This is a genomic window from Cupriavidus sp. (assembly GCF_057315035.1).
This window is the reverse complement of record NZ_DBHKYV010000013.1, coordinates 56,997-114,667: the sequence shown is the minus strand read 5'-3', so window position 1 is coordinate 114,667 and position 57,671 is coordinate 56,997. Positions and strand designations below refer to the sequence as shown.

The 57,671-nt window shown below is 60.3% G+C and carries 50 protein-coding genes (1 of these 50 only partly in view); 17 read left to right on the top strand and 33 right to left on the bottom strand.

The annotated features are described in order from the left end of the window. Positions 1-246: 246 nt before the first annotated feature. Positions 247-807 (bottom strand): TetR family transcriptional regulator, encoded by a 561-nt coding sequence (locus ACO550_RS17770; RefSeq protein WP_315593293.1) that lies wholly within the window; start codon positions 805-807, stop codon positions 247-249. 114 nt (positions 808-921) lie between these two features. On the opposite strand from ACO550_RS17770, the gene ACO550_RS17765 reads away from it, so the two are divergent. From ACO550_RS17765 to ACO550_RS17730, 8 genes are all read left to right on the top strand, one after another. Next, positions 922-1,707 carry an SDR family NAD(P)-dependent oxidoreductase gene (locus tag ACO550_RS17765; protein ID WP_315593339.1) on the top strand — a complete coding sequence of 262 codons (786 nt, stop codon included), beginning with the start codon at positions 922-924 and terminating at the stop codon, positions 1,705-1,707. A 92-nt stretch (positions 1,708-1,799) separates the two neighbouring features. Beyond that, a complete protein-coding gene (locus tag ACO550_RS17760) occupies positions 1,800-2,417 on the top strand; it encodes a VOC family protein (protein ID WP_315593292.1) in 618 nt (205 codons plus the stop codon). 122 nt (positions 2,418-2,539) lie between these two features. Then, positions 2,540-3,883, top strand: coding sequence for an alpha/beta fold hydrolase (locus ACO550_RS17755; protein ID WP_315593291.1), 1,344 nt, complete (start codon positions 2,540-2,542; stop codon positions 3,881-3,883). A 150-nt stretch (positions 3,884-4,033) separates the two neighbouring features. Continuing rightward, entirely contained in the window at positions 4,034-4,513 is a 480-nt protein-coding gene (locus ACO550_RS17750) for a hypothetical protein (protein ID WP_315593290.1), read from the top strand. Between the two features lie 100 nt (positions 4,514-4,613). Further along, a complete protein-coding gene (locus tag ACO550_RS17745) occupies positions 4,614-5,516 on the top strand; it encodes a LysR substrate-binding domain-containing protein (RefSeq protein WP_315593289.1) in 903 nt (300 codons plus the stop codon). A gap of 279 nt (positions 5,517-5,795) precedes the next feature. Continuing rightward, positions 5,796-6,986, top strand: a complete 1,191-nt coding sequence (locus ACO550_RS17740) for a CaiB/BaiF CoA transferase family protein (RefSeq protein ID WP_485994917.1) — start codon at positions 5,796-5,798, stop codon at positions 6,984-6,986. A gap of 19 nt (positions 6,987-7,005) precedes the next feature. Further along, positions 7,006-8,193, top strand: a complete 1,188-nt coding sequence (gene acdA / locus ACO550_RS17735; protein ID WP_315593288.1) for a 3-sulfinopropanoyl-CoA desulfinase — start codon at positions 7,006-7,008, stop codon at positions 8,191-8,193. A 123-nt stretch (positions 8,194-8,316) separates the two neighbouring features. Next, the gene (locus ACO550_RS17730; protein WP_315593287.1) at positions 8,317-9,282 is read left to right on the top strand and encodes a LysR substrate-binding domain-containing protein; all 966 of its coding nucleotides are present in this window, start codon (positions 8,317-8,319) and stop codon (positions 9,280-9,282) included. A gap of 90 nt (positions 9,283-9,372) precedes the next feature. Here the strand turns inward: ACO550_RS17730 and ACO550_RS17725 are convergent, their stop codons facing one another. From ACO550_RS17725 to ACO550_RS17630, 20 genes are all read right to left on the bottom strand, one after another. Then, positions 9,373-9,717 (bottom strand): carboxymuconolactone decarboxylase family protein, encoded by a 345-nt coding sequence (locus tag ACO550_RS17725; RefSeq protein WP_315593286.1) that lies wholly within the window; start codon positions 9,715-9,717, stop codon positions 9,373-9,375. A 103-nt stretch (positions 9,718-9,820) separates the two neighbouring features. Next, entirely contained in the window at positions 9,821-10,408 is a 588-nt protein-coding gene (locus tag ACO550_RS17720; RefSeq protein WP_315593285.1) for a cysteine dioxygenase, read from the bottom strand. A 244-nt stretch (positions 10,409-10,652) separates the two neighbouring features. Continuing rightward, positions 10,653-11,924, bottom strand: a complete 1,272-nt coding sequence (locus tag ACO550_RS17715) for an allantoate amidohydrolase (protein WP_315593284.1) — start codon at positions 11,922-11,924, stop codon at positions 10,653-10,655. Between the two features lie 185 nt (positions 11,925-12,109). Further along, a complete protein-coding gene (locus ACO550_RS17710; RefSeq protein WP_315593283.1) occupies positions 12,110-13,306 on the bottom strand; it encodes an amidohydrolase in 1,197 nt (398 codons plus the stop codon). 65 nt (positions 13,307-13,371) lie between these two features. Continuing rightward, positions 13,372-14,094, bottom strand: coding sequence for an ATP-binding cassette domain-containing protein (locus tag ACO550_RS17705; protein ID WP_315593337.1), 723 nt, complete (start codon positions 14,092-14,094; stop codon positions 13,372-13,374). 132 nt (positions 14,095-14,226) lie between these two features. After that, positions 14,227-15,366 (bottom strand): amino acid ABC transporter permease, encoded by a 1,140-nt coding sequence (locus tag ACO550_RS17700; protein ID WP_315593282.1) that lies wholly within the window; start codon positions 15,364-15,366, stop codon positions 14,227-14,229. A 2-nt stretch (positions 15,367-15,368) separates the two neighbouring features. Next, the gene (locus tag ACO550_RS17695; RefSeq protein ID WP_315593281.1) at positions 15,369-16,553 is read right to left on the bottom strand and encodes an ABC transporter permease subunit; all 1,185 of its coding nucleotides are present in this window, start codon (positions 16,551-16,553) and stop codon (positions 15,369-15,371) included. A 122-nt stretch (positions 16,554-16,675) separates the two neighbouring features. After that, entirely contained in the window at positions 16,676-17,785 is a 1,110-nt protein-coding gene (locus tag ACO550_RS17690) for a transporter substrate-binding domain-containing protein (RefSeq protein WP_315593280.1), read from the bottom strand. A gap of 422 nt (positions 17,786-18,207) precedes the next feature. Continuing rightward, positions 18,208-19,377: a M20 aminoacylase family protein gene (locus ACO550_RS17685; protein WP_485994916.1), complete on the bottom strand. Its 1,170-nt coding sequence runs from the start codon at positions 19,375-19,377 to the stop codon at positions 18,208-18,210. 151 nt (positions 19,378-19,528) lie between these two features. Beyond that, on the bottom strand, positions 19,529-20,437 hold the full coding sequence (locus tag ACO550_RS17680; protein WP_485994921.1) for a DMT family transporter: 909 nt from the start codon (positions 20,435-20,437) through the stop codon (positions 19,529-19,531). An 83-nt stretch (positions 20,438-20,520) separates the two neighbouring features. Then, the gene (gene ggt / locus ACO550_RS17675; RefSeq protein WP_315593278.1) at positions 20,521-22,110 is read right to left on the bottom strand and encodes a gamma-glutamyltransferase; all 1,590 of its coding nucleotides are present in this window, start codon (positions 22,108-22,110) and stop codon (positions 20,521-20,523) included. 67 nt (positions 22,111-22,177) lie between these two features. After that, positions 22,178-23,476, bottom strand: a complete 1,299-nt coding sequence (locus tag ACO550_RS17670) for a hypothetical protein (protein WP_315593277.1) — start codon at positions 23,474-23,476, stop codon at positions 22,178-22,180. A gap of 390 nt (positions 23,477-23,866) precedes the next feature. Continuing rightward, on the bottom strand, positions 23,867-24,328 hold the full coding sequence (locus ACO550_RS17665) for a winged helix-turn-helix transcriptional regulator (RefSeq protein WP_315593335.1): 462 nt from the start codon (positions 24,326-24,328) through the stop codon (positions 23,867-23,869). 401 nt (positions 24,329-24,729) lie between these two features. Then, entirely contained in the window at positions 24,730-25,680 is a 951-nt protein-coding gene (locus tag ACO550_RS17660) for a tripartite tricarboxylate transporter substrate-binding protein (protein WP_315593276.1), read from the bottom strand. 120 nt (positions 25,681-25,800) lie between these two features. After that, on the bottom strand, positions 25,801-27,237 hold the full coding sequence (locus ACO550_RS17655; protein ID WP_315593275.1) for a M20/M25/M40 family metallo-hydrolase: 1,437 nt from the start codon (positions 27,235-27,237) through the stop codon (positions 25,801-25,803). Between the two features lie 39 nt (positions 27,238-27,276). Then, on the bottom strand, positions 27,277-28,500 hold the full coding sequence (locus ACO550_RS17650) for a diaminopropionate ammonia-lyase (RefSeq protein ID WP_315593274.1): 1,224 nt from the start codon (positions 28,498-28,500) through the stop codon (positions 27,277-27,279). Between the two features lie 320 nt (positions 28,501-28,820). Then, positions 28,821-30,266 carry an NAD(P)/FAD-dependent oxidoreductase gene (locus ACO550_RS17645; RefSeq protein ID WP_315593273.1) on the bottom strand — a complete coding sequence of 482 codons (1,446 nt, stop codon included), beginning with the start codon at positions 30,264-30,266 and terminating at the stop codon, positions 28,821-28,823. Continuing rightward, complete coding sequence (locus ACO550_RS17640; protein ID WP_315593272.1) at positions 30,266-30,634, bottom strand: 2Fe-2S iron-sulfur cluster-binding protein; 369 nt, start codon at positions 30,632-30,634, stop codon at positions 30,266-30,268. Before ACO550_RS17640 ends, ACO550_RS17645 begins: the two co-directional genes overlap by 1 nt. Next, positions 30,615-31,757, bottom strand: coding sequence for an FAD-dependent oxidoreductase (locus ACO550_RS17635; RefSeq protein ID WP_315593271.1), 1,143 nt, complete (start codon positions 31,755-31,757; stop codon positions 30,615-30,617). The genes ACO550_RS17640 and ACO550_RS17635 overlap by 20 nt, the downstream gene beginning before the upstream one ends. Positions 31,758-31,813: 56 nt before the next feature. Beyond that, positions 31,814-32,884, bottom strand: a complete 1,071-nt coding sequence (locus ACO550_RS17630; protein WP_315593270.1) for a tripartite tricarboxylate transporter substrate-binding protein — start codon at positions 32,882-32,884, stop codon at positions 31,814-31,816. Positions 32,885-32,956: 72 nt separating this feature from the next. On the opposite strand from ACO550_RS17630, the gene ACO550_RS17625 reads away from it, so the two are divergent. Continuing rightward, positions 32,957-33,904, top strand: coding sequence for a LysR substrate-binding domain-containing protein (locus ACO550_RS17625; protein ID WP_315593269.1), 948 nt, complete (start codon positions 32,957-32,959; stop codon positions 33,902-33,904). A 93-nt stretch (positions 33,905-33,997) separates the two neighbouring features. Here ACO550_RS17625 and ACO550_RS17620 read toward each other — a convergent pair whose 3' ends face one another. The 5 genes from ACO550_RS17620 to ACO550_RS17600 form a co-directional block, all read right to left on the bottom strand. Then, positions 33,998-34,840 (bottom strand): ABC transporter permease subunit, encoded by an 843-nt coding sequence (locus ACO550_RS17620; protein ID WP_315593268.1) that lies wholly within the window; start codon positions 34,838-34,840, stop codon positions 33,998-34,000. A 3-nt stretch (positions 34,841-34,843) separates the two neighbouring features. Beyond that, the gene (locus ACO550_RS17615; protein ID WP_315593267.1) at positions 34,844-35,617 is read right to left on the bottom strand and encodes an ATP-binding cassette domain-containing protein; all 774 of its coding nucleotides are present in this window, start codon (positions 35,615-35,617) and stop codon (positions 34,844-34,846) included. 19 nt (positions 35,618-35,636) lie between these two features. Then, complete coding sequence (locus tag ACO550_RS17610; RefSeq protein WP_315593266.1) at positions 35,637-36,647, bottom strand: ABC transporter substrate-binding protein; 1,011 nt, start codon at positions 36,645-36,647, stop codon at positions 35,637-35,639. Positions 36,648-36,713: 66 nt separating this feature from the next. Continuing rightward, positions 36,714-38,447, bottom strand: coding sequence for a hydantoinase B/oxoprolinase family protein (locus ACO550_RS17605; RefSeq protein ID WP_315593265.1), 1,734 nt, complete (start codon positions 38,445-38,447; stop codon positions 36,714-36,716). Then, entirely contained in the window at positions 38,444-40,567 is a 2,124-nt protein-coding gene (locus ACO550_RS17600) for a hydantoinase/oxoprolinase family protein (protein WP_315593264.1), read from the bottom strand. The genes ACO550_RS17605 and ACO550_RS17600 overlap by 4 nt, the downstream gene beginning before the upstream one ends. A 363-nt stretch (positions 40,568-40,930) precedes the next feature. Between ACO550_RS17600 and ACO550_RS17595 the strand changes: the two genes are divergently transcribed. Next, positions 40,931-41,596, top strand: a complete 666-nt coding sequence (locus ACO550_RS17595) for a TetR family transcriptional regulator (RefSeq protein ID WP_315593263.1) — start codon at positions 40,931-40,933, stop codon at positions 41,594-41,596. 30 nt (positions 41,597-41,626) lie between these two features. Here ACO550_RS17595 and alr read toward each other — a convergent pair whose 3' ends face one another. After that, positions 41,627-42,733, bottom strand: a complete 1,107-nt coding sequence (gene alr, locus ACO550_RS17590; RefSeq protein WP_315593262.1) for an alanine racemase — start codon at positions 42,731-42,733, stop codon at positions 41,627-41,629. Between the two features lie 28 nt (positions 42,734-42,761). Next, the gene (gene aptA / locus ACO550_RS17585; protein WP_485994920.1) at positions 42,762-44,114 is read right to left on the bottom strand and encodes an omega-aminotransferase AptA; all 1,353 of its coding nucleotides are present in this window, start codon (positions 44,112-44,114) and stop codon (positions 42,762-42,764) included. 94 nt (positions 44,115-44,208) lie between these two features. Here aptA and ACO550_RS17580 point away from each other — a divergent pair, with 94 nt between their 5' ends. Then, the gene (locus ACO550_RS17580) at positions 44,209-45,123 is read left to right on the top strand and encodes a LysR substrate-binding domain-containing protein (RefSeq protein WP_315593261.1); all 915 of its coding nucleotides are present in this window, start codon (positions 44,209-44,211) and stop codon (positions 45,121-45,123) included. Between the two features lie 232 nt (positions 45,124-45,355). On the opposite strand, the gene ACO550_RS17575 is transcribed toward ACO550_RS17580, so the two are convergent. The 4 genes from ACO550_RS17575 to ACO550_RS17560 form a co-directional block, all read right to left on the bottom strand. Next, complete coding sequence (locus ACO550_RS17575) at positions 45,356-46,144, bottom strand: class II aldolase/adducin family protein (protein WP_315593260.1); 789 nt, start codon at positions 46,142-46,144, stop codon at positions 45,356-45,358. Positions 46,145-46,202: 58 nt separating this feature from the next. Continuing rightward, a complete protein-coding gene (locus tag ACO550_RS17570; protein ID WP_315593259.1) occupies positions 46,203-47,183 on the bottom strand; it encodes an NAD(P)-dependent oxidoreductase in 981 nt (326 codons plus the stop codon). A 229-nt stretch (positions 47,184-47,412) separates the two neighbouring features. Next, positions 47,413-48,384 (bottom strand): tripartite tricarboxylate transporter substrate binding protein, encoded by a 972-nt coding sequence (locus tag ACO550_RS17565; RefSeq protein ID WP_315593258.1) that lies wholly within the window; start codon positions 48,382-48,384, stop codon positions 47,413-47,415. A gap of 67 nt (positions 48,385-48,451) precedes the next feature. Further along, positions 48,452-49,438 carry a tripartite tricarboxylate transporter substrate binding protein gene (locus tag ACO550_RS17560; protein WP_315593257.1) on the bottom strand — a complete coding sequence of 329 codons (987 nt, stop codon included), beginning with the start codon at positions 49,436-49,438 and terminating at the stop codon, positions 48,452-48,454. Between the two features lie 293 nt (positions 49,439-49,731). On the opposite strand from ACO550_RS17560, the gene ACO550_RS17555 reads away from it, so the two are divergent. Together ACO550_RS17555 and ACO550_RS17550 are read left to right on the top strand one after the other, a co-directional pair. Beyond that, a complete protein-coding gene (locus ACO550_RS17555; RefSeq protein ID WP_315593256.1) occupies positions 49,732-51,057 on the top strand; it encodes an MmgE/PrpD family protein in 1,326 nt (441 codons plus the stop codon). Next, the gene (locus ACO550_RS17550; protein WP_315593255.1) at positions 51,054-51,953 is read left to right on the top strand and encodes an amidohydrolase family protein; all 900 of its coding nucleotides are present in this window, start codon (positions 51,054-51,056) and stop codon (positions 51,951-51,953) included. Before ACO550_RS17555 ends, ACO550_RS17550 begins: the two co-directional genes overlap by 4 nt. A gap of 89 nt (positions 51,954-52,042) precedes the next feature. On the opposite strand, the gene ACO550_RS17545 is transcribed toward ACO550_RS17550, so the two are convergent. Further along, on the bottom strand, positions 52,043-53,035 hold the full coding sequence (locus ACO550_RS17545; RefSeq protein WP_315593254.1) for a tripartite tricarboxylate transporter substrate-binding protein: 993 nt from the start codon (positions 53,033-53,035) through the stop codon (positions 52,043-52,045). Between the two features lie 132 nt (positions 53,036-53,167). On the opposite strand from ACO550_RS17545, the gene gcvA reads away from it, so the two are divergent. The 4 genes from gcvA to ACO550_RS17525 form a co-directional block, all read left to right on the top strand. Further along, positions 53,168-54,085, top strand: coding sequence for a transcriptional regulator GcvA (gene gcvA / locus ACO550_RS17540; protein WP_315593253.1), 918 nt, complete (start codon positions 53,168-53,170; stop codon positions 54,083-54,085). Positions 54,086-54,203: 118 nt separating this feature from the next. Further along, positions 54,204-55,361, top strand: a complete 1,158-nt coding sequence (locus ACO550_RS17535; protein ID WP_315593252.1) for an acyl-CoA dehydrogenase family protein — start codon at positions 54,204-54,206, stop codon at positions 55,359-55,361. Positions 55,362-55,467: 106 nt separating this feature from the next. Continuing rightward, positions 55,468-57,558: an acetate--CoA ligase family protein gene (locus tag ACO550_RS17530; RefSeq protein ID WP_315593251.1), complete on the top strand. Its 2,091-nt coding sequence runs from the start codon at positions 55,468-55,470 to the stop codon at positions 57,556-57,558. Beyond that, on the top strand, positions 57,555-57,671 hold the 5' portion of the coding sequence (locus ACO550_RS17525; RefSeq protein WP_315593250.1) for an alpha/beta fold hydrolase. 753 nt of this gene lie beyond the right edge of the window; 117 of the gene's 870 nt are visible here — the first part of the coding sequence; its start codon is at positions 57,555-57,557; its stop codon lies beyond the right edge, outside the window. Before ACO550_RS17530 ends, ACO550_RS17525 begins: the two co-directional genes overlap by 4 nt.

Here is a 57,671-nt window from a genome sequence, read left to right as displayed (position 1 = left end):
TGCGGGTTTGCGGGTCATCGCGATGCGCACCTCTCCAATCTGCTCGGGGCCGGATCTCCCAGTAGGGTAATGGGAGGGCAATGGCAGGCGCGTTCCGGTACAGGTGGATGACCCGAAGGTCAGATAGGGAACCGCCCCGGAGCCGATCCAGGTGACTACCTGACGTCTGCTTCGCAATCCATTTTGGCCACTCAGAACTACGCAGGCAGGTCACCGAAAATGGCCGATCTCAGCTGAGCAAACTACTCATCCTGCTGATCCCTTTGTGCACTCGAGGATCCATGCGTGCGTCTGCTCAAGCACCTCGTTGGAAAGCGTCGGATCCTGCGCCAGCCGCGCGAGGATTACGGCGCCGACCATTGCCGCATAGCTGCCAATCGCAGTGCGCCGCACTATGGCTTCGTTGGGTTGAGGTGCGCTCGCTGCGAAGCTCTCAATTCGCTTTCGTAGCCCCTCTGCCATCGCAGCGCGTGCTTCTGGCGTCTGCCGTACGGTTTCCGCGCCAAGTGCCGCTATCGGGCAGCCGCCCGCTACATCGTCGCGATGGGCAGGCGACAGATAGCTCTCCGTATAGCGCACGAGGTCGGCGTCCGCGCGCGCGCCTTGCGCAGTCAAATATGTGAGCGTTTGTGCAATCAGGTCGTCCTTTGACTTGAAGTAGCCATAGAAGCCACCGTGCGTGAGCCCAGCGGCCTTCATCACATCAGCGACCGTCACTGCGTCAAAACCCTGCGCGCGGAAGAGGCGGCTCGCGGCGTCCAAAATCGTCTGCCGGTTCTCGGCAACTTGCTCTCGGCTGACTTTCATTTCCCCTCCACACTCTATTCCTTGACATTATACATGTCATCTATCATGATAAATCTAATCATGATGACTGTCATGATTGGTGACTTGGGCGTATCTGAAGGAGCAACAAACGAGATGACCACGAAACCTGCTGTACTCATCACCGGCGCTTCTACCGGCATCGGCGCCATGTACGCCGATCGCTTCGCGAAGCGCGGCCATGATCTTGTCCTCGTTGCGCGTGATCGCAGCCGCATGGAGCATCTTGCCGCGACATTGCAAGCTGAGAATGGTATCGGCGTCGACGTCGTCAAGGCTGACCTCACCAACGCCGCTGAACTCGGTCAGGTGGAGGCACGCCTGCGCGATGACACGAGCATCGGCGTACTTGTGAACAACGCCGGCATGAGTGCGCCTGGCACCTTCGTCGAACAGGCGCCAGACACCGTCGCCGCGATCGTCAATCTGAACACGACCGCACTCGTACGACTCGCTGCAGCGGTCGCACCGCGCTTTGTACAAGCGGGTAAGGGCGCGATCGTGAATATCGCCTCTGTGGTCGGGCTCGCGCCGGAATTCGGTCTGACGGTCTATGGAGCTACGAAGGCGTTCGTGTTGTTTCTTTCACAGGGGTTGCAACTCGAACTCGGACCAAAGGGGGTCTACGTGCAAGCGGTGCTGCCCGCGGCGACGCGTACCGAAATCTGGGCGCGTGCGGGCAAGGACGTCAACGCAATGCCTGGAGTGATGGAAGTTGACGAGCTCGTCGACGCCGCGCTGGTTGGCTTCGATCGCCGCGAACCGATCACGATTCCGCCATTGCCCGACGACGCTCAGTGGGACGCATACCAGGCCGCACGGCAGGCCATGTTGCCAAATTTCGAGCAGGAGCATGCGGCGGGACGCTATCGCAACGTGTAGTGCGCGCGGCCCGGTGGGTCTCGTAGCGACGGCCGTAACAAAGCGGACGCTGGTTGCATCCAGCCAATCCCATCCCCTCCAGGAGTTTTATTGTGAAGACTATTGCCACTAACGACATGAAGCTCGAAGTTGTCGTCATTCCGGTTTCGGATGTGGATCGCGCCAAGCATTTCTATGCCAACCTGGGCTGGAAGCTCGACGCCGATTTCGCCAAGGGTGACGCGTTTCGCGTCCTGCAGTTCACGCCCCCAGGTTCATCGTGTTCGATCCACTTTGGCTCGGGAATCACATCGGCGCTCCCGGGCACTGCGCAGGGACAGTATCTCGCTGTGTCTGACATTGAGGCCGCGCGCACCGAGCTCGTCGGTCTCGGTGTCGACGTTAGCGAAGTGTTCCACCGTGGCGTTGGGGAGCCCCCCCAGAGTGGCACGCATCCGCAGCGGCAGACCTACTCCTCATATGCCACGTTCAACGACCCTGACGGTAACACTTGGCTGTTGCAGGAGGTCACCGCGCGATTGCCGGGGCGCGTGAATGCGGACACGGCGACGTTCGCTTCACCAACGGAACTCGCGGCCGCGTTGCGACGTGCGGCCGCCGCGCATGGGGAGCACGAGAAGCGCAACGGCGGCAAGCACGACGAAGGCTGGCCGGACTGGTACGCCGAGTACATCGTGCGAGAGCAATCTGGCCAGGAACTGCCGTCGTAAGCGACGGCGCCCCTCACCGGGGGCAGGTGGAGCTCATGACTATGACGCCAACCACAGTTGCATCTATACATTAACGCTAACAGAGCGCGTGGCAGACTCGCGCTCGTATTCGGAAGTTCACCATGTTCAACGCATCTTCAGCGCCAATTCGGCGCCGCCTTCCTGCATTGACTGCGGCTGTACTCGGTCTTGTTCTGGCCACTGCCTTCGGTTATGCGCACGCCATCCCGGCTGCAGGTCAATCCGTCGCGGAGCAGCGCGTAACAGCGACAAACGAGTCGATCCGTCCTTTCCCAAAGGTCCATGTTCCGCAGAAGACCATTGACGAGCTTCGTCGGCGGATCGCGACAACGCAATGGCCGGAAAGGGAAACCGTAGCAGATTCTTCGCAAGGCGTGCCACTCGCGACCATGCAGAAACTCGCGCACTACTGGGCGACGGATTATGACTGGCGCAAGGCGGAAGCGAAGCTGAACGCGTTTCCACAGTTTGTCACGACCATCGACGGGGTGGACATCCACTTCATTCATGTTCGCTCGAAAGAGCCCAATGCGCTTCCATTGATCATCAACCATGGCTGGCCAGGCTCCGTACTCGAACAGATCAAGCTAATCGGCTTGCTGACGGATCCGGTCGCGCATGGCGGGAAGGCCGAAGAGGCGTTCGACGTCGTTATCCCGTCAATGCCGGGCTACGGTTTCTCCGGCAAGCCGACGAACACTGGCTGGGGTCCCGAACACATGGCGCGCGCCTGGGCGGAGCTGATGCACCGTCTCGGATATAAGCAATACGTTGCTCAGGGCGGCGACTGGGGCGCGTTTGTCGTTGATCAGATGGGCTTGCAGGCTCCTCCGGGACTGCTCGGCATCCACACCAACATGCCCGCGACGGTTCCAGCCGACGTCGACAAGGCGCTCCAGATCGGCGCTCCCGCGCCTGCCGGTCTGTCAGTGGAGGAAAATCGCGCCTATGAGCAACTTGCGCATACGTTCAAGGTAGTGGACTACGCCAGGATAATGGGATCGCGTCCGCAGACGCTCTATGGCATTGCCGACTCACCCGTCGGCCTCGCCGCCTGGCTTCTCGACCACAATGATGCGGATGGCCAGCCCGCTGCGGCAGTCGCCTCGGCCCTGGACCGGATTAAGAGCGCCACAGGCGAACTGACACGTGACGAGATTCTTGACAACATCACGTTGTACTGGCTGACCAACACCGGAGTCTCTGCATCTCGTCTCTACTGGGAATATAAGGGAGGCTTCTTTAACGCCAAAGGGGTCAAGATCCCGGTGGCCGTGAGCGTGTTCCCCGGCGAGCAGTATCAGGCGCCGCGGAGCTGGACAGAGAAGGCGTACTCCAACCTCATCTACTACCACCAAGTTGAGAAGGGCGGCCACTTCGCTGCATGGGAGCAACCGGTGATCTTCGCCCAGGAACTGAGGGCAGCATTCAGGCCGCTGCGCTGAACTAGTTGACGCCAACGGATTTACTCCAAGGCGTCCACTTCCTGGCTACACGAACTGCTTCGTTTCTCGCTGCAAGATCGGTCCTGTAGAGCGCTCCCTAATTGCGTTGAAGCCCTGGTTCGCAACGAGCCAAGGGGAGCTAACCTGCCCATGGCATTTGACTTCGAGGCTTGGCAACAAATCCCCTTTGTTCGGTCTTCAACCGTGGAAAAATGCAATGAAGAAGGTGGTATCGGAATGAGGTTCAATTTTGACGAGATCATCGACCGGCGTGGTACCAACTCGATGAAGTGGGACCAGGGCGCCCAGCGCCTGACGCGGGAACAATTTGAGGCTGATCCGCTGCCGATGTGGGTTGCGGACATGGATTTCCGGATTGCGCCTGCGATCTCGCAAGCGTTGCACGGGATGATTGACATGGGGGTGTTCGGCTATGGGGGCACCACCGCCGCTTGTGCGGAGGCCGTTATTGACTGGCATGCACGGCGCTTCGGATGGAAGCCAAGCCTGGCGCCCGAACCAGACACCTGCCGAATTCTGATCACCAACGATTCGCATGCGCAATTGAAAAAGACTTCAACCCGTGACTGGACCCCTAATCACAGTCTGAGCGAAACGTCTGGGAGGTAGGGCGGTGCGAGGCCCGGTTGACATTCACCAAGCATGAGATTATTTTCAATTCTTTCTTATAAGTCATGAGCCGCAGCTCAAATGCGGATCTCATCGAAGCATGCCAAAATCCGCGCGAACGCAGGTCCCGACCCTCAGGCAGCTCGAACTGCTGCTGGCGCTGGTCTCGTCGGACGGTATAGCCGGCGCGGGAGCAAAGCTCGGGATGACGCCGTCTGCCACCAGCCACGCCCTGCGCGCACTGGAGGATGCGCTGGGCGTTCAGCTGGTCGAGCGCAATCCCACGGGGGTGTCGCTGACGTTTGCAGGCGAGCAAGTCCTTCCTCACGTCCGTGACGTCTTTGCGTCCATGCAATTGGTCACGGCCACGGCAAAAGCCGGTGCGGAACTGAAGACCGGATTGATTAAGGTCGGATCCTTTGGGGCGAGTGCGACATTGCACGCGCTTCCCAAGCTCCTCGAACGATTCAGAAAGAAGTATCCCGGCGTGAGCGTATCCGTTACGGAACGCCCAGACGAGGAGACGAGCCGGGATCTCATCGAACGACGGATCGAACTGGCGGCCGTCACGCTTCCCAAGAGCGACTTCGAAACGGTGACGTTGGCGGTCGATGAGCTGGTGGCAGTCCTCCCGCAAGGACACCCGCTGGCCCAGAAACGTGAAGTCCAGCTCGCGGAGATCACACTGCACCCGTTCCTCCTGACTCGAGCAGGATCCCAGACCCTGATCCGCCGCTTGTTCACGAGACACAATTGCACCCCGACCATTGTTCATGAGCTACTGCAGATCATGTCGATCCTGGAGTATGTAGCGCGAGGAGAGGGCGTTTCCATCCTTGCCCGGCTTGCGGTGCCTGACGCCTATCCAGGCGTCGTCTACCGTCCCTTGCTACCGCAGACGCGTCGAAGTATCGGCCTCGCCTGCCTTGACCAAAATCGGCTTTCGCCCGCAGCGAAGGCGTTGTGGCAGGAGGCCAAGCGCATCAGCGTCGCCAGGCATTGATCCGGGCTCGGTGAGGCGGCGCCGGTGATCGACGCGACATGAGCCTTTTCTTAGTTGATCATGAACGGAAGCAGAGGGAAAAGTGTGCGCCACTGCCGAAATGCTGAGGGCGTCGGCCGGCTTGCAGAACAATTCAATTGAGGTTGCTTCGAGTTGATTTTTAGAATGGCCGCATGCAAGAACAGGAGACGTCTTCATGCAGCATATCAATGCCTTCTCGAAATCCTTGGCCCTGGCCTTCTTCTCGGTTGAGCACATTGCTCTGCAATGGAGCAAGAGATGATGGCGCATCTGGAAAAATCTGCGCTGGCAGGCGTCAAGGTGCTGGACCTTTCCAGAATCCTCGCCGGTCCAAGCGCTACCCAGCTCCTTGGTGACCTCGGGGCTGATGTCGTCAAGGTGGAGCGCCCAAACGAAGGAGATGACACCCGTAAATGGGGTCCTCCCTACATCCACGACACCGACGGCAACCCCACCAACGAAAGCGCGTATTACCTGAGCGCCAATCGGAACAAGCGCTCGATTGCCATCGATATGGCTACCGAGGAAGGGCGTGCACTGATTCATCAACTCATCGAGCAAGCCGACGTGCTTGTCGAAAACTACAAGGTTGGCGGGCTTGCGCGCCACGGCCTTTCCTACGAGCAACTCAAGGACCGCTACCCTGGGTTGATTTACTGTTCGATCACTGGCTTCGGTCAGACTGGCCCTTATGCCGAGCGCCCGGGGTATGACTTCCTGATCCAGGGTATGGGCGGCATCATGAGCCTGACCGGCGAGCCCGAGGGCCAGCCGATGAAGGTCGGTGTCGGAATAGCCGACGTGATGACCGGCATGTACGCCACAGTCGGCATCCTTGCAGCGCTACATCATCGCGCGGCATCGGGCGAGGGTCAGCACATCGATGTGTCGCTGCTTGACTCCCAGATAGCCTGGCTCGTCAACGGGGCGACAAACTACCTTGCCGATGGCGCGCTGCCTAAACGGCTTGGCAATGGGCATCCGAACATCGTGCCTTACCAAGTCTTCGACACTGCCGATTCGCCGATGATCCTGGCCGTCGGCAACGACGGGCAGTTCGCACGTTTCTGCGAAGTGGCGGGGGTCGCGCACCTGGCCTCGGATCCACGTTTCCAAACCAATTCCGCACGCATAGTCAATCGCATCGATATCTGCGAACTGGTCGCGCAAGCGCTCGAGCAACGGAGTCGCGCCGATTGGCTCGCCGCGCTCGAAGCCGCTGGCGTGCCATGCGGACCCGTCAACAATCTCGAGGATGTCTTCCACGATCCGCACGTAAAGGCGCGCGGCGCTGAAATCAGGATGCCATGCTCGTGGGCGAGGGACGGACACCTTCGGCTTCTTGCGAATCCGTTAAAGCTCTCGACGACGCCAGCGAGCTATCGCAACCCGCCGCCACGCCTGGACGAGCATCGCGACGCGATTCTCAAGGATTGGCTGAACCGCTAAGGAAGTAGAGGAGATGAGTATGTTTGAATTGAGCGCTGAACAGAAAGAACTGCAGTTGGCAGCACGCGATCTCGCACAGAATGTCTTCGCGCCGACCGCTGCGAACACCGATGTGACCGAAGCCTACCCGTGGGCGAACGTTGATCGATTGCTGTCCGAGGGCTTCATGGGAATGACAGTCCCCAAGGAGTTTGGCGGGCAGGGACGCGGCTATCACGACACCGTGATCGTCATCGAGGAGATGGCGAAGGCGTGTGCAACGATGGGCCGTATCACGGTAGAGGCCAATATGGGAGCCATCGGGGCCATCATGCGATATGGCACCGACGAGCAACGCAAGGTTGCCGCGGCTGCCGTGCTCAGTGGCGACAAGCCTGCCATTTGTATCTCCGAGCCCAACGCCGGTAGTGCAGCCAGCGAGATGACGACCCGCGCGGACAAGAAGGGCGACCACTACATCCTCAACGGCGAGAAGTACTGGATCACGGGCGGCGGCGTATCCCGGCTTCACCTGATCTTCGCGCGCGTATTTGACGATGGCGTGGACCAGGGAATCGGCGCGTTCATCTGCATGCGCGACGGCAATTCGCCCGAGGGCCTCGTGATCGGACGTCGGCTGTACGCCATGGGCGTGCGCGGTATTCCCGAAACGCATCTCGAATTCCATGATCTGAAGATCCACAAGTCCATGCTCGTGGTGCCGCCGGGCGGGTTGAAGCGTGGCTTTGCATCGCTGATGAGTGCCTACAACGCACAACGTGTGGGTGCAGGAACTGTTGCACTCGGCATTGCCCAGGGTGCCTTCGAGGAAGGGGTGCATTACGCAAAGTCCCGGGAACAGTTTGGCCGCCCGATCGCGGAGTTCCAGGGCCTCCAATGGATGATCAGTGACATGTCGATCCAGCTCGAAGCCGCCCGACTGCTGCTGCACGCCGCAGCTTGCAGCGGGCCGGAATTCCCGGACATCGCCAAGGCCGCTCGCGCAAAGATCTTCGCTGCCGAGACCGCCAACAAGGTGACCAACGACTCGCTGCAACTGTATGGCTCGTCGGGCTATGGCCGCCACAACCCGATGGAACGACATGTTCGCGACGCCAGAATGTTCACCATCGCCGGCGGTACCGCGCAGATCCTGCGCACGCAGGTGGCCGGCAACATCCTGGGGATGAAGCTGCCGCAGACTCGCGACGGCTACGTCCCGCGGTAGCGGCACGGCCATTCATCGCCACTCCCAAAAAAACCAGACGAGCGGAGCCGGGATGCCGATTGGCAGCCCGGCTCTTGTCCGCCTGACCGCGATTGGCATGGCGAGCCGCGGACGGCGGTCAAGATGGAGGAGAGCAAGTTGAGCACTACACCTAAGCGGCTTCGTATCACACTCAGGCAACTCGAGGTGTTTCTTGCAGTGGCCAAGGAACGTTCGACGCGAGCCGCTGGCGACGTCGTCGCCAGATCCCAGTCGGCCGCAAGCAGCGCGTTGGCGGATCTCGAGGAAGCGTTGGGTTGCAACCTCTTTGATCGGGTCGGACGTCGCCTGATACTCAATGAATACGGACGCAACCTGCTGCCCGTCGCGGCATCTCTGCTAGAGCAGATTGCGGACCTGGAGGACATCCTCCACGCCAAGGTTGCCGGATCGCCGCTGGTGATCGCGGCCAGTATGACTATTGGCGAATATATTCTGCCTGGCCTGATTGCCCGATGGCGCGTGACCCATCCGCGAAATCCAGTGCGCATGCTGGTCACGAATACCGTTGGTGTGTTGGACGCAGTAGCGGAACTCGAAGCAAGCGTCGGATTCATCGAGGGGCCGCAAACGCGCAGCGGACTGTCGTTACGGCCCTGGTTCAGCGATGAGATGGTGATTGTGGCCGCGCCGACGCACGCATTGGCGCAGCGCAAGGCGTCCCATGCCGACCTGCGTGCCGCCAGTTGGGCCATGCGGGAAGTCGGGTCTGGCACGAGGGAGGCCGCGGAGCGATGGCTTACCGAGAACCTGGGCTGCATGCAGATAGACTATGAACTGGGAACGCCTCAGGCGGTTACTGCGCTGGTCATGACCGGGCTTGCCGTGGGCTGCCTGCCGCGCCATGCGGTGGAGCGGTCTGTCGGTGCCGGCGACCTCGCGGTAGTGAAACATGATTTACCGGAAGCGCGGCGACGGCTGACTATTGTCACGCATTCCGCCAAACGTCCTGGTCCGACCTGCGGTGCGTTCATCCAACATTGCCTCAGATCCGCAATCACCGTGACGCCCTCGCCCCAGACCGTCTGTCCGGCCGCGGTGCCTGCGTAACGCGCTGACACCGCGGCCACTTTTACGTGTCGCCACAACTATCGTGCAAGACTGGCCATGTCGGCATCGGCCTCGGCATCGGCCTCGGGGTCAGGTGTTCTCGAACTGGCCGAACGCTTCCATGGCGCGCACGGAATAGACGTAGGCTGCACCGGCGTTCAGTGCAATCGCCGTACCCAGGGCATCGCTAAGTTCCGCCTCGGTTGCACCGGCGGCACGTGCTGCGCTGGCATGGGACGAAATGCAGCCGTCGCATCGCGTGGTGACGGCGACGGCCAATGCGATCAGCTCGCGTGTCTTCGCGTCGAGTGCGCCGGCCCCATTCTGCGCGGCATTTAGCCCCTGGAAGGCGGTGACCAGTTTCGGGTTGGCCTTGGAAAGCGCGCTAGCGGCCGAGCGCAGGTTCTTGAGTTGTTCGATCCAGTTGTTCAGCATGATGATTCCTTGATGTGCTGCTTGTTGAGGGAAGCCGTAGAAGTTGTGTGGGCGAGGTTTCGATCGCCGTGACTTGGATACCTTGTCTTCCCAACGAAGGTGGTCAGCCAGCGGTCTTCGTCGGCTCGTTGGAGTAGCCGGAGATGAAGGTTTTTGTCGCGCCATTGGCAATGTCGAACACGTGCCGGGAGATACGCCCAATGTTGCCGCCGTAGACGTGGATGCTGATTGAGACGCGATCGTCGAATGCGTTGGACACGCGGTGGATGTCGCCCAGTCGCGGTGACACCATATCGATGTCGCCGGGCACCAAGGTGTCCTCGCCAAGCAGGCGCATCGGTTGGCCCGGCTCCGGAACCGAGAAACGCTCGCCGCGTTCGGATCCCCGCATCATTCCGATCAACGCCCATACCGTATGGTTATGGACGGGCGTCTTCTGTCCCGGCCCCCAAACGAAGCTGACTACCGAATAGCGGTCTTCGGGATCGGCATGCAGCAGGTACTGCTGGTAGTACTGCTGATGCGGCTGCGCGCAGCAATCCGGTAGCCAGTCATCATTGGCGATGAGGTCATGCAGCAGTGCCTTGCCCTCTCCAAGGATAGTGGGTTCGGCGCCGGCGGCACGCTCGACGAGCTTGTCGAAGCCGTCGACGAAGCGCAGGAAGCGGGGGGAGGAAATGGTGGTCGTCATGGTGCAGTGCGTGGGCTAGTGTGAGTTACTTTTGGCGAGCGCAGATCAGTCCTGTTTGAGATGCATGGTAGGGAAGCAACACGCGGAATGGAAACGCGAATTTCTGCTTTCCCGATGTGAAAAACCGATCAATGTCGCGAGCTCAAGTGGCTTGGGAAGGCGGATGGGTTGGCCAAACTCGTTGCAGGCCAATGAAATACGGCCCGCTTATGCGGGCCGTTTGGACGCTAGACGTAGCGAATGATTATCGAGCGGTGCGGTCCAGGCGTTTGGATACGACGTCAAGAAGAACGTCGGCCCCTTGTATGAGTTGCTCATCGTCCGTGTGCTCGCGCGGGTTGTGGCTAATCCCGCCGCGGCTTGGCACGAAGATCATTGCTGATGGAGCGATGCGCGCAATCATCTGCGCATCGTGGCCAGCTCCCGAAGTCATCCGCCGGTGGCTAAACTCAAAACGCTTTGCCGACGCCTCGATCTCGTTGGTCAGACCCGCATCAAAGATGACCGGTGAGAACCGCACTAGCTGTTCTGTGGCGATCTTGACGCCTTCCCTTTGCGCTATACCGTCAAGAAAATCCGCGAGAGCCTTCTCGGCGACGCGCAAGCGGTCCTCGTCGGGGTCGCGTAAGTCGACCGTCAACGTGGCCCGGCGGGGGATGACGTTAATGACATTGGGCTCGAATCGCATGCACCCGACGGTCGCAAGCGTCGTTCCGGCAGAGTTTGCTGCCAGGTCTCTAACAAAGGTGACGATCGAGGACGCTACCCAGCCGGCATCATGGCGCAAATGCGTAGGGGTCGTACCAGCATGATTCGCATTACCCTGGATCGTAATCTGCTGCCACGAGATGCCCTGGAGGTTCTCCACCACACCGATAAGTGTGTTCTCCGCCTCCAGAATTGGCCCCTGCTCAATATGCAGTTCCAGGTATTCGTGCGGCACGATTGACCCGGGTTCCATGGTCCCTGCATATCCAATGCGTGCGAGCTCGTCGCCCAACTTCGTACCGTCGGTACCGACTGATTCGAGAGCCTGTTGTAGCGGAAGGCCGCCGGCATATACGAGGGAGCCCATCATGTCGGGCTGGTACCGAATGCCTTCCTCGTTGGTGAATGCAGCGATTGTGATGGAACGCGAAGGCAGGACGTTTGCATCTCTGTACGCGCGGGCAACGGCAAGTCCGGCCAGCACCCCGTAGCATCCGTCCAGAGCGCCGGCATTGGTGACGGTGTCGATGTGCGATCCCATCATCAACGGCGATTGATGGCCATCGTCGTCGGCGGACCGAAGGGTGCCAAAGATATTGCCGATGCGGTCGATTTGAACGTCCAGCTTCAGTTCACGCATCCATTGCACGACGAGGTCCCGGCCTGCCTTCTCACTGTCTGTGAGTGCAATGCGGGTTCGACCACCCACTTCCTCGTCAGCACCGATTTCGCCCAGCTTGCCAATTTGCTGGAGGAGTTTTTTACCGTCCAGCTTCAACAATTGTTGTTTGGAAGAGATCTCGCCCATCACTAGTCACCCCAGTAGCAGTTGACATCGAACGGGCAGGGGCATCCTTATCCGACGATGCGATGACGCAATGTTATTGCAGTCTGTGCGCACGATTAACGCTATTTGGTGGCGCTTGACGCAACGCTGATGCAAGGTGCGATCAGCGAGCGTGTCCATGCGCTGTCGGGACAGCGCGAGAGCGTTCAGTCAGCGCGGGTAGAAGCCGCCCGGGGCCGCACCGCTGACAGACGCGCTTGTACGACCGCGACGAAGAATGCCACCCCATACGGAATGGCGTTGTCATTGAAGTCGTATGCGGAATTGTGAAGTGGCGCTGTCTCACCGTTACCGACATTGACGAAGCAGCCTGGAATTCGTTGAAGTAGCTGACCGAAATCCTCGGAGCCCGCATTTGGGTGTGCGTCGGCGTTCACTGCGCCGGCACCAAACTCGCTGTCGATGATTTCGGTGATCGCGCGGGTGAGTTCGGGGTCGTTGACCGTGGGCACGAACTCACGCGTGTACTTGACCTTGGCCGTGCAGCCATGGGCAAGTGCCACGCTTTCTGAGATACGGCGCATCTCTGCCTCAATCTCGGCGCTGACTGCCGGACTGAATGAACGGCAGTCGCCTGAAATAACCGCCTCGCCGCAGCTCACGTTCCGTGTGCCAGCCACTTTGATGTCGGTGCACGTGACGACCGCCTGCTCACCAGGCGTCAGCGCTCGGGACACGATGGTTTGCAGTGCCGTGATGAGCGCAGCCGCGGCGACAAGCGCGTCGCGGCCCCAGTGGGGACGTGCCGAATGCGCGCTCTTGCCTTCCACCGTGATAGTGAAGTTGTCTTCGGCTGCCTTGAACGCACCGGCACAAGTCTCAAATTTCCCGATGGGGAGGCCGGGCATGTTATGCAGCGCGTATGCCTCTGACGCAGGAAAGCGGTCGAGCAAACCGTCGTCCAACATGGCGAGCATGCCTTTGCCCCATTCCTCGGCCGGCTGAAACACGAAATGCACCGTGCCATCAAATGCCCCACGCTCGGCGAGTCGCTGCGCGGCGCCTAGCAACATCGCCGTGTGTCCGTCATGACCGCATGCGTGCATGAGACCCGACGTCTTGGACACGTATGGTCGCTCGGCATCGGGCGTCTCATGTATCCGCAGCGCATCCATGTCCGCACGTAACAGGATGGACTTCGGCGATTGTCCGCGGCGCAGGCTGCCCACGACACCCGTTCCTCCAACATCCGTAACGACGTCAAGGCCGAATGCTCGAAGTAGAGCGGCTACCTGCCGGGCGGTGCGTGTCTCTTCGAAGCCGAATTCGGGATTGGCGTGGATGTCACGTCGGAAGGCCTGCAGTTCAGGAAACAGTTTGTCGCTCTGAGAGAATAGCTTCATAACCTCGGCTGGAAGGAGTGTGCGTTGTCAATGCGCGTGGGGGACGTCAGGTCTGTCTCGCAGGGCTAGTGCTTGTGCAGGATTTGGCCCAGGAACTTCTGGAGGCGCTCCGACTTGGGCACATCAAACATGGCGTCCGGGCTGCCGGATTCGACAATTTCCCCCTTGTCCATGAACACGACACGGTCTGCGACTTGGCGGGCGAAGCCCATCTCATGCGTGACGCAAATCATCGTCATGCCATCTTTCGCAAGTGCGATCATCGTATCGAGAACCTCCTTGACCATTTCGGGGTCAAGGGCGGAGGTCGGCTCGTCGAACAGCATGATTTTTGGCTTCATGCACAAGGCTCGAGCGATGGCGACGCGTTGCTGCTGACCACCTGAAAGCTGACCTGGGTACTTGTTTGCCTGGTCGGGGATTCGTACTCGCTCGAGATAGGACTTCGCCAACCCGGTAGCCTCGGCCTTCGGCATGCGGCGAATCAGCATCGGAGCAAGCGTACAGTTCTCCAGTACCGTCAGATGCGGGAACAGGTTGAAACTCTGGAAAACCATGCCGACTTCCCGTCGGATGGCATCGAGGTTGTCGATATTCTTGTCCAGGTTGATGCCGTCGACCTGAATTTCACCTTCATGATGTTCCTCCAGGCCGTTGATGCAACGGATAAGCGTCGATTTGCCGGACCCAGAGGGGCCACAAATCACGATGCGTTCGCCTGGCTTGACCTCCAGGCTGACGTTCCTGAGAACGTGCATGGATCCGTACCATTTATTGATCTGCTTCATCGAGACGGCGAATCCGTGGCTGCGGACGGCCGCGTCAACGGTGGGCGTGTCGGTGATGTAAGAGGTGGACGTGGACATGGCAGAATTCCGTATGACGAATGGGCGATTTCGTGCGTGATTCAAACTATCGGCCTAGCGCCGCTTGTGCTGGTTTACCGATGCCTCGACGCGTTGGCTGTACCGTGACATGGCGAAGCAGAAGGTGAAGTAGATCAAGCCCACAAATACGTAGGTCTCAACGGCAAATCCTTGCCATGCAGGTTCTCCCACTGCTGATTGCGAGGCGGCTAGCAGGTCGTAAAGGCCGATGACCAACACCAGGGACGTGTCCTTGAAGAACCCAATCATGTTGTTGACGAGCGGCGGAATGACCAGGCGCAGCGCTTGTGGCAGGACGATCCGCCGGGTTGTTTGCCAGTAGGTAAGACCAAGTGCGTGGGCGGCTTCGTACTGTCCCTTCGGCAACGCCTGCAGCCCGCCGCGTACCACTTCGGCCAGGTAGGCGGCAAAGAAGAGAATGAACGCGATCTGTGCGCGCAAGAGTTTGTCGAGATTCACCCCTTCAGGCATCAGCAGCGGAAACATGACGCTGGCCATGAAGAGCAGCGTAATCAGCGGTACGCCGCGGATGATCTCTACATATCCGACGCTCAGCCATTTGATGACTGGGAGCTTTGACCGCCTACCCAGCGCAACGAGAATGGAGAGCGGAAAAGCAATGGCGACGCCAATCGTCGCGATGATGAGCGTCAGCGCCAGGCCGCCCCAGCGTGACTGCGGAACGAACTCCAGGCCGAACGCGCCGCCCCACATCAGGAATGCAATGGCAGTAATCGTCCCAATCCAGACGATTGCCAACTCCCTACGCCAGAACCGCCGCATCGCTGACACCACAAAGAGCGAGATGAAGAGGGCGATGACGAGAGCGGGCCGCCATTGTTCGTCAAACGGGAAGGTGCCGAATAGAATCAGCCGGTACTTCTCCGTGATGATCGCCCAGCAGGCTCCGCTTCCCTCCAGTGCGCGACAGGCATCCGTCATTGGTCCTTGCGGGCCATGCGGCACGGTCCAGACGGCATTCAACAACGCCCATTTGATGAGCGAAAAGACGCCCTTTACTAGCGTTGCGGCCAGAATCAGGGTCAACAAAACGGACGGCCAGGAGTAAAAAAGGTTACGACGCAACCAGGCAACGGCACCGTCATTGACTGCGGCCGGAGGCGGCCGGACGTCAGTGGCCGACGGATGCACGACGTGTTCGAAAGTGGACATGGTTATCGCTCCACCAGCGCGATGCGCGCGTTATAGATATTCATGACTAGGCTAATCGTGAGACTAATGGTCAGATAGACGCCCATGATGATTCCCACTAGTTCGACCGCTTGCCCGTTCTGGTTCATTGCTGTCGTCGCAATAGAGACGATGTCCTGGTAGCCGATAGCCACAGCTAGCGCCGAACTCTTGGTGAGGTTCAGGTACTGACTGGTCAGTGGAGGAATGATGACGCGCAGCGCTTGCGGAAAGACAATCCAGCGAAGCGTGGCACCTGGGCGCAAAGCCAGTGCGCGCGCGGCCTCGAGTTGCCCTTGTCCTACCGAGAGCAGGCCGGCCCGAACAATTTCGGCGACGAAGGCGGCGTTGTACGTCGCGAGCCCGACGACCAATGCGACAAACTCCGGGGAGACGGTCATGCCACCCCGGAAATTGAATCCCTTGGGACTGGGAATGTCGAAGCTGTAGGTTGCGCCAAGTGCCAAGGAGACCATGAGCGGCAGTGCAATCAGGAGCGCAACCGCGACGGGCCAAACTGTGCGATGGCGGCCATCTTCCAGCCGTTTGCGCGCCGCGATCCTTGCGTAGACGGTGGTCGCCACCACACCGATTGCGAAGGCAATCGAGCCCCAAGTATGTCCTGGCAGCCAGTGGAGGACCGGCACGCTCAGGCCACGGTTTGATAGATAGATGCCATGCAAGGGATTGAGCGCCTGTCGCACCGGCGGCAACGCCTGCAGTAGCGAGTACCAGAAGAACAACTGCAGCAGTAGCGGCAAATTCCGGAAGAACTCGACATACCAGGCCGCTGCCCTGGCCACCAACCAGTTCCTGGACAGTCTGGCCACGCCGATGGTAACGCCGAGGATGGTCGCCAGCAGAATCCCGCAGAAAGCGACGCACAGAGTGTTCAGTGTGCCGACGACAAGCGCCCTGAGATACGTGTCCTCGGGCGCGTATGCAATCAAATGTTCGGCGATAGGCAGACCGGCTTCGCGGTCCAGAAAGCCGAAGCCGGACGCGATATTGCGAACCGCGAGGTTATGGGAAGCATTTCCCGCGAGCCAGGAAAGCGCGCCGAGAACTGCCACAACGGCAACAACCTGCCATCCAATACGTCGGACAACGGTGTTGCTCAGAATGGACCGCGCAGTGGGGCGTGGCGTGTCTTTGGCGAATGTCGTCATAGTAGTGCACCTGAACAATGCTTGGCGGACGGGGCCACTCTTGAGCGGTGCCCGCGTCGAGGAAGCGGAAGCGTGATCGCCACCACCGACAGTCAGGCTGATGTGGTGGCGACAATCGGGACCTAGCGCATCGGAGGCGCGTATTGAACGCCGCCATCCTTAACGAGCTTGTTCAGCCCACGCGGGATGCCAAGGGGCGTGATGTGGCGCTGCCACAATTCGGCGTAGTTGCCCACGGACTTGATGACGTTGACGGCCCAGTTGTTCTCCACGCCGAGCGCCTTGCCCAAGTCGCCGTTTTCACCCATGAACCGCTGGATGGCCGGGTTCTGGTTGTTGCGGAACTTGTCGACGTTGGCGGACGTGATGCCAAATTCCTCGGCGGTCAGCAATGCGATGTGGGTCCAACGCACGAGGTCGAAGAACTTCTGGTCACCCTTGCGGATGAACGGCCCAAGCGGCTCCTTGGAGATGACCTCGGGCAGCAGAACATAGTCGTTGGCTGCAGCGCCCATGGAGATCTTGAAGGATGCAAGCTGGGCGGTATCGTTGGTGTACGCGTCGCATCGTCCGCCCACGAAAGCGTCCCGAATCTGTTCGCTTTTTTCGATCACCAGAGGCTTCAACTCCATCTTGTGCTGGCGAAAGTAGTCGGCAACGTTGGCCTCACCTGCGGAGCCTGGCTGAAAGCAGACGGTTGCGCCGCCGAGATCAAGAGCGCTCTTGACACCGGCCTTCTTTTTCACCAGAAAGCCTTGACCGTCATAGAAGTTCACTACCGGGACTTCGAGGCCGAGGTTTGCTTCGCGGGTGAGCGTCCACGTCGTGTAGCGGATGACAACGTCCACTTCTCCGGATTGCAGGGCGGTAAAGCGGGTCAAACTTGTCAGCGACACAAACCGCACCTTGTCGGGAGTACCAAAGATAGCGGCCGAAAGGGAACGGCAGGTATCCGCATCCAGGCCTTGCATCACCCCTTTGTTGTCGACCAGACTGAAGCCGGCGCGGTCGCCGGCTACTCCGCAGATGAGGTGACCACGCGCCTTGATGGCGCTCAGGGTGCTACCGGGTGCCGTGGCGACTGCGGAAGCGGCTTGTGCCGGAGCAGCCTTGCTCTGGGCCTGTACGGGGCTGGTGGCAATGGCTGACAAGCAAGCGATGGCGATGACCGCGGCTTTCAGCGTCGTGCTGACCCGGCTAGCTTTCTGGCTCGCATTTCTCTGGCTCTTCATGGAAGTCCTTCCTTTCGTCGTGAGAATCACGGCCGGAACAGATGGCGCACTACAGGTGGTTCAGGCCTTGAAAAATCATACGAGTGGGGGTGCGCACGAATGACACAATCTGGCCGTCCCAAACGGGTGGTTATTGCGTTCGTGGAACGTTCACTCCCGGGTTAACCCGGGAAGCGCAAAGATGTTGCACACTGGTGAAACAGAAATCACCGATCTGGAACGCGCCGCACAAGATATGAGCGCCCAGGATGCGTGTGCAGAACGTCAGAGAGGGGGGGGCTGTAAGGGACAACGCGCACCTGGGCTGCCCTGTCGTACCGACGCAGGTGTACCGGCAGAAGGTGGCATGCTGACGCGGGATAGCCTCGTCAGCACATGTAGGATGGTGGGGCGGTGTCGAGAAACGTGTGGTGGTTCGCGCGCTATCGGACGATTAATGCCTGCCGTGCAACCTCGGCAAAGTACTTGGCGCCGGTCGACAGGATGTCATCGTTGAAATCGTAGCCAGGATTGTGAAGGGGCACGCTGCCTGGGGAGTCATTGTCTCCGTTGCCGATAAAGACAAAGGCGCCGGGCACAACCTGCAGAAACGCTCCAAAGTCTTCCGAGATCATCATGGGAATAATGTCGCCGCTGACACGTTCGGCGCCGACCACACGGGAGGCGGCCGACAGGGCGACGTCTACACAAGAGTTCCAGTTCACCGTTGGTGCGAACTCATGCGTGTACTCAAACGAGCAGATGGCGCCGTGCGCCTGACAGATGCCCTCGCATAGTTCGCGCATGCGTCGCGCCAAGAGCGCTTGCACGTCGGGTGTGTAGCTGCGCGTGTCGCCCTTGATCGTGACCGTCGACGGGGTTGCATTACGGATGCCGTCCGTGATGAACTCCGTGCAAGAGACGACGGCCGGGAGGCTTGGATCCACATTCCGCGACACAACGGTTTGCAGCGCCAGAACGACTTCGGCACCGATAACGAGCGGATCTACGCCCATATGGGGACGCGCCGCGTGGGCACCCTTTCCGGCGATGCGAATGACAAAATTGTCTTCGCTAGCCATCAGGGGGCCAGGCCGCGTCGCGATGGTTCCCGCCGGCAGTCCAGGCATATTGTGAGCGCCAAAGATGGCATCGACCGGGAACCGTTCGAACAGGCCATCTTTCATCATGGCCTTGGCGCCGCGTCCGTGTTCTTCCGCTGGTTGGAAGATGAATCTGATGGTGCCATCAAAATCACGTTGCTGGGAGAGCAGGGTAGCAGCGCCGAGGACCATTGCCATATGTCCGTCATGCCCGCAGGCGTGCATCTTCCCGGCGATTCTTGAAGCATGCGCCCGTTGAGGGGAGGCTTCATGAATGTTCAACGCGTCCATGTCGGCGCGAATCCCTACGGTGCGATCGCCTTTCCCGACGGATAGATTCGCTACAACCCCTGTGCCGCCAATTCCAGTGTGTACGTCCAGGCCCAGATCCCGCAGCACAGACGCCACAAACTCGGATGTCGTCACCTCTTCGAAGCCAGTTTCGGGGTGCTGATGCAAACAGTGTCGCCACGCCTGCAGCTTGGATTGGAGGGGCACCGACGCGTCCATTGCGGTCTCCTGAGAGGGATATGTCATGAGTATCCCCATAGTAGCCCCGCTCATCTGCAAGATTGTCCCGTTAGCAGGGGCGGATTCGGTGCGTTATTGTGCGTCGGGTGTTGTGAGCGACTGAGACGGCCCTCATTGCATCTGCCCAAACCTACGAGCGCTTCACCGCAAGTACCACCCCGACAGCGCTGAGCGCCAGCCCGGCGAGAACAGAGGTCGACAAAGGCTCAGAGAAAAGAATCCACGCAAAGAGAGCTGTCGTGGCTGGAACAAGATAAAACAGACTCGTGACGGAGGTCGCCGCGCCGCGCTGGATCATGAGATAAAGCAACGAGCTGGCACCAAGCGTTATTCCGAATACAGACCAGCCGACGGCGCCAACGAGCTCACCGTTCAGGCGCCCGTTCGCTACCCACCATTGGAATGGTTCGTGCTCCAGCAGTGCAAGCGGCAGCGTGAGCGCCAATGCGGCCGCAAGTTGGATGGTGCTTGCAGACCGGACGTCGCAAGGCTTCACAAAACGCTTCTGATATAACGTGCCAAGGGTGATGCCGAGGAGGGCGATGATCGTGCTGCCCAGCGTGAAGCGATTAACCTCACCAACCCCAATTTTCTGCCATACGACTAGTACCAGGCCAACAAGCCCAAGTGCTAAACCGGCCCATTGCTGCCCCGAAATGCGCGCCCCACGGCTGGACATCCACAATGCCGTCAGCACGGGCTGAAGTCCGACAATCAGCGCGGCTAGACCTGCACCCATGCCGGCCTTTACCGCGGACCACACGCCGCCGAGATACAGCCCGTGCATCAATACGCCTACAACGCACAGGTGCAGCCACTGCTGCCTTTCACGCGGCCACGCGACTCGCATTACGACCGCCCATACCAGGAAGCAGCCGGTCGAGAGCGCGTATCTCAGTGCCAGGAACTTCAGAGGTGGGGCATAGGGCATGCCGTACCTCGCCACAATGAAACCTGTGCTCCAGATGAGTACGAAACAGGCCGGCGCCAGTGTTATCGCAAGCGAGGGAGATTGCAACGAGCGAGAAGAGGGCGATATCACGAGAAAACTGACGGTTGTACTTTGATGAGGCAAGGCGAGTTTTGAGGGAAGCCTTGGCACGTCTTGACTGAAATGTCGGACTACTCGTAGCCGATGGCAAGTCCGTCGCGCCGACCATCCGAGCCACCGAGGAAGACGCCGCGCTTCCAGTCGGCCCAGATGGCGTGGCAAGTGCCGAGGGGATTTACCGTTTGAGTCGGCTTGTGACCGCGCTGTCGCAGTCCTTCCCAAACGGATTGGGGTACGGTCTGTTCCAGTTCGAAGTTATCGCCTCGCGCGAACATCCGTGGATGTTCGATCGCCTGCTGTACCGACATGCCGTAGTCCAGAATATTGGATAAGACCTGAATCTGGCCCGTCGGCTGGAAGTGTCCACCGGTACAGCCAAACGACATCACGGCCTCGCCGCCCTTCGTCAGGAGTGCGGGAATAATCGTGTGAAGAGGCCGCTTGCGGCCTTCGATGACGTTTGGATGTCCTTCGTTGAGCACGAAGCCGCATCCCCGATTGTGGAGCAGGACGCCAGAGCCCGGCGCGACCAGACCGCTTCCGAAATCATCGAAAAGGGAATTGATAAAGGCCACCAGTGTGCCGTCGGCATCTGCTACGGAGATGAAGACCGTATCCTTGTGCTCCGGCATATCAGGCGGCAGCAGGTTGTCATTTCTTCGGTCTGGGTGGACTTGAGAAAGCAGTGTCGCGATGTGTTTTGGGGAAAGCATGCGACTAACATCCACCGGGTGATATGCCGGGTCGCAGAGCAACGTATCACGTTGCGCGTATGCAATGCGGGAGAGTTCCCCCTGCAAGTGGAAACGCTCCGCGCTCAGTGGCCCGAACTCACCAGGATTGAACTCATTGAGCATCGCGGCAATCTGTAGCGCGACGATGCCTTGCCCGCTCGGAGGGCATTCCCACAATTGGTATCCGCGGTAGGTCGCCGAAATTGAGGATACGTACTCGGGCCGGTAGTCAGCGAAATCCTCGAGAGAGATGACGCTACCGCGACTTTTCAATGTAGAAACGATGTCCTCTGCAATCCAACCTTCGTAGAACGCGTTGGCGCCGTCCGAGGCAATGGAACGCAATGCCTTCCCGAGCTTTGGATTGGCCCTCTTGTCCCCAACCATGGGAGGCAATCCGTCGGCCATGAAAACACTTTTAGCTTCCGGCGTGGCCGACATCCTTTTTGTATGACGGCCCCAGTCGCGAGCGAGACGCTCCGTGACGATGTAACTGAGCTCAGCCGCCAGGATGGCCGGCTGCAGCAGCGACTCGAAGGTTTGAGTTCCATGGTCTGCGAGTAGTCGCTCCCACGCTCGAATTGCACCGGGGACGGTGACGGCGTGCACGCTGTCTGTGGGAATTGCGGTCATTCCGGCATTGCGCAGTGTTTCCGCGCAGATTGCCTTGGGCGCCCACCCGGCGCCGTTCAGTGCGACGGGCGGTTGCCCGCGCTTCTTGAGCAGGACAAAGCAGTCGCCTCCGATGCCAGTTTGTGTGGGCTCTACGACTGCGAGCATGGCCGCAATCGCAATAGCTGCATCGACGGCATTGCCACCGCCACGCAGCACGTCCAGGCCAACCAGAGCCGCCTGCGGATTGGACGTGGCAACCATGCCCTGGGTGCCAACTGCTACGGAGCGGCCAGGAACTTCGAATTCGCGCATGTTTATCTTTTCTGGAAGAGCACTGCGGTGCCTCCGCACATAAGGAATGCGGGCACCGCCATTGCTTTTAGTGGCTGAACTTGGAGATCATCGTCACGATGCCGCTGACCAGGCAGACCGCGCCCACCGCTGCAATCAGCAGGTTTACCGGGCGGCCTTGGTACTTGCGCAGGGACGGCACCTTGCGGAAGGCGTACAGCGGCAGGAAGTACACGACGAAGACGCTCACTGGAACGAGTGCAACCTTGATAACGTTCAATACATCCAGGTTGGCAATTGCGCAGGTTGTCGTGACGGCATAGACCAGCAGTGCGACCAAGCGTGTAAATGCCGGGCTGCGCAAGGTCGCTTCGGACGTACCGAAGATGCTGCGACTGAAGCTCTTGGCGCTTTCTTCCGACGCAAGGTAATGAGCGAGGAACGACTTGATAACGGCGGCAAATACGATCGCCTGTGAAGCGATGGCCATGATGGGCGAATCAAACTTGCGGGCAAGGAACGAGAGAATAGTGAGATTGCTTGCCTTCGCTGCCGCCAACTCTGCAGGAGAGAGGGCGAAGATGGTGCTCCACGAGAAGAAGAGCACCGTTGAAACGGCGAGGAGCACCGCAACCAGCATGATCTGTGTGACCTTGCGCGGTGCATCGGCGCCGTACTGGCGGCGCTGGGCAACTACGAAGCTTGACACGATGGAGGTGAAGCTGAATGCGAACACCACCATCGGAAGGCCCTTCCAGGTTTCTGTGGCCAATGTCGACACGCCGCCGAAGTGGGAGGCCGTTTCCAGCATGGACGCATTCCAGTGCGGAGCGGCCATGATGCCAAAGATTACGAGACACAGAATGAAGGGCAGGACAATGTAGCCCATGATTCTTACTACGGTCGTGGTGCCATAGCGGACCATCATCATCAGCACGAAGGTGCTGATGGGTGCGACATACCAGCGCGAGATATCGCCGAGATGAAGTTGTGTGCGGGCGAAGTCGATAATGGTGTTGGTGAGCGTAATCGTATAGATCGTCATGCCCGGAAACACCGTCGAGAAGTACAAGGCGGTGAGGACCTTGCTCCAACGTTCCCCAAAATGCTCATGTGTGGCGTCAAGAATGTTGCCGTCTCGACCGCCGCGCGTGGACCCCGAAAGAACAAAGCGTCCGAGCGCAAGGAATGGAAAGAACGTGATGGGGAGTGCCAGGGCCGAGAGGATGACCATCGGCCAGAAGCCAGTGAGCCCGAGACTGACGGGCCAGAAGAGCGTGCCACCGCCTACGGAGTTTCCGTATATGCCTAGCACCCACATGGTGTCTTGCCTGGTCCAGCCGCGCCCGGTTGTGGCGTGACTCGTTGTAGTAGTACTGAATTCCATTACTTCGATTTCCGAAAACGTCAGAATGCAAAGGACTCGGCGAGCCCTCAAAGAGCAGGGGAAACCTGCTGGTTTGCCGTTGCATTGGCGGAGTGATGGGAATCGTGGTGAGGCATGTCTCCGATATCGTTTTGTTTTTGCTTTTTGGTTTGTGGCAAGAGCGGCAAGCATCAACTTCGCTCGACACGAAGAATGCTAGTCGTAGTCGCGCGCAACCTCAGCGCGAAGTGGGCGCGGAAAAAGCAACGAAATCCCGAATGCGATCAACCGAAGGCTGCGCCATGTAGAGGGAGTGTGGGGAGTGCGTACGTCGATTGCTGCCGGCGGAACTGGAGCAGACGTTTGATGTGGAGTTTGATGTGGCGGCCCCGCAAGGGCCGCCTTGCCTGGTCAGGCGAGGGGAATGTTGAGCGAGACCTTGGAGCGCTGCATGGCAACGTAGGTCTTGAACTGCTTGATATTGCCGGAGACGAAGAAGAGTTCTCGCGTCAATCGTTCGTATTCAGTCATGTCCTTCACGTTGATGATCAGCATGAAGTCGAAGTCGCCGGTGACATAGTAGGCCTGCTGTACCTGCGGACATTCAATGAAGCGCTTGCGGACGTCATCAAGAAGATCCACCCGCTCGTTCTCGAGCTTCACCTCGACCAGGATGGTGATGGGTCGTCCCACAGAGGACGGGTCAACAATTGCCACGGTGGCCGTGATGACGCCGCCAGCCTCCAGGGCAGCTATTCGCCTGTTGACCGCGGACGGGGATAAGTTCACGGCCTCGGAAAGCTGCCGCTGGGACAGCTTGCTGTTGGCCTGCAGCAGGCTCAAGAGCTTGATGTCGTAAGAGTCAAGAAGCATTGGCGCGCGACGGAAGTCGAAGCAGATAGAGTGCATCGATTCTCGCGCTTTTGTTGCATGAGTGCACGCAACTTCGCCGCCATTTTGGGTGTCTCGATGCAACAAATGTGCATTGGTGGGGCGAGATTACGGCGAGTACAGGCGGAAGTCAGGAAGCCAGCATTTTTTTCGGTGAGGCAAAAGGGGCGCCGATTCCGCCGGACTTGGCCTTGGCAAACATGGTCGCAAATGCAAAAAAAATGCCGGCAAGAATTGCCGGCGCAGGGGAGACTCTGGATTTGCGGATCGGAGAACCGCTGCTGCTGTTCCCGATGTGGAGATTCTAGTGCGGCATGTGCGCAAGTTTGAACGAATAAGCTACCCCTAAGCGATTCCTTGTTGCGTTCTAACGTGCCCGCCCGTCAATCCGCCGAGAATCCACTCGCCTTGACCGGGCCTTCCCAGCGCGAGAGTCCCGCAGCCTGGAACTTCGCAAGCTCTTCCGGCGTCGAGTATGCGGGTGTCATGGCGAACTGTTGGATACGCTTCTGAAGATCGGGCGACTGCATGGCCTCGTTCAGGGCTTTGCTAATTCGCTGGACCTTGTCGGCAGGGAGGCCGGCGGGTGCATAGAGGCCAACGTACCCGTCGGCAATGACGTTAATACCTGATTCGCGCAAGGTCGGGACGTTTGGCAAGATGGCGGTACGCGTTTCACCAGTGGTCGCGAGGATCCGGACTTTGCCGGCCTTGGCCATTTCCATCGGCTCGAGAATGGTGTCGATCACGAGCGGCACCTGCCCGCCAGCCAGGTCGATCAACGCAGGCGCGCCGCCTTTGTAGGGAACGTGGTTAAGCTGAATGCCAGCTGCGTTGCTCACCATAAACCCTACGAAATGGCCCATGTTTCCCGCGCCCGATGTACCGTAGGCCGCTTCTTGCGGATGGGCTTTGGCCCACGCCATTACTTCCTTGATTTCCCCCGGAGGCGCCTTGGGACCCGCGGCAATACACAGATCGAACGTCGCCACCCGGCCAACAGGTGTGAAGTCCTTGGTTGGGTTGAACTCGAGACGACGGAAGGCATGAGGAAATAGGGTGAACGGTGAGTTATTGGCCAGGATAAGTGTCTGGCCATCCGCAGGGGCCCGTTTGACTTCACTAAGCGCCAGCCTTTGACTCGCGCCCGGCTTGTTATCCACGATGACACTTTGCTTGAGCGTGACACGCAGGCGCTCGGCCAGTGCGCGTGCGACTGAGTCCAACGCTCCGCCAGCGGAGAAGCCGACAACGATTCGCACCGGTGCTGTGTTCTCCTGCGCGTGCGCGATGCCGGTCGTGAGCGTAAGCAAGCCGGCCAGTGCGGCGGCCATTGCAGTTTTCATAATGTCTTCCTCCATTTTGATAGTTATATGGGCGTGCGGAGACCGAGGGGGGAAGCTCCGCACGCCGTAAATGCCGTTCTTTGGATCGGCTGAAACTACAGGACAGACTTAGTTGGCATCCTTTGCAAGCGCTGCTCGCTTCGCCGAAATGTCAGCGGCCGAATCGCCCAGGTCCCACCACAGTCCCGCCATCAGCGCGAGAGCTTCGCGAGCGACCGAGCCGAGAAAATGCTCGTTCGGCGCGTGCTGGGAGCAGGCGGGGTAGGAGTGCGGTACCCATACGGTGGGGAGGCCGAGCGTCTTCGCGAAGATCGCGTTCGGAACCGTGCCGCCGAGATTCGGCAGCAGCGCAGGCTTCTTGCCGGTTGTGTTGCTGATGGAGGCCAGAGTCCAGTCCACCCAGGGGTCGTCGAGGTCGAGTCGGGTAGCGGTGACTGCCGGCTTGACGATGACCTTCACCTCCTTGAAACCCAGGCGCTCGAAGTGGGCATCCAGATAGGACTGGGCGTTCTCCCAGTCGGTACCGACGACAAAGCGAAGCTGGCAGTGGGCGCGCGCAGTTGGCGGAATGGCATTGACCGGGGAGTCTGGATTCCCGGATTTGAACGCCAATACTTCAAGTGCATTCCAACCAAGGACGCGCTCAGCGGGCGTCAGACCTGGCTCTCCCCAGCTCGGATCAACGGCGGGGGCGCTGGGGTCGCGACCGAGCTCGATATCGGACAAGGCGTTTCGTACGGACTCGGAAAGGGGAGGCGGGCGCAGACCCTCTACCACGATGCGTCCGTCGCGATCCACCAGCGTGGTGATGGCATGAGCCAGAACAACCGCGGGATTACGCAAAGCGCCACCCCAGTTGCCCGAGTGATGGCCGCCATCGCGCAGATTGATTTCCAGGTCAAAGTTCAGCTCACCGCGCGAGCCCAGGAACACTGTCGGACGCTCGGCCGAGACTCGCGGGCCATCCGAGGCCAGGAACAGATCTCCGGCCAGATATTCCTTCTCGGCGGCGCAGACGCTGTTCAGGCCGGGCGAGTCGATTTCTTCGCCAGTCTCGAAGATGACCTTGATGTTGAAGCCGAGTTTGCCACCGCGCGCAGCCAATACCGCTTCCAGTGCGGTCAAGTTGACCGAATGCTGGCCTTTGTTGTCGGCAATACCGCGGCCATACCACCGGTCGCCGTCAACGACAATCTTCCAGGGCTGCAGTCCTTCGTTCCATTGGTCATCGTAGCCGCGAACGACATCAGCATGGCCGTAGGTCACTACGGTGGGCAGGTCATCCCCTTCATGGCGAACGCCCAGCAGCACCGGCGCATCGACACCAATCGGATTCTGAACCAGCTTGGTTTCGAATCCCATGCGATGCAGCGCGGGAGCAATCTCCTCCAGGAGGTAAGCGTGAAGTTGCGCGGCCTGCGAAGGCTCTTGACTTTCAGTCTTGTAAGCAACGCGTCGGTCCAGTTCAGCGAAGAACTCGCCGGAGTCGAAGGCTTGTACGGCAGTCGCAATTGCGCTGTCTCTCGTACCAATCTGTGTACTCATTTCCAATCCTCTTTGTGGGTACCGTTGGCAGTCGGCCCCTCAACGGCCCAGCCAGCTGGCTTGCCGGGCTTCGATGGATTCCGCGGACTCGCCCACGAGTTGTTGGAATACTTGCGGAGCCGTTGCGCCTTCCGTGCTGATCAGCAGGACCCGAGAGTTCGCATCGAGCCCAATCTCTGCAGAAAGGGCTTCGTGCTTGCGAATAACGGCCAGTCCGGCGAGGCCTGCGGCGCCCGATTCACCCGAAACGATGGGGATGTCGCGCTCACTGCCTCGGGCAAGCATATGCATGGCGGTGACAGCGTCGTCGTCCGAGATCGTCATGAAGAAATCGACGCTCTCGTTGAGGAACTTCCATGCCAGTGGGGACGTTTCACCGCACGCGAGGCCTGCCATGACCGAGTCCACCGAGCCCGTCGCCTTGGCGGCGCGACCTTGCATGGCGCTTTGATAAAGGCAATCGGCCTGCACCGGCTCGACCACGATGAACTTCGGACGGTTGGCGCCGTAACGCTCCCACAGGTAGCTAACTACGCCTGCGGCGAGGCCACCCACGCCACCCTGCAGTACCACATGGGTGAACGGGCTTTGTTCGGCAGCGCTGCCGTCCGCTTGCGCGATGGCTTCCGCAGCGATGGCGCCATATCCTTGCATGACATCGCGGGGAACTTCCTCATAGCCGTCGTACGAGGTATCCGCAACAACCTCCCATCCGTTGGCAGCGGCCAGGCGGGCGGATTCTTCTACCGATTCGTCGTAGCTGCCTGTGATGCGAACAATTTTCGCGCCATAGGCTGCGATAGCCGTCTCACGCTCGACGCTCACGTTAGCGTGCAGCACGATGACGCAGGCGCAGCCAATGTTCTGCGCGGCGGCTGCCAGGGCGCGACCGTGGTTGCCGTCCGTCGCGCTGATGACAGTGAATCCCTTCACGAGGTCAGCGTATTGGCCCCGAATGAGCGCGCGTGGATCGATGCTTTGATCTGGCCAGCGACGCAAGATGAGGCGAATCAAGGCGATGGGGGCGCCCAATGCCTTGAAGCTACCGAGGGGTGAGCGGACGGACTCGTCCTTGACCGAGACTTGCGCGAGGTCAAGTCGGGCTGCCAGGTCCGGCAGGTGGTAGAGGGGAGTCGCGTCGTCGCGGAGCTGCTCCCAAGCCGAAAGCCACGCCAGGCTTTCATCCGCTGCTGCGATGTTCATAATCCCCTGCAGTTCAGCAGGATAGGGCTTTGGCGAAGCGTTTCGGTTGGCAATGATCATTGCTGGATTGGAAGTCTATTTGTTGGCGAAACCGTCGATCGACGGAGCGCGGGGAGGTCTCCTACCCGCATCAGCTTTGGTGCCGCGAAAGCGCGGTTACGTTGCCGAGCGAGGTAATGTTAGGTCCAGCGTTGTGCAAGAGCGCGTCGTTTTCGCGTGCTGAAAGGAAACAAACATGCGAAATGGTGGGGTTAGGAGAACAGGTGTGCGTTAAGCCACGCCGCTTGGGGTCATATAGGGCAAGGGCTGGCCTGTGGATCGGGCACGCTCACAGCGCTCCGGGGGCTGCGCTCGAGGCGGGTACTCGCTCGATGTCCAGACTAGTCCGTCTGGATTGACGAAATCTCAGCGAGGGTTACGGGCTTGAGGGGAGGGCGGATCTTGAAGAACCCGACTTCGGCAACCGGGCGGCATTGTGTTGCGGCAATAAGATTGGCAACGGTATGGCCACACTGTCTGCCTTGACACGGGCCCATACCGGCTCGCGTGTAAGACTTGACCTGGTTCGGACCCGGCTCACCGATCCTTGCCGATGCTCGAATCTCAGCCGCTGACAATTCCTCGCACCTGCAAACGATGGTCTCATCTGGCGGTTCGAATACCTCTTGGCGCGGCCGATAAATGGCATCTAACATCGGACGGATCGAGAGGTGTGAGCGCAACTGCCTGCGAAGTGACGTTGCCTGGCGTTCTGCCGCCTCATCCGTCAGCTTGTTAAGCGCCGCGGCGATCCCGATGGAGGCCAACTCGCCACGAACGCACGCAGCGTTGGCTCCGCCGATGCCCGCGCCATCGCCTGCGACGAAAATTCCGGATACGCTGCTTCCACCCCACTCGTCGAGTTCGGGGACCAGGCACGCCTGCGCGACGTTCCAATAGTGTTTGCAGCCCAGCGCCTGGGTGACGTGGATGGACGGCACCACGCCTTCGTGAATGAGAAGGGCGTGCGCTTCGAACGACTGCTGGCCTCCTTGAGCTGTCCGGAACTTGAGCTGCTGGAGTCGATCGTCGCCGAACGCGCGGATGTCGGAGACACTGCGGAAAATGGGGAACTTCCCGCGCAGTAGATCCAGCTGCCACCAGGCGCCCTTCATCAGGTCTCGCCAAGCTGCTGCTGCGGTACCCAGATGTGGTAACGCGCGGCTCCAGCCGCCGTGTGGTGTCGTGTCGAGCCACCCAGCGATCTTCCCCCCGACACTGAGGAGTTGGGTCATATAGAGCAACGGAAGTGGCCCACTACCTGCGATCCAGACCGGATGCTCTGGAACTTGCCGTGACGTCTTCAGCAGAATTTGCGCTGCACCAATGGGCATGACGCCGGGCAATGTCCAACCTGGGAACGGCGTCGGACGCTCCTGCGCACCTGTTGCAATGAGAACGCATCGCGCGCGCACAAGACGTGCTTGCTGAGCATGGCTCATGAAGACTTGCCACATAGGCTGGGGCGAAGAGTCTCCACCTGCTGCAGCGATGCTGGACGAAGCTTCGGTATCGTCGCGTTCAATTTGCCAGACTCGCGTATCTGGTTCGTAGATCGCTCCGCTGGAGCGAAATCGGCTCACCCACTGTTCGCCTTGCTGATACGCGGCGCCCAGCACTTTCGCCATACCGTCCGCGCTTGCTCGTTCGATACCGCGCCAGATTTGTCCGCCGGGCGCGGGCTGCTCATCGACCACCATCGTGGTCAGTCCGAGGCCCCGCGCGCGGATAGCCGCCGCCATGCCGGCGGGGCCGGCTCCGACGATCAAAAGGTCTACGACGCTCATCACTTCGCCTCAGTTTGCATTGCACTGCTTTCGGTAGTGCCAGTCGAGCATTGCTCGGGTAGTTTTCGTGAAAATGAGTCGCGTCGACCATGCTGACGCTCAACGCGCATGCCGTCTCGGACCGTGACAAGACATGTCTGGGTAGAGGCGACCCCATCCACGATGGCAAGGCAGTCGAAGCACACGCCCATCATGCAAAACGGTGCCCGTGGGGTGCCTTTCACGGGAGTGGTACGCGCAACAGCCGAGGCCTGGCGGAGTAGCGCGCCGGCGACGGTTTCTCCCTCATACGCATCGGCAGGTTCATTGTCGATGTAGAGCGTCAACCGATCACGTGGAGCGTTCGGGCTAGTTAGCTTGCGGAACATTGAATCGCTCACTGTGAAAAGGTTGAAGACTCGCTGGCAACGCTTTGGCAGAGCTCGCGACCAGGCGTGCAACCGTGCCGGCATGCAGCGCGGCAAGTGTGACTCCGGAATGGCAGGTTGCCGCCCACGCTCCAGGGAAAGCGTCCGACTGAGCGTAGATGGGAAGGCCATCCGGTGTTAATACGCGTAGGCAGGCCCAGTGTCGCACCAACTTGACCTGGCCAAGGTCTGGCAGGATTGACACGGCACGTTTCGCCATGCGCGCGGCGACTACCGTAGTCGTGCCGAGATCCATGCCCACATCCTCCTGACTCACGCCAATCATTACCGTGCCATCGCGAGTCTGGCGAATTGCGCTGGCCGGCAGGTCCAGCATTGGACGCATACGTTCAGTCACCATGACCTGACCCCGCTGGGGACGGAGCGGGACCTCAATGGCGACCATGGCGGCCAATGCAGTGGCGCCCAGTCCTGCCGCGACAACCACTTGCTCTGATTCAAATGAGCGAGTTCCTTCCGCACCTTCGGCAATCACGCGAAAGCGACCGCGCTCCCGCGGTTTGATCTCCACCACACGATGATTGCCGATGAAGCGCCCACCTTTGGACACGAATGACTGGAGGACCGCGCACAGCAGTTTGAGCGGATTCACATGCCCATCGGACTCGCCGATGGCCGCGCCGCACACTGATTTACCCAGCCTGGAGGAGGGCAATAGTGACTCGAGCTCGGTCCGATCGACCATGCGCGCATAGGCGGAAGCCTCTGGCATCTGGGCGTTCCATTTTGCGATGCGTTCCGTATGCTGAGCGAACTCCTTGTCGCTGAGGCAGTAACGCAGACAACCCCGGTTCTCGTATTCGACATCGATGCCGGTTTCTGCAGCCAGGGCAGCCGCGAAGTTTGGCCACATCGCGACGCTGTCGCGGGATAGCCGCTGATACGCTGGCGCTCCGAAGCCTTTGCCAAACGCCCCGACGAGGCCAAAATTCGCTTTGGCGGCGCGTGCGTCGAGATCGGCGCCGTCGATCACCAATACGCGCTTGCCAGCCGTTGTCATGCCGTAGGCAAGCGCCGCACCGACAATGCCGCCTCCGGCGACGATCACATCGTAGTCATTCACAGCCACCCCACTTCCTTTTCTTGACCGAAACGCTCATCTACCTTCGCCGACAGGATCTAGTCAGCAGTGATGTGCGCAGCGCGAATGATTGCCCCCCATTTCTGGTTTTCGTTGCGGATAAGCTCGGCAAATTTCTCCGGACCTTGGGCGTCTGGTTCGTAGCCCAGCTCGCGAAGGTTCTTCTGAACCTCGGCGTTTCCCAACGTTGCCATGATCTCGTCGCCAAGGCGCTTCATGATCTGCGTCGGAATACCTTTTGGCGCGACAACCCCGCCCCAGACGGTCATTTCGAATGCAGGTCCGCCTGCCTCCTTAACGGTCGGTACTTGCGGGAGAAATGCGGAGCGCTGCGACGACGTGACCGCGAGCGCTCGGATTTTTCCCTGACGGATAAACGGAGCAAGCGTGCTTTGATTGTCGATCATGACCTGAACGTTGTTTGCCATCAGGTCAACCCCGGCAGCCGGCGCGCTCTTGTAAGGCACGTGAGATGCGGGCATCCCTGTGGCCTGTTTAAGCGCTTCCATGGCGATATGCAGGCTGGAGCCCGAACCCGTAGACGCATAGAAAACGGCAGTCGGGTGGGATTTGGCATACGCCACCAGTTCTTTCACGTTCTTGACCGGCAAGTTGGGGTTGACGACCAATACATTGGGCTGCGTCGACAGCTTTGCCACCGGCACGAGGTCCTTGTCGGGATCAAATGGAAGCTTTGGGCGGACCTGTCGGTTCAGCACGATGTTCGTGATGTTGGCCGTCCCTATCGTGTATCCGTCCGGAGCAGCTTTCGCGACCGCATCCAGACCGATCGCACCGCTGGCGCCTGGTCGATTGTCAACGACGACGGACTGGCCCAGCCGGCGCCCCAACTCATTGGCCACGATACGTACTGCGGCGTCGGCGCCGCCGCCCGCCGCAGCCGGGACGATCCAACGAATGGGCTTGTCGGGGTAAGCCGCGAAGGCCGGGGTCGCCAGCAGGGCAGCGAACGCTGCGCCGACAGCCCGCAATTTCCACCTGGAATGGATCGTCGTCGATTTCGTCGACATGACGGTGGCGTACTCAGCCTGGCCGTCCGCTGCGGCGGCCGAATACGCACTTTGGCTGAGGCTTTGGGTCTTCTTCATGGCAGTGTGTGGGTACTTTTGATCTGCCTCATGCTAGGCTACGCCGAACATAGAATCAACGAGCGAAACGGTATGGATAAATCCGAAAAAGCTATGAGTCAGGGTGAGCTGACGCATCGGATGCTTGAGGTCTTTGCCGCAGTGATGAGCCAAGCCGGAATCAGCGCGGCTGCGCGGTCACTTGATATCTCGCAGCCGTCCGTCAGCCGTCACGTAGCCGAACTCGAGCAGGCGACGAAGTTGAAGCTATTCATCAAACGAGGGCGAACTGTTGTGCCGACCAAGCACGCAATCGCGCTGTTTGAGAGGGTCCAACGGTCTTTTATTGGGCTTCAGGACATAGCACTTCACGCACAGCAACTCCGTCAGAATCAAGAGAACGGATTGAGCGTAGGTTGTCTTCCGGCGCTGGGATACGCTGGCATGGCGGTTGCGATAGCAGCTTTACGTGTGGACATGCCGCAGACCACAGTCCGGTTGGAGATCGATCACTCGCTTGCCATCGGTCAGATGGTTGCGTCAATGCGTATTGATCTTGGTTTCGTCGCTGCCGGCGTCTATCCAGTCGGCGTTGAGAAAATTGGCCGTATCAGTGGAAACTGTCAGTGCATCCTGCCGCCGGGTCATGCGTTGCAGCAGAAGGGAGCCATTGCACTCAGCAAGCTCGTTGAGTATCCGTTCATAGCGCTCTCATCGAGCTCCCGGATTCGGCAAGAGCTCGAAGGGTTGCTGCGCAAAACCAATAGCGAGCTGAGGGTGGTGGCAGAAACGAAGCAATCGGTTTCAGCAAGTGACCTCGTTTTGGGAGGCGTAGGTATTAGCGTGGTGGATCCGTTTACGGCGGCGGAGCACGTTCGCCGCGGGGGAGCCGCAGTTAATCTGCGTCCGGCAATAGAGTACGACATGGAGATCATTGCTCACTCGGATGCTCGGCTAAACGCGGCAGCTCGCTCGTTGCTATCGCACCTGCGCACCAAGGTAATCCTCGATGGCGTGTCAGGGACGCTCAAGATGACGTAGTGACGCGAGAGTTCGACATAGCGGGCGGCGCCCACGTCCGATGGAACGTTTCATCAGACGTGAGCAAACAGAAGCAACGTGAAGGGGAGCTAGCTAGCGCTTGGCTTCAGCAAGCAAACGTAGCTGCTTGTCAGGCTTCGAAGAGGGAGTGGATTCGGCAGTCGGCTTACCACGTTGCGAAGCATGCCAAGGCAGCAGGCGTTCTTCTGCAAGCTCCAGGGCCTTGAACAGGATGACGCCAAGGATGCACAGCAGCGCCAGCGCGACAAAGACGGTAGGCGTGTTAAAGCTGCCCTGCGCAACCAGGATGACGTGTCCGAGGCCAGTCTCACCGGCTACGAACTCTCCCACGATCGTGCCGACAAGCGCGAAGGAAATGCCTACCTTCATACCTGCAAAGATGCTCGGCAGCGCGTTCGGGAACCGAATCTTCCAGAGCACCTTGCTGCGCGAAGCCTGGTTTGCCCTTGCCATGTTGAGCATCTCCGGGTCGATCGACTTCAGACCCAGCACCGTGTCGATAAGAATCGGGAAGATGGCAATCAACATCGCGATGGCGATCTTCGGCGCGGAGCCCGTACCTAGCCAGATGACGAACAGCGGAGCGAGCGCGACCTTTGGGACCGCGTTGAGCGCAACCATCAAGGCATACAGCGTGCGGTCGAGGAAGCGGGAATACACGATACCAATCGCCGCCCCCACACCGAGCAAGACTGCCAAGGCGAAGCCGGCCAGCGTCGTCTGCAGGGTGTCAAGGCTCTGCAGAAGCAAGAAGCCTGGCTGCGAAAAAAACTCCGTGAAGATCTTGCTGGGCGTAGGGAGTAGAAATTCCCTGACGCCAAAGAAGCGGACGCCACCCTCCCAGAGCAGAAGGATAACAACCATAGTAAGGACCGCGAGCCGACTGTTCTCGGAACGTTTCCATAGGAATTTCATCTCTTACCCCTTGTAGATGCCGAGGTCGCGGAAGATGCCGCGAATCTGGGAGACATAATCGGCGAAAGCCTTGGTTTCGCGAACGGCCAGGCCGCGCGGGCGGTCCAGTTCGATGGGAATGACGGCGGCAACGCCGCCGGGATTTCTCGACATCACGACCACGCGGTCACTGAGATAGACAGCCTCGGAGATGGAGTGTGTGATGAACAGGACCGTCTTGCCGGTGTCCATCCAGGTGCGCTGGAGTTCCTCGTTCAGTTCGTCCCGCGTAAATGGATCGAGCGCGCCAAACGGTTCGTCCATCAGCAGCAGTTGCGGATCCACCAACAGCGCACGGCAGATGGAGGCGCGCTGGCGCATCCCGCCCGACAGCTCCCAGGGGTACCGATTCGCGAAAGCGCCAAGGCCGAAGAGGTTAAGTACTGACCGGGCTCGCTCTTCATAGTCGGAGCGGTCCAGGTCGTGGAACTCGGCCGCGATGAGCACGTTGTCCAGGATGGTTCGCCAGTCCAGAAGCAGGTCGCGCTGGAATACGACACCCATGTTCGAGGGCGGACCAACAATCGGGTCGCCTTGCAAGGCGAGATGGCCGCTGGAAATTGGCTCCAGTCCTGCCACGCATTTCAACAGCGTGCTCTTTCCACAGCCGCTGGGGCCCACGATGCTTACGAACTCGCCTTCCTCGATATCGAGACTGACGTCCTTGAGGGCATAAAGCGGGTCCCGCTGTGAACGGTAAATTTTGTTGAGTTGACCAATCTGCAGGAAAGCTGACATGTTCCTCTCCTCCGTCGAACTAGTTCGCCAGCATGGCGTTGGTGTAGTAGTCAGACGGCTTGCGTCCGGGCTTGATTGCGCCGGCGCGCTCCATTGATTGAATGGCAGCCACCCAGTCTGCATCGTTTTGCTTGCCGATCGGAGCCGCTTTCTGCGTCGGGCTCTCGAAGAATTGGCGATATGCAACGATTTGCGACTTCAGGATCTGCGGGTCGAGCTTGGCGTTCGGGCGCTGTGCCACGATTGCCGAGACGGCTTCGTCCTCGTGGCCACCGTAGATGTACTCCCAGGCTTTCACCTGAACCTGAGTGAATTTCTTGATGGCGGCGCCGCGCTCCGAAAGCTTCTTCGGGGTCGTCACAAGACCGTAGCTAGGGAAGTTGATGCCGCTGTCCGCCAGCAGAAGCACCTTGGCCGGCCGCACCTTTGCCACCATGGGCTGACCAAATGGGGCTTGCGACAGGAAACCGTCGCTGTTCCCCGAGGCATAGGTCGAGATCAATGCGCTAGGGGAAACCATCACGATGTTGGTCTTGGACTTCGGCACGTTGCTGGCCTTCAGGTACGGGTCGATGAATGGCGCCCACGGGCTCGTCGTGAAGCAGACGAGCTTCTTGCCAGCCAAATCGGCCACGGACTTCACGTCGAGCTTTTCGTCGACCAACACCGCCAGGTCACCCTTGCGTGCGAACCCGGCGATGGACATCAGGTCGAGTCCGTTCTCCTTGGCGATCGCCATCGTGCCAAGCTGCACTTGCCCAATGTCAGCCTGGCCAGCCGCGAGCAACTGCAGCGTGTTGATGGTGCCGGTGCCGTCCTGGATCTCCACGTCGAGACCTGCTTCCTGGAACCATCCCTTCTGCTTGGCCAAATGCATGGCGGCATGCATGCCCCACGCTGAATAGTCCATCCGCACCAGAAGCTTCTCACCGGCTGCGTGGGCACTTGTGGCGGCAATGGTGCCGACTGTGACAAGTGCCGTGGCTGCCATGACTATGCGGCGGACCTGGTTCATGAACGATGAACGCATGTTGTATTCCTCGTGGGGCATGTGTGGGTGACTTCAAACAGGATAGGTGGGGGAGCCGCGCTTTATCTATGCGGCCTGGGCCATGGTGCTGCCACGCAGGGCGTCGCTCGCCTTGTGGTCGATTTCGCCGGTCTTGGGATCCACGATGACCTTGTAGTGCTCGCGGACATAGTCCGCAGTCAGCTTGTGATTCCAGACGTCCTCGCGGATGCGCTCCAGATCTCGCTCCATCGGGTCGCCAAAGCCGCCGCCGCCAGGCTGGATATGGGTGACTACGTCGTTGCGCGAGATCGTCATGCCGACCTTGCTGGGAAGGTCGGTCACCGACTCGCCATGCTGAAGCAGGTTGCGGGCGGGCTTTGCTGGCTCGCCCCCGGCCAGTCCGTATGGCGAGAACTTCATGCGGTCTGCACGCAGTTGCAGTTGGGCGTCGGGAGCCAGAACGCGATAGCTGCGGCGGATGCCGAGGCCACCGCGGTACTGGCCGGCACCGCAAGAGTCTTCGACCAGTTCATAAGCTTCCACGCGGACGGGATGCTGTGCCTCCAGCGTCTCGATTGGCGTATTCGACAGGTTCTGCGAGGCATTGGTGATGGCTTCGATGCCGTCGCTGGCCGGTCGACCGCCCCAGGCGCCGCAAATCATGTCGACGATGATGTAGGGCTTGCCTTCGTCACTCTTTCCTGAGAGGCAGACCACGGTGTTGCCGCCTTCACCCGCCGCCGGAATTCGATGAGGCACAATCTGCGCCAACGCGCCAAGCATCGCGTCGAACACACGGTAGCCGGTGAGGGCGCGCGCTGCAACGGCACTGGGTGGCAATGGATTCAGCACGGAACCCTCGGGCACATGAACGTCGATGCAGCGGAACACGCCCGCATTGTTTGGCACATCGCCGAGCAACGCGCATCGGACGCTCAGGTAGGTACAGGATTTTGTGTACGACAAGGTCGAGTTGATAGCTGCGCGGACTTGCGGCGCTGAACCCGTGTAGTCGGCCGACACATGGTCATCATGGACCGTTAGGGCCACCTCGATGCGAATCGGCTCGGGCGACATACCGTCGTCGTCAATGTAGTCGACGAAGCGGTATGTCCCCTTGGGCCACTTTTTGATCTCCTCGCGCGTGAGGCGTTCGGCATAGTCCAGCAACTCGTTCAGGTAGGCGCGCGAATCATCTCGACCGTAGCGGTCGAACAGCGCAGTCAGTTCCCGTACGCCAATCTGCGAGGCAGCGTATTGAGCCTTGAGGTCGCCCAGTACGCGGTCTGGCAGGCGTACGTTCTGGGCAATGATGCGCTCAAGCGTTTCATTGACCTTGCCGGCTTCGTAGAGCTTGAGAACCGGAATGCGCAGGCCTTCCTGGTAGATCTCGGTGGAGTCACTGGCATTCGAGCCGGGAACGCGGCCGCCGACGTCCGTGTGGTGGCAAATCACCACGCAGTAGCCCTCCAGTTCGCCGTGGTAGAAGAAGGGGACGAACATGAAGATGTCCGGCAGGTGCATGCCGCCTTCGTACGGGTCATTGACGATGACGGCGTCCCCGGGCTGAAGCGTGTCGCCATACCGTTGCTGGACGGCGGCCATGGCTTCGGGGATTGCACCCAGGTGCAGCGCAATGGTCTTGGCCTGGGCAACCATACGGCCGTGACGGTCGCAGATGGCCGCCGAATAGTCCATCACGTCCTTGACGATTTCCGAGCGGGCGGTACGGATGACGGTGTACGCGACTTCGTCGACGATGGAGTCCATCGCGTTTTTCACTACCGCAAAGGTGACCGGATCGAACTGCGTGTTCATGCTTGCTCCTGGGCGATATCGATGATGATGTTGCCAATCTTGTCCGCGTGGGCCGTGGCGCCAGGCGGCACGACGATAGTGGTGTCGTACGACTCGATGATCAGCGGACCTTGGCGCGGCACCTCCGTGATGGCCGAGCGCGGCACCAGCTGGGTTTCACACGGCGGTTGGTCACGCTCGAAGCTGACTTGTCGTGTGCCGGAAACGCCTTGCAGCGCGCTGGCATCCACCCGGATGTCATTGAACTTCAGTCGTTGGCTGCTACGGCCATAGGCGCTCAGTCGGACATTGACGAGTTCCAGCGGCTCCTCGTTGCTGTAGCCAAACGTTTGCTGGTATTGGTCCGCGAAGTCCTCGACCAACTGGGCGAGCGCAGCAGCATCGATTGCTTCGCCAGTCCAGGTGCGCAGCGGGATGGTCAGTTCGGAGCTTTGGCCGACATAGCGCAGGTCCAGGCCAACGGCCACGTCGACGGCATCCTGGGGGTAGCCTTCCTGGGCGAGGACCGATAGCCCCTGGACGCGTAATTCTTCGATGGCCACACCGATGCTCGACGCATCGCATTGGGCGAGCGGGCGCAGAATGGCCTTGACGAAATTGTGCTCGGCATCGGCGCCGAGCATTCCCGCCGAGCAGAATACGCCTGCCATAACGGGGGCAATCACCCGCTTGATGCCGAGCAGCTTGGCCACGTCCACGGCATGGAGTGGGCCGCCGCCGCCAAAGGCAATCATCGTCATGTCGCGTGGGTCGCGGCCGCGCTCGACGGTCACGGCGCGCAGCGCGCGGGCCATGCTCACGTTGGCGACGTGGCGGATGCCATGTGCGGCAGCCAGCGTGTCAAGGCCGAGTTGTTCGCCGATGTGAGCGTCAATCGCTTGCTTCGACTTGGCCGGGTCAACTTTGAGGCTGCCGCCGGCGAGCGCGCTGGGATTCAGGAAGCCCAGTGCCATGTTGGCGTCCGTGACGGTGGGGCGGTCGTTGCCGCGGCCATAGCAGGCAGGGCCAGGGTTCGCACCAGCCGATTCCGGGCCAACGCACAGCAGACCGCCTGCATCGATACCTGCCAGAGAGCCACCACCGGCACCGACTTCCGCGATGTCGATGGCCGGTACCTTCAGCACATAGCCGCCACCCTTCACGAAGCGGCTCGGTGCGCTGATGCCATCGCGGAATTCGTATTCGTTCGTCAGCGAAGGAATGCCATTGGTGATGATGGATGCCTTTGCGGTGGTGCCGCCCATGTCGAAGACGATAAGGTCGTTGCCACCGCTAAGGCTACCAATCTGCGCGGCCCCTGCGACGCCGCCCGCCGGACCCGATGCGACGGCGAAGACCGGCTTGTCACTAGCGCTATCGACCCCCATCATGCCGCCGTTCGAGGCCATGACCTGCAGCGAGGCGGTCACACCCATGCGGCCGAGGTCGTCCTTCAGGCGGCGCAGGTACGTGCGCATGGCCGGCAGGATGTAGGCGTTGACCACCGTGGTACTGGTGCGCTCGTATTCCTTGATCTCGGGGAGTACGTCGCACGATGCGGTCACCAGCAAGCCGGGGAACTCGCGTTCAAGGCTCGCCTTGGTTTCCAGTTCGTGGACCGGATTGATATAGCTGTTCAGGAAGCAAACGGCCAGGGCTTCCACCCCTTCGTCGACCAGGCCGCGCGCAATGGTCAAGACTTCATCGATGTTCAAGGGGACGACAATGTTCCCACGCGCATCGATGCGCTCCGTGATGCCGCGACGGTAGCGACGAGCAGCAAGGGGCTGTGGCTTTTGCCAGCCCAGGTCAAACATGGTGGGAGTGCGGATGCGACCGATTTCCAGGATGTCGCGGAAGCCGGCAGTCGTCAGGACGCCGGTGCGGGCACCGACCTTCTGCAGGATGGTGTTGGATGCCGTGGTGGTGCCGTGGACGATTTCCGTGATGTCGCCCGGCTGGATGCCTGCCTGCTCGATCAGTGCCTTGAGGCCGGTAACGATGGCTTCACCCAGGTCGTGCGGCGTTGTGGACGTCTTGTTCACGAACAGGCGTCCGTCGGGCAAAGAAAGAACGATGTCCGTAAAGGTTCCGCCGATATCGCACCCGACTCGGGCGCCAGCGCTGCTTCCTACTTGCATTGTGCAACTCCAGGGAAAAGAGGCCTTAGCGACTGTTGCTGGCCTCATGGTGTTTGCTTCCAGGGGCTCTGAGGATCGTGATCAAGGTCATCGATTAACTAACTAGTCAGTACAATAGACGTCGGATTCAGGCGTGCCAACCCGGGTTTTCACGTAGCACCGATACGGCGCCAGTATTAGGTTTCAGGCATCCTTGCGGTGCGGCCAAACCGGTGTAGACTAACCAACTGGTTAGGCGCTGCACCAGTGTGGCGACCAGTGACGAAACAACAGACGATAAGGGCAAGCCATATGCCAGCGACGAAAACTAGCGGAAAAGCCAAACCTCGCGATGCGGCGGTGACACGGGAGAAGATCCTTCAGATGGCCGCCAAGGAATTTGCGTCCAAGGGTTACGACGGGGCGCGGGTTGACAGCATCGTGGCGCGCAGCAAGATCAGCAAGAACCTGGTCTATCACTACTTCGAAAGCAAGGAACTGCTGTTCATCGAGGTGATGGAGCGTGCGTACTCGGCCATGAGGGAGCGGCAAAACCAGTTTGGGCTGCTGGGGGACAACCCCGTCGAGGACATGAAGACGCTGGTGCTGCAAACCATCCGGCACTTCATTGAGCACCCGGAGTTCATTCAACTGCTAAGCACGGAAAATCTGCACAAGGCCGAGCACATCCGGAAGTCCAAGGTCATTCCGGTGATGTTCAATCCGTTGCGGAGTGCGCTGGCGGAGATACTGGAGCGCGGTAAGCAGCAGGGGGTATTCCGTCCTGATGCGGATTGGGTTGACCTGTATGTGTCGATCTCAGGGCTGGGTTCCTACTCCATCTCGAATCGGTACACGCTGTCATTTGTGCTGGGAGTGGATCTTGGCGAGAAGGAGAGGGTGGAAGCCAGGCTGCAGCACGTCTGCGACATGGTAATGAGCTACCTGTGCAAGTTCGATGGTGCATCGACTGTGCCATCAAGCGGCCAAACGCAGACCGTAAGCGTGGCAGACGCAGCCGCACCCGTAGCGGATAGCGTGGCGGACTGAGTGGGCTCGGACAGATGAACACCCTCCTGCTCACGCCAGCGCGGATTCTCGAACTGGAAGCTGCTGCAGCGGCTCCTGCGCATACTGCAGTGGTACGCGCTTGACGTTGCACAGCAACTCGTAGGCGATAGTTCCGGAGGCCTGGGCGACATCGTTCACGCTGACATTGGGTCCCCACAGTTCGACGCGGCTACCGATCCCTGCCGATGGATGGTCGGTAAGATCGATTGTGAGCATGTCCATCGAGACGCGGCCAATGATGCGCGTCAGATGGCTATCCACCATGACCGGTGTTCCCTCGGGCGCTGTGCGCGGGTAGCCGTCCGCATAGCCCATGGCGACCAGGCCGACGCGAGTGGGCCGCGTCGCCACGAAACGCGCACCGTAGCCGAGGGCGTCGCCTGGCTGAAGTTCGCGTACTGCAAACACCTGGCTCTCCAGGGTCATGACCGGAAAAAGCCCAGGTTCGCCGGACGGCATGGGGGCTGCGCCGTAGAGCGCAATACCTGGGCGCGCCCATTCGCGTCGGGCGGCTGGCCACGCAAGGATCCCTGCGGAGTTGCACAGGCTCCTGTCGCCCGCGATTCCCTCGGTCGCGCGATCGAACCGTTGAATCTGTTTTGTCGTCGCCTCCGAGTCCGGCTCGTCCGCTCGCGCAAAGTGGGACATCAGCGTGATTTGCGCGAGCTTACCCGTGGCAGCGAGTCGCGAATAAATCTCGCTGGCGTCTTCGGGAGCGAAACCTGCCCGTGCCATGCCCGTATCCAGCTTCAGCCACACGTGCAATCCGGTTGCGCTGGCAGAGAGCTCAATCATCCGCAACTGGGTCTCATGGTGCACGACGGTCCATAACCCGAACTGCTGCGCCAACTGCAAGTCGCGTTCGTCGAACATGCCTTCCAGCACCAGGATAGGCGCGTCGATTCCCGCTTCCCGCAGCACCACGGCTTCTTCAAGAAAAGCCACCGCGTATCCGTCGGCCATGCCGCGCAAGGCGCGAGCGCATCGGACGGCGCCATGCCCATAGGCATTGGCCTTCAGCACAGCCAGGGCACGGCCGCCGTGCATCGCCCTCAACCGTTCATAGTTGTGGCGAAGCGCGGCGAGGTCGATGCTGGCGAGAGCGGGGCGTGCCATGGTTCAGTCCTGGTCTGGACGTTGAGTCTTAGACGATGGTTTCGATCACTCCACCAACGGCGTCAAACATGCTGTCGAGCTCGCTGGTCGTGGTGTTGAACGCCGGACCAAACTGGAGCGTGTCGCCGCCGAATCGGACATAGAACCCCTTCTTCCACAACGCAAGACCTGCCTCGAATGGGCGGATGGTCGCATCACCGCCGCGCGGGGCGATCTGAATGGCGCCGGCCAGACCACAATTCCGGATGTCGACGATATGCTTGGCGCCGCGGAGGCCATGAATCGCTTTTTCGAAATGGGGGGCGAGGTCCGCTGCCTTCTGAATCAAGTTCTCGCGCTTGAGCAGGTCAAGCGTCGCCAGGCCCGCGGCGCATGCAACGGGGTGGGCCGAGTAGGTATAGCCGTGGGCGAATTCGACGGCATGCTGCGGTGCCGACTGGTTCATGAACGTGTCGTAGATTTCGCTGGATGCGATGACCGCACCCATTGGAATGGCGCCGTTGGTCAGTTGCTTGGCGACGTTCATCAGGTCAGGGGTAACGCCGAAATACTCGGCACCCGTTGCTTCACCCATGCGGCCGAACCCCGTGATGACTTCATCGAAAATCAGCAGGATGCCGTGCTGGTCGCAGATTTCGCGCAAACGCTGGAGGTAGCCCTTCGGCGGAACAATCACGCCGGCCGAGCCCGACATCGGCTCCACGATGACTGCCGCGATGTTCGACGCATCGTGCAATTCGATGAGCTTCAGAAGCTCGTTGGCAAGCTCGACGCCGCCGGTTTCTGCCTGGCCCCTGGTGAATGCACAATCTGCCTGCAGCGTGTGTGGCAAGTGGTCCACGTCCATCAACTGGCCAAACGTCTTTCTGTTGCCACCAATCCCGCCCAGGCTCGTTCCTGCGATGTTCACGCCGTGATAGCCCCGGGCTCGGCCTATGAGCTTGGTCTTCGCCGGCTGGCCCTTGAGCCTCCAGTATGCGCGGGCCATTTTCACGGCTGTATCGGCGCATTCGGAGCCGGAGTTGGTATAGAAGACGTGCTTCAGGTTGCCAGGCATCATGTCCACGATGCGCTCGGCGAGCGTGAACGAGAGGGGGTGACCGAACTGGAATGCCGGCGCGTAGTCCAGCGTTCCCAGTTGACTAGCCACTGCTTCCTGAATCTCCTTGCGGCTATGGCCGGCGCCGCAGGTCCACAAGCCAGACAAGCCGTCAAATACTTTGCGGCCATCCGCGTCAATCAGGTAACGTCCCTCGGCTGCGACGATCAAGCGCGGGTCTTCGCGAAAATTCCGATTGGCGCTGAACGGCATCCAATGGGCGCTGAAGTTCAGGTCAGCCTTGTTCTTGAGGGCGTGGGCGGCGGAGGGGTTCACGGGGATTCCTTGATGAAGGGGCTACGTGCTGGAGTTTGGCCTTTCTCATGCGTGAGTAAAATATAATTCTTCTAACGATTACTTATTGCTTTGCTCACCTATGAAGAAGCTTCCGCTCGCCCAGGTCACGGACTTCGACCTTCGACTGCTACGCGTCTTCCGCACGGTTGCAGAAGTAGGTAGCTTCACTGCCGCCGAAAGTACGTTAGGCATCTCGCGATCTGCGATCAGCCTTCACATGAGCGAACTTGAGAAGCGTCTGGGGGTCCGACTGTGCCAGCGGGGGCGTGCGGGGTTTGCCCTCACGGATGAGGGGCGAGAGGTTCTTAGGGCCGGCGAGGTGGTACTTGCTGCCATTGACGGCTTCCGCACCGAGGTGAACCAGTTGCATCAAAGCCTGCGCGGTGAACTTAACCTCGGGCTCATGAACAACCTGGTTACGCAGCCGAAGATGCGGATTCCCGACGCCTTGAAGGCGATCCGGCGCCAAAGCGATGGCGTGCGCATCAATATCAGTATGAGTACGCCTGGCGAGATTGAGCGGGGGCTGCTGGATGGCAGAATCCATATTGGGGCGTTGCCAATGCTCACCACGCTTTCGACGCTCGACTACAGTCCGCTATACGAAGAGCGCTCGCAGCTCTATTGCAGCCGAAACCACAGGCTGTTTGCTTCCGCGAAGAAAGTCAGAATGTCTGACCTGGGAGCGCTGCCTGCGGTGGCGCCAAGTTACCGCATGAGCGCGGAAGCCATGCAACTGCACCAGGGGTTGAACTGTGCGGCAACGGCGACCGACCGCGAAGGCATCGCATTCCTGATTCTCACTGGGGAATACATCGGCTTTCTGCCCGACCATTTTGCCGCGAGCTGGGTTGAGAAAGGCATGCTCGCGCCGCTGGTTCCCAAAGAGATGCAATTTGAAGTGACACTTGGCATCGCTACGCGGAAGGGTCGCCGAAAAAATCTGATCGTTGACCGCTTTCTCGAAGTCCTGCTTCAGAACACTCGCGCGTGAGAGTACGTTGGGGCAGGGCCGGCTACAGGCTCGACCGCATCTGTGTCGAAGATGCGTAGACGAGAGCGAGTACATCGAATTTGCCCGTAAGCGCGTCACTGAGTACATCTCGCAGAGCGCCGTTGGCACGATGTCGTTCAAGGACATCGCGGGCGACGTGAGCTTGACGGTTGGTTCGCATCCTTAATTGGCCCCTGGCCTGAGGCCAGGGAGTCATCGAATAAATCTGGCATCAATCACGGAAACTCGGATCCATGCGATCCAGCTTGCGCAGCAGCGCGGGCCACTCCATCACGCCAAACGGACGACGTGTGTTGGGCTGATAGTTGTTCCAGGTCGCTTCAAGCACGTCGGCAGGAACTTCGCTGAGTTTGGTGCCGCATGCCATTGCAGCGAGTTGCGCGCGGCACGACAGTTCAAGGCGGTGCATCCAGTTGAATGCCTCGCCGACGGTGTTGCCAACCGTGAGCGCGCCGTGATTGCGCAGGATCAGCGCTTCGCCGCGGCCAAGATCCTCGAGCAGCGAAGCTTGTTCCGCGGTATCGAGCACCACGCCCTGATAGTCGTGATACTTCACCTTCAGGAAGCGCATGGAGGTCTGGGTAAGCGGCAGCAGTCCGCATTCCAGTGCGGACACAGACATCGACGCCCAGCTATGGGTATGAACCACGCAGGCGACTTCAGGGCGTGCTTCGTGGATCGCGCTGTGGATCACATATCCGGCCTTGTTGATGCCATAGTCCAGCGCACCGAAATCCGGCTTGGAAAGGATCTTGCCGTCGTGGTCGACCTTGATCAGGCACGACGCGGTGATTTCCTCGTACATCATGCCGTACGGATTGATCAGGAAGGCGTTGTCTTCGCCCGGCACGCGCATCGAGATATGGTTGGCCATCATGTCGGCCATGCCGTAGAGCTCCACCAGGCGATAGCATGCCGCAAGGTCGACGCGCGCCTGCCATTCGGCCTCGCTGCAACGCTCGCGCATCGAAGGGATATTGAGTACACCGGTTTTGCTCATGAAACACTCCTTGGGTTTGGCTTGGCCAGGCGGGGCGGATGGTTCGGGTGTCGCGATGTCACGCCGCCGCGACGACATTACGCAGTGGCTTGCCGTTTTTCCAACGGCGCAGGTTGTCCAGGAAAATCTTGCCGACTTGCGCGTAGTGGCCCGTAGTGTGGCCTGCCGTGTGCGGGGAGACCAGGACGTTCGGCAATGTCCATAGTGGGGATTCGGCATCGAGCGGTTCATGCTCGAACACGTCGAGGAATGCGCCCCCGAGATGGTTGGACGCCAGCGCATCGATGAGCTCGGACTGCTTCACGATTTCGCCGCGCGAGACGTTGACCAGAAGCGAGCCCTGCGGCAAGAGCGCGAGCGTGCGTCGGTTCATCAGGCCTCGTGTGATGTCGGTAAGCGGGCAGGCCAGCACGACGATGGAGGCGCCGGGTAGCACTCGGTCAAGGTCGGTGAAAGCGAAGGTTTCGTCGACGCCATCCACGGGCTCGCCGGAACGGTTGATGCCGATGACGCGCACATTCACGGCCTTCAGCAAACGACTGACCTCCAGGCCAATCGGGCCGAGTCCAACGACGATGGCTGTTTGTCCGCCGATGTCTCGGGGAGCGCGATCACCAAGAAACGGTTCCCACCGCCTGTTGCGCTGTGATTCGATCAGGGTCGGCAGTTTGCGCGCCAGGGCCAGCGCACCGAGGAATGCCATTTGCGCAACCGGCGTGGCATTGGCGCCGGATGCCGTTGTGACGGTGACGCCTTTGCCGATCATTTCGGCGAAGATCGGTCGGTCTGCTCCGGCCGAATGAGCCTGGAACCATTTCAGGCGTGGCGATGCACGCATGGCCTCGTAGTACTGCGTCAACGATGGCGCAAGTTGGACCTTGCCGGAATCTGCCGTAACGTCCCGCGAAAGAAATGCAATGTCCGCGCCGCCAGGCTCGTTTCCAGACAATAGGTGTTCAGGCGTGACGAGCTTGTGCGGTACATCCGCGAGCACTTCCTCAACAAGCTCGCCAAGTACATCAATCGCCTTGGCTGACATCAGCAAGGTCAGCCGTGGTTCCGTGATCAAGATGCCTCCGTCAAACTAAGCGTGATTCTCAGGACACCACGAAGGTGGTTGCCCTGCCGGATGATTCTATGGCGCGCGTTCTCCATTCCCAATGGTGTTCCATCAGGTGAAACGGTCAACGCGATACGTGCCTGCTGCATACCTTTGCGTGCTCCTTGCGGGACTCTACATGAGGCATGGCTATTTCCCTTTCGGTTGATCAATCGTTCTGAAGCTTCAGCTCGCGGATCAGCGCGCCGTACTTGACCAGGTCCTGGTCATATTGTTTGCGATAGCCGTCCAGGTTGACCGTCATGACGGATGAGCCGCCTTGCGCCAGGCGCTGCTGCACATCGGGTTTTTGCAGGATCTGATTGACGTCTGCATTGATCTTCTGCAGGACTTGGGGCGGAGTGGCCGCGGGAGCAAGCAATCCGTACCAGGTGTCGACGTTGAAATCGGCAAGTCCGGCTTGAGCGAAGGTTGGAACGTCAGGCAATAGCGGAGAGCGCGTGTCGGAGGCAACTGCAATGGGAATGACTTGTCCCTGCCTTACCTGGTCGATGACGGTTCCCAGCCCGGCAAAGGACATATCAACCCGGCCCGAAAGCAGGTCGACGATCAGCGCTGATCCGCCCTTGTAGGGAATGTGGTGCAACTTCGTTCCGGAGAGTTTCTGGAACATCTCGCCTGCGAGATGCGGAATGCTTCCGTTGCCGGTCGAGGCATAGGTGAACTTGTTCGGATCCTTCTTCATGGCTGCAACCAGGGACTTCAAGTCTTTCTGTTGCAGTCCTTTCGACACGACGAGCACGTTTGGCTGGGCCGCGGCGATAGCAATCGGGACAAAGGCTTTCTTCGGGTCATACGGCAGCTTCGTGTACAACGCTGCGTTCATTGTGATACTGCGGGTACCCATCAGCAGGGTATGGCCGTCGGCCGGTGCTTTGGCCACGAATGCCGCCGCCAGCGTGCCATTGGCGCCGGGGCGGTTGTCAACGATGACCGGCTTGCCCCAGACCTTGGAGAGTTGCTCGGCGACGATGCGCGCAGTGGCATCCACTGGGCCACCTGCCTGGAATCCTACGAGAATGGTCACCGTCTTGTCAGGGAATGCTTGCTGAGCAAAGGTGGCAGATGTCAGTCCTGCGACAAGACAAGCAGCAAAGTGAAGAACGCGAAGGCGTGGCATGGAAGAGTTCCCCAGGTCCGTGATGCAAGCGTCGGAAGACCGGCGGCATTGCCGCCGGGTAACGAGATCACAGAGAAATCTTCACGGTCTTGAACACCGCACCCCAGCGATCGACTTCGTGATGGAGGTACTTCTTGAAGTCCTGGCGCGAGCCACCGACGACCACTGCACCTTGTGCTTCGAGCTTGTCGCGGACGGCGGGCGATGCCAGTGCCTTGTTCACTTCGGCGTTGAGACGGTCAAGGATCGGAGCTGGCGTACCGGCCGGGGCCATCAACCCGTTCCACGAGTCCGCTTCGAATCCCGGCAGGCCCGATTCATCCATGGTGGGGACATCGGGCATCTGGGGCAGGCGCTTCTTCGAGCCGACCGCCAACGGACGCGGATTGCCAGACTTAAGTGCCGGGAGTGCCGACATCGAGGTCATGAAGACCATGTCGACGTTACCTGCCATCAGGTCTGTCAAGGCACTCGACGCTCCCTTGTACGGTACGTGCAGCATGTCGATGCCGGCCTTTTGCTTGAGCAGTTCGCCGGCAAGATGCTGTGAGCCGCCGGGACCGGTAGAACCGAAGGTCAGGCTTCCGGGCTTTTGCTTTGCCAGAGCGATCAATGACTTGAGGTCGGTCACAGGCAGCGTTTTCGAGACGGCCAGCACGGCCGGCGCAGTCATCACGTTGGCAATGGGTTCGAAGCTCTTCAGCACATCGAACTTCAGGTTCTTGTACAGATACTTCGTCATCGTGATTGGCGCTGCGGCCAGCAGCAGCGTGTAGCCGTCAGGCGCGGATGAGGCGACGTACTCCGACGCGATATTCGACCCCGCGCCGACCTTGTTCTCGACGATGACGGGCTGTCCCATCGACGCCTGCATGGCGTTGGCGATCAGGCGCGCCGTCAGATCCGTCGGGCCGCCGGCCTGGTAGCCAACAACGATCCGGATTGGGGCCGAAGGATAGGGGCCTGCGGCAGTAGCGGGCGTTGCAGCAAGGGCGGCGCCAAGCGTCAGGAGGACGCCCGCTGCCACGCCCGGGAATGGACGAGGGAATTGCATACTGTTGTCTCCGAGAAATTCTTGGACGCCGCCGTGAGCGCTGTCGATCGCGTTGGCGCAAGACACGAGGCGTTCGTTTAGTCGCAATAGTGGGCGATTTCCCTGCGTGGGAGAAATGCCCATTGCGCCCTGTGTCATAACAAAAAGTCATTGCTGGGGAGCTTGCGGCGGGTGTTTTTTGGGATTCTAAAAACTCATGGCTGCGTCCCGAATTGGAAGTTGTCACGCGTAGCTGGTTGAGCCACCATGCAGAATCCGCCGAACCCAGACGTGCGCACGACGCGACTACAAACATGACAATCATCGAGACATTTGCCGCCTATGCGGAAAACCCGGGATCGGGTGCCGACCAGAGCGAAGTTATCCACCATGCCAAGCGTGCGGTCGTCGATTGGTATGCCGCATTGATTCCGGGCGCGGTGGCAGCGCCTGGCACGTTGCTGGAGACCGCGTTGGCTGAAGATCTGGATCGCGGTGAGGCACGCCTGGCGCTGGGACGGAAGGCAACGGTCAGAACGGCCGCGCTGATCAACGGAACCGCTGCGCACACCGTCGAGGTGGACGACATCTACAAGCACGCCATCTATCACCCGGGTGCGCCGACCATTGCGGCCGCGCTGGCGGCTGGCCAGGCACGCAAGATCGACGGCAAGGCATTCCTGCGAGCGGTCATCATCGGCTATGAGGTGTCCTGTCGCATTGGCGCGGCGATGGGTCGGACGCATTACAAGTATTGGCATAACACCGGTACGGTCGGCACGTTTGGCGCTGCCGCTGCCGCGGCGGCCGTCCTGAAGCTGGATGCCAAACGGACCGCTCATGCCTTGGCAACCTGCGCTACGTTCGCCGCTGGCCTGCAGCAAGCCTTCCGCATGGACTCGATGTCGAAGCCGTTGCATTCCGGTCGCGCGGCGGAGGGTGGGGTTCTGGCGGCCTTGGCTGCCGAGGCAGGGGTTACCGGGTCGCTCGATGTTATTGACGGCGAGGCTGGCATCGGACGCGCCATGAGCAATGGTCCGGACTGGCAAGCGGCGGCCGCGACGCTCGGGCGCGAATACGCCATCACCCAGATGACGTTCAAGAACCACGCTTGCTGCGGACATACGTTTGCCGCGATCGATGGCGCGCAGGCCCTGCAGCGGCAGCACGGTTTTGCCGCGGACGATATCGAAAGCGTTCGTGTAGCAACGTATCGCCCAGCGCTGGAGGTTGCCGGCAATCCGAATCCGCAGACGGCGGCAGAAGGGCGCTTCAGCCTTCCGTACGTGGTGTCGAATGCGCTCATCCACGGCAGCGTGCGCCTGGCGGCGTTCACGCCTGAGCGGCTTGCGGATGCGTCGGTGCGTGCGCTGATGCAGCGCATCGATCTTCAGGTGGATCCGGAGATCGATGCGGCGTTTCCTGGCAAGCGTGCGGCCCGGGTGGCTGTCCGTCTGCGTGACGGGCAAGCGTTCGAATATCTGCAGCCGAATCGCAAGGGCGATCCCGAGGAACCGCTGAGCGACGAGGATCTGGACGAGAAGTTCTTTGAACTCGCAGGCCCCGTGCTTGGCGCCGCTGCGGCAAAGGATTTGCTGCAACGCCTGTGGACGCTCGAGACAGCGTCGTCGTTGCCATGAGCGAACGAGCCGAAGGCCAGTACGGGAGTGCTGTCGCGCCGATGCCGCGCAGGCCAAAGGCCGAGACGCCAAACGGCGCCTGCGACTGCCATTGCCATGTCTTCGGGCCGTACGAGATGTTCCCTCTGGCCGGGGAGCGCACCTATGCGCCGCCGGAAACCACCGTAGCGCGGTATCTGTCGATGCTCGATACGCTCGGATGCCAGCGCGGCGTGCTGGTGCAGGCATCCGCGCACGGACTGGACAATCGCGCCATGCTTCACGCAATCGCCAACGCGCCGGACCGGCTGCGCGGTGTCGCCGTGGTGGACGCGGAGACGACTCTCGAAACACTGCAGGACCTGTATCGCGCCGGCGTTCGCGGCCTGCGAATCGCGAGGTTGCTGAATGCGGACGGATCGCCCCGGTACAAGAACACGGTGGACGTGTCCGCGCTCGACCGGCTTTTGCCCCATATGCAGAAGATTGGCCTGCATGCGCAGCTATGGACCACGCTGGACCAACTGGAAAGCCTCGAGCCGACGATCCGGTCAGCCGGGATTCCGTTTGTACTCGACCACATGGGGCGTAGTGGCCCGGAGGTTGGGCTGGATAGCCCGGAATTCGACCGCCTGTGCGGTCTGGTGGCCGACGGATATCTGTGGGTCAAGCTGACGCCCTACCGGCCATCGCTGGCCTATCCGGACTACGACGACATGCGGCCGTATCACGAGCGGTTGTTGCAGGCCAATCCGGATCGGATGCTGTGGGGAAGCGACTGGCCGCACATCAATATGGACAAGGACGTGCCCGACGCGGGACACCTGGTCGACCTGCTTGCGGCGTGGACCAAGGACAGGGACATTCTTCACAAGATCCTGGTGTCGAACCCTGCGCGGCTGTACGGGTTCGAGTAGACAACCCATCGTTATAAGAATCGGCAGTACTGCAAACGAAATCGCCACCTCCAGGGTGGCGATTTGCATTGGATGTTGGTGCTGAAGGGTTACATCGCCTTCAGGGCGCCACTTGCGACCAGGGACTCGGCCTTGCGGTCTTCCTCCCTGAGGTAAGCCTGGAAGTCGGCGACGCTCATCGGCGTCGGTACCGAGCCCATTTGCCGGATCCGCGCCTGCACGTCCGGGTCGGACAACGCGGCGTTCAATGCCTTGTTCAGTTGTGCCACGATCTCCGGTGGTGTCTTTGCGGGCGCCAGGAGGCCCGCCGAGGTGCTGATATCAAAGTTTGCGGCGCCCAGTTCCGCCAGTGTCGCGACGTCGGGAAGATCGGGTGCGCGCGACTTCGTCGTCACCGCCAGCGCACGGAGCTTGTTCGAGCGGATATGCGGAAGCGAACTAGGCAGCTGGTCCACCATCGCATCCACCTGGCTGCCCAGCAGATCATTCAGTGCGGGCGCCGACCCCTTGTACGGCACGATGTTCAGCTTGATGCCCAACGCCTCCTGCATCCGCAGGAGCGCAACATGGTTGGTGGTGCCATTGCCCGAATGGGCCACGCTCACCTTGCCCGGATTTGCCTTGGCGTAGGCAATGAAGTCCTTGAACGTCTTGTGGGGGCTGCCGGCCGGGACTTCGAGTACCAGCGGCGTGACGGCGATCATGCCGATGCCGACGAAGTCAGCGGCGGTAAATGGCCGACGGCCCGGTATCAGTCGGGGTGTGACAGCATAACTGCCGTTTGCACTGGCTACCAGCGTATAGCCATTGGGCGTGGCACGCGCGGCAAGTTCGTGGCCAATCACGCCACCGGCGCCTGCACGGTTGTCGAGGATGACCGATTGCTTCAGGGCCTGACCCATCGGCACCGACACGGCCCGGGCGATGATGTCCATGTTGCCGCCCGGCGCGAATGGCACGATCACGGTTATCGGCTGGGAAGGGTATTTGTCCTGCGCAAACGCGGCTGGTACGTAGAGTGCGCCAAGCGCGGGCAGGGCAGCCGTTGAAAACGCAGCCCTCAGGAATGTACGACGATGCATGGTTGTCCCCTTTATGAGTATGTCCCCCTGCAATGCGGGGATCATCAAAATGGTGGGACTACCCACAATCGTTGAATACTTCCAATAGCGTGCTCAGATATAATAAAAAATCATTCCTCAAGGTTCCCTGACATGGCGCGACGCATTCCTCCGATGAATCCATTGCGGGTTTTCGAAGTCGTGGCCAGGACGCAGAACCTGACGCTCGCCGCCCAGGAATTGCATGTCTCCCAATCGGCGGTCAGCCGTCAGATTGCGGTTCTCGAAATGTATCTGGGCGTTGAGCTGTTCCGTCGCGAACGCCACGGCGTGACCTTGACGCGTGCGGGTCAAAGCTATGCGGATGAAGTGGTGCCAGCTTTTGACGCCGTGGCCACCGCGACGGCGCGGCTGCTCAGGAGCACCTCACAGGGTGCCTTGCGCGTGCGCACCTACACGACGTTTGCCGCCAAGTGGCTGATTCCGCGGTTGCCGGATTTCCAGGCCCAGTTTCCCAGTATCGAAGTACGCATCGACAATGCCATTCCGGATGTGGACTTCGACCGCGATCCGGCGGATCTCGCCATCCAGTTTGGCGACGGGCGCTGGCCGCGGGTCAACAGCGACATGCTGTTTGGCGACGAAATGGAGCCGGTCTGCACACCGGCTTACCTCCAGAACCACAAGGGGAGCCGGGGCAAGACGCTGCAACCACTGCTAAAGCATCGGCTACTGGTGTCGCACTATCGACGCGCGGACTGGGACGATTGGCTCGCGTTCGCGCAAATGGCCGACGTCGCCAAGGACACGGAGCGCATGAGCTTCGGCAGCTCCGTGATGACGTGGCAAGCTGCGCTCGATGGGCTTGGCATCGCCATCGGTCAGACGGCGATGCTGAAATCCGAGCTCGAGTCCGGCCGCCTGATCCGTCCGTTCGAACAGCCCTATCGCAGGGACAAGGCCTACTACCTCGTTCGTCCACACGTGCAGAGAGAGTCGCGAAAAATCGTGGCGTTCCGCGACTGGCTGCTGGAGACGGTTGCCCGGGAAGCCGGCGCATCCCAGAAATGATCCGGGCCTGAACGCAGGCATTCCAATTTGTTCTGGCTAACATCCAAACGCGAAGTTCTCAACTCGACCTCGATGGGCGATCCTGACACCTGTCAAGAATCCAACGAGAGAGACAGAAATGAATTTCGAACTTAGCGAAGAACATCAGGCCTTTGCGGAATCCGTCCGCCGTTTCGCTCAAGACAGGCTGGCACCGGGTGCACTGGAGCGCGCACACTCCGCTCACTACCCGTGGGATGCGGCCAGCATGCTGGCAGAGCAAGGTCTGCTGGGCATCGCTTTCCCGGAAGAAGATGGCGGCCAAGGCGGCACGCTGATGCACGCAGTGATCGCCATTCAGGAGGTGGCGCTGGTCTGCCCGAAGAGCGCGGACATTGTGCAGGCGGGCAACTTCGGCCCCATCCGTACCTTCGTCGAGTATGCGTCGGCCGAGCAGAAGGCACGCTTCCTGCCTGACCTGCTGGCGGGCAAGAAGCTGATTGCGCTGGGCATGACCGAGCCGGACGCCGGCTCTGCCGTGACGGAGCTCAAGACCTCGGCGCGCCTCGATGGTGACCATTACGTCATCAACGGCAGCAAGATCTTCTCGACCCACAGCCCCGAGGCGGAACTCTTCCTGATCTACGTGCGCTTTGGTCCGGGCGTTGGCGGTATCGGCTCGGTGTTGGTTGAGCGCGGTGCGCCTGGCTTCCAGGTCGGCGAGCCCTCGAAGTTCATGAGCGGCGAGGAATGGTGCCAGCTCTACTTCGAAGATTGCCGCATTCCGAAGGAAAACCTGCTGCTGGGCGAAGGTGGTTTCAAACGGCAGATATCGGGATTCAACGTCGAGCGCCTGGGCAATTCGTCGCGCTCGCTGGCGCTGGGCCGTCATTGCTTCAACATCGCCAAGGAACACGCAAAGATCCGCAAGCAGTTCGGCCGCGAGCTGTGCGAGTTCCAGGGCATCCAGTGGAAGTTTGCCGAGATGGCGCTGAAACTCGAATCGGCGCAATTGCTGCTGTACCGCGCAGCGATGGAAGGTGAGCACGGCCTGCCGTCGGCACATAGCACGGCGATGGCCAAGCTGGCCTGCAATCAGGCGGGCTGGGACGTAGCGAACGAAGCGCTGCAAGTCATGGGCGGCATGGGCTATAGCCAGGAATCGATCGTCGAATATTGCCTGCGTCGCATCCGTGGCTGGATGATTGCCGGAGGTTCCATCGAAGTGCTGAAGAACCGCATTGCAGAAGGCGTGTTCGAACGTACCTTCTCGCAGCGCCCGCCGAAGGCCGGCTGAGTCTGCAAGATTCTGCAGATCGTCGCCGATCCGGCGAAGCACGCAAGAGATACAAGAGACACAAGAGACACGAGACACAAGCGATACACGAGACACTGGATTGACTATGAACACCTCCGCTTCGAACCATGCAGATGCAGCTTTGGCCCAAGCGCTCCTGGCTCCCAAAAGCGTGGCGCTGTATGGCGCCTCCGATGACGCCGGGAAAACCGCTGGCCGTCCGCTCAAGTTCCTGCGCGCGGCAGGATTCCAGGGCAAGATCTATCCGATCAACCCGAACCGTCGTACGGTGCAGGGCGAGACCGCCTATGAAAGCCTGGCTGCGTTGCCGGAGGTTCCGGAGCACGTCTTTATCCTGACGCCGACCAATACGGTGCTCGAAGCCGTAGCGGAATGCGCGAGCTTGGGCGTGAAGGTGGTCACTATCCTGGCCAGCGGGTTCTCAGAATCGGGACCGGAAGGCGCGGCGCGCGAGGAAGCGCTGCGCAAACTCAGCAAGGGCACCGGCATCCGCGTGCTGGGACCCAGCAGTCTGGGCGTTATCAACCCCAATGTGGGCCTCGTCCTGACGGCCAATGCCGCATTTGCCGAGCCCGAGTTGCCCAGCGGCAAGGTATTCGTGGCTTCCCACAGCGGCAGCATGATCGGCTCGCTGGTTTCCCGTGGTAAAGCGCGCGGCGTAGGCTTTGCAGGTCTGGTGTCCGTCGGCGGCGAGGCGGATCTTTGCGTCGGCGAAATCTGCGCGGCAACGCTCGACGACCCGTCGATCGAGGGCTACCTGCTGTTCCTCGAAAGCCTGCGTCATGGCGACCAACTGCGGGCCTTCGCACTGGAGGCGGCAAGGCGCGGCAAGCCGGTCATTGCCTACAAGCTCGGTCGCTCGGCCGCCGCAGCGGAAATGGCTGCTACGCACACTGGGGCGCTTGCCGGTGAGGATGATATTGCTGACGCCTTCCTGAAGGATCTTGGCATCGCTCGCGTTGGCATTCTCGAAGCGTTGCTGGAGACCTTCCCGTTGGCCAAGCGTATTCCGCTGCCGACCAAAGAGTCTTCGCTGCGCCGGGTTGGTGTCGTGACGACTACCGGCGGTGGTGCAGCGATGGCGGTGGATCAACTGGGCATCCGTGATGTGGTCGTCGAACCCGCTTCCGCGGAAACGCTGGCCAAGCTGGAAGCCGCCGGTATTGCCGTCTCGCCGGGCCGGGTGCTGGACCTGACCCTGGCCGGTACGAACTACAGCGTCATGAAAGGCGCACTCGACATCATGTTCGAAGCGCCGGAATTCGATGTGGTGTTGGCGGTGGTGGGATCGTCCGCGCGCTTCCAGCCGCATCTGGCCGTCAAGCCGATTATCGACAGTGCTTCGAGCAGCAAGCCTCTGGCGGCGATGCTGGTGCCGGACGCCCCCGAAGCCTTGCGCTCGCTCACTGAGGCTGGTGTGCCGTGCTTCCGCTCGCCGGAAGCTTGCGCCGATGCCATTGCGTCGCTGTTGGCGCGCCGCGCGCCCGGCAAGCAACCGCTGGCAACCGTAGACCTGAGCGGTGCGAAGCCGTTGAGCGAAGCGCAGGCCTACGTCATTCTCGACCAGGTAGGCGTTCCGCATGCGCCCGCGGTGACCATGCCTCTGGCAGGTCCGGCGAGCCAACTGCCGTTTGCATTCCCGGTCGTCGCCAAGGTGTGCTCACCAGAAATTCCCCACAAGACGGAAGTGGGCGGCGTGGTCCTGGGCATCAAGGGGCAACCCGAACTTGAGTCGGCCCTGGCGACGTTGCGTGAAAGCCTCCGTGAGCATGCAGGCGACAAGCGTTGCGACGTGGTACTGGTCCAGCCGATGACGAAGGGGCTGACTGAAGTTCTGGTGGGATACCGTGTCGATCCAGAGGCCGGCCCAATCGTGATGCTTGCCGCAGGCGGTATCTGGGCAGAGGTCGCGCGTGATCGAAGCATCCGCCTGGCGCCAGTGACGGTAGACGTGGCGCGGGAAATGATTGCCGAGGTGAAGGCGCTGAAGACGGTGTCCGGGCTGCGTGGCAAGAAAAAGGGCGATCTCGAGGCGTTGGCAAAGGCCGTATCGGCCTTGTCCCAGCTTGCCGTGAAGCCTGAGCTTCGGATCGCGGAAGCCGAGGTCAATCCGCTGATGGTGCTCCCGGAAGGCGAGGGCGTACTGGCGGTCGATGCGCTTGTACTGCAGGCATGATGATGACATCGGCGGCTAGTTCCACGGCGAGGCCGGAAGAGATTCTGGACCGGCTCAGCGCGCTGGCCACACTTCGCAGGGACCGCTCAGGGCCCACGGAGATCGTCTGGCGA

Bases quoted from the DNA above. Each gene is read 5' to 3' on its own strand.
- ACO550_RS17620 (WP_315593268.1), bottom strand. From the start codon at position 34,840: ATGAAATTCCTATGGAAACGTTCCGAGAACAGTCGGCTCGCGGTCCTT.
- ACO550_RS17725 (WP_315593286.1), bottom strand. From the start codon at position 9,717: ATGCTGAACAACTGGATCGAACAACTCAAGAACCTGCGCTCGGCCGCT.
- ACO550_RS17765 (WP_315593339.1), top strand. From the start codon at position 922: ATGACCACGAAACCTGCTGTACTCATCACCGGCGCTTCTACCGGCATC.
- ACO550_RS17670 (WP_315593277.1), bottom strand. From the start codon at position 23,476: ATGGAATTCAGTACTACTACAACGAGTCACGCCACAACCGGGCGCGGC.
- ggt (WP_315593278.1), bottom strand. From the start codon at position 22,110: ATGCGCGAATTCGAAGTTCCTGGCCGCTCCGTAGCAGTTGGCACCCAG.
- ACO550_RS17770 (WP_315593293.1), bottom strand. From the start codon at position 807: ATGAAAGTCAGCCGAGAGCAAGTTGCCGAGAACCGGCAGACGATTTTG.
- ACO550_RS17755 (WP_315593291.1), top strand. From the start codon at position 2,540: ATGTTCAACGCATCTTCAGCGCCAATTCGGCGCCGCCTTCCTGCATTG.
- ACO550_RS17575 (WP_315593260.1), bottom strand. From the start codon at position 46,144: ATGAGCAAAACCGGTGTACTCAATATCCCTTCGATGCGCGAGCGTTGC.
- ACO550_RS17715 (WP_315593284.1), bottom strand. From the start codon at position 11,924: ATGGGCGAGATCTCTTCCAAACAACAATTGTTGAAGCTGGACGGTAAA.
- ACO550_RS17705 (WP_315593337.1), bottom strand. From the start codon at position 14,094: ATGAAGCAGATCAATAAATGGTACGGATCCATGCACGTTCTCAGGAAC.
- ACO550_RS17730 (WP_315593287.1), top strand. From the start codon at position 8,317: ATGGAGGAGAGCAAGTTGAGCACTACACCTAAGCGGCTTCGTATCACA.
- ACO550_RS17745 (WP_315593289.1), top strand. From the start codon at position 4,614: ATGCCAAAATCCGCGCGAACGCAGGTCCCGACCCTCAGGCAGCTCGAA.
- ACO550_RS17595 (WP_315593263.1), top strand. From the start codon at position 40,931: ATGGCCGCCAAGGAATTTGCGTCCAAGGGTTACGACGGGGCGCGGGTT.
- ACO550_RS17645 (WP_315593273.1), bottom strand. From the start codon at position 30,266: ATGAGCGTCGTAGACCTTTTGATCGTCGGAGCCGGCCCCGCCGGCATG.
- ACO550_RS17625 (WP_315593269.1), top strand. From the start codon at position 32,957: ATGGATAAATCCGAAAAAGCTATGAGTCAGGGTGAGCTGACGCATCGG.
- ACO550_RS17695 (WP_315593281.1), bottom strand. From the start codon at position 16,553: ATGACGACATTCGCCAAAGACACGCCACGCCCCACTGCGCGGTCCATT.
- ACO550_RS17630 (WP_315593270.1), bottom strand. From the start codon at position 32,884: ATGAAGAAGACCCAAAGCCTCAGCCAAAGTGCGTATTCGGCCGCCGCA.
- ACO550_RS17700 (WP_315593282.1), bottom strand. From the start codon at position 15,366: ATGTCCACTTTCGAACACGTCGTGCATCCGTCGGCCACTGACGTCCGG.
- ACO550_RS17600 (WP_315593264.1), bottom strand. From the start codon at position 40,567: ATGCAAGTAGGAAGCAGCGCTGGCGCCCGAGTCGGGTGCGATATCGGC.
- ACO550_RS17640 (WP_315593272.1), bottom strand. From the start codon at position 30,634: ATGTTCCGCAAGCTAACTAGCCCGAACGCTCCACGTGATCGGTTGACG.
- alr (WP_315593262.1), bottom strand. From the start codon at position 42,733: ATGGCACGCCCCGCTCTCGCCAGCATCGACCTCGCCGCGCTTCGCCAC.
- gcvA (WP_315593253.1), top strand. From the start codon at position 53,168: ATGGCGCGACGCATTCCTCCGATGAATCCATTGCGGGTTTTCGAAGTC.
- ACO550_RS17650 (WP_315593274.1), bottom strand. From the start codon at position 28,500: ATGATCATTGCCAACCGAAACGCTTCGCCAAAGCCCTATCCTGCTGAA.
- ACO550_RS17665 (WP_315593335.1), bottom strand. From the start codon at position 24,328: ATGCTTCTTGACTCTTACGACATCAAGCTCTTGAGCCTGCTGCAGGCC.
- ACO550_RS17610 (WP_315593266.1), bottom strand. From the start codon at position 36,647: ATGCGTTCATCGTTCATGAACCAGGTCCGCCGCATAGTCATGGCAGCC.
- acdA (WP_315593288.1), top strand. From the start codon at position 7,006: ATGTTTGAATTGAGCGCTGAACAGAAAGAACTGCAGTTGGCAGCACGC.
- ACO550_RS17660 (WP_315593276.1), bottom strand. From the start codon at position 25,680: ATGGCCGCCGCACTGGCCGGCTTGCTTACGCTCACGACCGGCATCGCG.
- ACO550_RS17565 (WP_315593258.1), bottom strand. From the start codon at position 48,384: ATGCCACGCCTTCGCGTTCTTCACTTTGCTGCTTGTCTTGTCGCAGGA.
- ACO550_RS17720 (WP_315593285.1), bottom strand. From the start codon at position 10,408: ATGACGACCACCATTTCCTCCCCCCGCTTCCTGCGCTTCGTCGACGGC.
- ACO550_RS17535 (WP_315593252.1), top strand. From the start codon at position 54,204: ATGAATTTCGAACTTAGCGAAGAACATCAGGCCTTTGCGGAATCCGTC.
- ACO550_RS17605 (WP_315593265.1), bottom strand. From the start codon at position 38,447: ATGAACACGCAGTTCGATCCGGTCACCTTTGCGGTAGTGAAAAACGCG.
- ACO550_RS17530 (WP_315593251.1), top strand. From the start codon at position 55,468: ATGAACACCTCCGCTTCGAACCATGCAGATGCAGCTTTGGCCCAAGCG.
- ACO550_RS17555 (WP_315593256.1), top strand. From the start codon at position 49,732: ATGACAATCATCGAGACATTTGCCGCCTATGCGGAAAACCCGGGATCG.
- ACO550_RS17570 (WP_315593259.1), bottom strand. From the start codon at position 47,183: ATGTCAGCCAAGGCGATTGATGTACTTGGCGAGCTTGTTGAGGAAGTG.
- ACO550_RS17550 (WP_315593255.1), top strand. From the start codon at position 51,054: ATGAGCGAACGAGCCGAAGGCCAGTACGGGAGTGCTGTCGCGCCGATG.
- ACO550_RS17710 (WP_315593283.1), bottom strand. From the start codon at position 13,306: ATGAAGCTATTCTCTCAGAGCGACAAACTGTTTCCTGAACTGCAGGCC.
- ACO550_RS17685 (WP_485994916.1), bottom strand. From the start codon at position 19,377: ATGGACGCGTCGGTGCCCCTCCAATCCAAGCTGCAGGCGTGGCGACAC.
- ACO550_RS17750 (WP_315593290.1), top strand. From the start codon at position 4,034: ATGGCATTTGACTTCGAGGCTTGGCAACAAATCCCCTTTGTTCGGTCT.
- ACO550_RS17580 (WP_315593261.1), top strand. From the start codon at position 44,209: ATGAAGAAGCTTCCGCTCGCCCAGGTCACGGACTTCGACCTTCGACTG.
- ACO550_RS17740 (WP_485994917.1), top strand. From the start codon at position 5,796: ATGATGGCGCATCTGGAAAAATCTGCGCTGGCAGGCGTCAAGGTGCTG.
- ACO550_RS17615 (WP_315593267.1), bottom strand. From the start codon at position 35,617: ATGTCAGCTTTCCTGCAGATTGGTCAACTCAACAAAATTTACCGTTCA.
- ACO550_RS17545 (WP_315593254.1), bottom strand. From the start codon at position 53,035: ATGCATCGTCGTACATTCCTGAGGGCTGCGTTTTCAACGGCTGCCCTG.
- ACO550_RS17690 (WP_315593280.1), bottom strand. From the start codon at position 17,785: ATGAAGAGCCAGAGAAATGCGAGCCAGAAAGCTAGCCGGGTCAGCACG.
- ACO550_RS17560 (WP_315593257.1), bottom strand. From the start codon at position 49,438: ATGCAATTCCCTCGTCCATTCCCGGGCGTGGCAGCGGGCGTCCTCCTG.
- ACO550_RS17655 (WP_315593275.1), bottom strand. From the start codon at position 27,237: ATGAGTACACAGATTGGTACGAGAGACAGCGCAATTGCGACTGCCGTA.